At 30.0% G+C, this 57,671-nt stretch carries 61 protein-coding genes and 2 tRNA genes (2 of these 63 running past the window's edge); 27 read left to right on the top strand and 36 right to left on the bottom strand.

What is annotated here, in order from left to right; translation table 11 throughout:
• The 8 genes from egtB to WHD07_RS02770 all read right to left on the bottom strand — a co-directional run.
• Positions 1–93, bottom strand: partial view of an ergothioneine biosynthesis protein EgtB gene (gene egtB / locus WHD07_RS02805; protein WP_343329963.1) — the 5' end (the start) only. 1,056 nt of this gene lie to the left of the window's left edge; the window shows 93 of its 1,149 coding nt (coding positions 1–93); its start codon is at positions 91–93; the stop codon falls past the left edge of the window.
• Between the two features lie 24 nt (positions 94–117).
• A complete protein-coding gene (locus tag WHD07_RS02800) occupies positions 118–846 on the bottom strand; it encodes an SIP domain-containing protein (protein ID WP_343329962.1) in 729 nt (242 codons plus the stop codon).
• A gap of 5 nt (positions 847–851) precedes the next feature.
• Positions 852–1,481, bottom strand: coding sequence for a ferric reductase (locus WHD07_RS02795; RefSeq protein ID WP_343329961.1), 630 nt, complete (start codon positions 1,479–1,481; stop codon positions 852–854).
• A 24-nt stretch (positions 1,482–1,505) separates the two neighbouring features.
• Positions 1,506–1,703 (bottom strand): hypothetical protein, encoded by a 198-nt coding sequence (locus WHD07_RS02790; RefSeq protein ID WP_343329960.1) that lies wholly within the window; start codon positions 1,701–1,703, stop codon positions 1,506–1,508.
• A gap of 90 nt (positions 1,704–1,793) precedes the next feature.
• The gene (locus tag WHD07_RS02785; protein ID WP_343329959.1) at positions 1,794–2,420 is read right to left on the bottom strand and encodes an O-methyltransferase; all 627 of its coding nucleotides are present in this window, start codon (positions 2,418–2,420) and stop codon (positions 1,794–1,796) included.
• Positions 2,421–2,486: 66 nt separating this feature from the next.
• Positions 2,487–3,941: a nuclear transport factor 2 family protein gene (locus WHD07_RS02780; RefSeq protein ID WP_343329958.1), complete on the bottom strand. Its 1,455-nt coding sequence runs from the start codon at positions 3,939–3,941 to the stop codon at positions 2,487–2,489.
• Between the two features lie 122 nt (positions 3,942–4,063).
• Positions 4,064–4,594, bottom strand: coding sequence for a hypothetical protein (locus tag WHD07_RS02775; RefSeq protein ID WP_343329957.1), 531 nt, complete (start codon positions 4,592–4,594; stop codon positions 4,064–4,066).
• Positions 4,595–4,697: 103 nt separating this feature from the next.
• Complete coding sequence (locus WHD07_RS02770) at positions 4,698–5,558, bottom strand: helix-turn-helix transcriptional regulator (RefSeq protein ID WP_343329956.1); 861 nt, start codon at positions 5,556–5,558, stop codon at positions 4,698–4,700.
• A 491-nt stretch (positions 5,559–6,049) separates the two neighbouring features.
• On the opposite strand from WHD07_RS02770, the gene WHD07_RS02765 reads away from it, so the two are divergent.
• Positions 6,050–6,478, top strand: a complete 429-nt coding sequence (locus tag WHD07_RS02765) for an FKBP-type peptidyl-prolyl cis-trans isomerase (protein WP_105049379.1) — start codon at positions 6,050–6,052, stop codon at positions 6,476–6,478.
• Between the two features lie 306 nt (positions 6,479–6,784).
• Here the strand turns inward: WHD07_RS02765 and WHD07_RS02760 are convergent, their stop codons facing one another.
• The 15 genes from WHD07_RS02760 to WHD07_RS02690 all read right to left on the bottom strand — a co-directional run bounded on the left by WHD07_RS02760 (position 6,785) and on the right by WHD07_RS02690 (position 18,472).
• Positions 6,785–8,098 (bottom strand): DUF3570 domain-containing protein, encoded by a 1,314-nt coding sequence (locus WHD07_RS02760; protein WP_422897648.1) that lies wholly within the window; start codon positions 8,096–8,098, stop codon positions 6,785–6,787.
• Between the two features lie 75 nt (positions 8,099–8,173).
• Positions 8,174–8,386 (bottom strand): DUF4266 domain-containing protein, encoded by a 213-nt coding sequence (locus tag WHD07_RS02755; protein ID WP_343329955.1) that lies wholly within the window; start codon positions 8,384–8,386, stop codon positions 8,174–8,176.
• Positions 8,383–9,363: an FAD:protein FMN transferase gene (locus WHD07_RS02750; RefSeq protein ID WP_343329954.1), complete on the bottom strand. Its 981-nt coding sequence runs from the start codon at positions 9,361–9,363 to the stop codon at positions 8,383–8,385. The genes WHD07_RS02755 and WHD07_RS02750 overlap by 4 nt, the downstream gene beginning before the upstream one ends.
• Position 9,364: 1 nt before the next feature.
• Positions 9,365–9,805 (bottom strand): thioredoxin family protein, encoded by a 441-nt coding sequence (locus WHD07_RS02745; RefSeq protein WP_343329953.1) that lies wholly within the window; start codon positions 9,803–9,805, stop codon positions 9,365–9,367.
• A gap of 175 nt (positions 9,806–9,980) precedes the next feature.
• Positions 9,981–10,667, bottom strand: a complete 687-nt coding sequence (locus tag WHD07_RS02740) for a haloacid dehalogenase type II (RefSeq protein WP_343329952.1) — start codon at positions 10,665–10,667, stop codon at positions 9,981–9,983.
• Between the two features lie 7 nt (positions 10,668–10,674).
• Entirely contained in the window at positions 10,675–11,334 is a 660-nt protein-coding gene (locus tag WHD07_RS02735; RefSeq protein ID WP_343329951.1) for a peroxiredoxin-like family protein, read from the bottom strand.
• A 28-nt stretch (positions 11,335–11,362) separates the two neighbouring features.
• Entirely contained in the window at positions 11,363–12,019 is a 657-nt protein-coding gene (locus WHD07_RS02730; protein WP_343329950.1) for a DsbA family oxidoreductase, read from the bottom strand.
• Between the two features lie 3 nt (positions 12,020–12,022).
• Positions 12,023–12,337: an EthD family reductase gene (locus tag WHD07_RS02725; protein ID WP_343329949.1), complete on the bottom strand. Its 315-nt coding sequence runs from the start codon at positions 12,335–12,337 to the stop codon at positions 12,023–12,025.
• 83 nt (positions 12,338–12,420) lie between these two features.
• Positions 12,421–12,972, bottom strand: a complete 552-nt coding sequence (locus WHD07_RS02720) for a carboxymuconolactone decarboxylase family protein (RefSeq protein ID WP_105048808.1) — start codon at positions 12,970–12,972, stop codon at positions 12,421–12,423.
• 74 nt (positions 12,973–13,046) lie between these two features.
• Complete coding sequence (locus WHD07_RS02715) at positions 13,047–13,610, bottom strand: TetR/AcrR family transcriptional regulator (protein ID WP_343329948.1); 564 nt, start codon at positions 13,608–13,610, stop codon at positions 13,047–13,049.
• Between the two features lie 141 nt (positions 13,611–13,751).
• The gene (gene ttcA / locus WHD07_RS02710) at positions 13,752–14,585 is read right to left on the bottom strand and encodes a tRNA 2-thiocytidine(32) synthetase TtcA (protein ID WP_343329947.1); all 834 of its coding nucleotides are present in this window, start codon (positions 14,583–14,585) and stop codon (positions 13,752–13,754) included.
• Positions 14,586–14,663: 78 nt separating this feature from the next.
• Positions 14,664–15,353, bottom strand: a complete 690-nt coding sequence (locus tag WHD07_RS02705; RefSeq protein WP_343329946.1) for a M949_RS01915 family surface polysaccharide biosynthesis protein — start codon at positions 15,351–15,353, stop codon at positions 14,664–14,666.
• 124 nt (positions 15,354–15,477) lie between these two features.
• Positions 15,478–16,056, bottom strand: a complete 579-nt coding sequence (locus WHD07_RS02700) for a DUF4411 family protein (RefSeq protein WP_343329945.1) — start codon at positions 16,054–16,056, stop codon at positions 15,478–15,480.
• On the bottom strand, positions 16,056–17,153 hold the full coding sequence (locus tag WHD07_RS02695; protein WP_343329944.1) for an ImmA/IrrE family metallo-endopeptidase: 1,098 nt from the start codon (positions 17,151–17,153) through the stop codon (positions 16,056–16,058). Before WHD07_RS02695 ends, WHD07_RS02700 begins: the two co-directional genes overlap by 1 nt.
• Before the next feature lie 425 nt (positions 17,154–17,578).
• Entirely contained in the window at positions 17,579–18,472 is an 894-nt protein-coding gene (locus tag WHD07_RS02690) for an IS1595 family transposase (protein WP_343328482.1), read from the bottom strand.
• A 429-nt stretch (positions 18,473–18,901) separates the two neighbouring features.
• Here WHD07_RS02690 and hisG point away from each other — a divergent pair, with 429 nt between their 5' ends.
• From hisG to WHD07_RS02640, 10 genes are all read left to right on the top strand, one after another.
• Positions 18,902–19,759: an ATP phosphoribosyltransferase gene (hisG, locus tag WHD07_RS02685; RefSeq protein ID WP_105048795.1), complete on the top strand. Its 858-nt coding sequence runs from the start codon at positions 18,902–18,904 to the stop codon at positions 19,757–19,759.
• 292 nt (positions 19,760–20,051) lie between these two features.
• Positions 20,052–21,335: a histidinol dehydrogenase gene (gene hisD, locus WHD07_RS02680; protein ID WP_343329943.1), complete on the top strand. Its 1,284-nt coding sequence runs from the start codon at positions 20,052–20,054 to the stop codon at positions 21,333–21,335.
• 103 nt (positions 21,336–21,438) lie between these two features.
• Positions 21,439–22,500, top strand: coding sequence for a histidinol-phosphate transaminase (hisC, locus tag WHD07_RS02675; RefSeq protein ID WP_343329942.1), 1,062 nt, complete (start codon positions 21,439–21,441; stop codon positions 22,498–22,500).
• Positions 22,501–22,595: 95 nt separating this feature from the next.
• Entirely contained in the window at positions 22,596–23,735 is a 1,140-nt protein-coding gene (gene hisB / locus WHD07_RS02670; protein ID WP_343329941.1) for a bifunctional histidinol-phosphatase/imidazoleglycerol-phosphate dehydratase HisB, read from the top strand.
• 76 nt (positions 23,736–23,811) lie between these two features.
• Positions 23,812–24,393 carry an imidazole glycerol phosphate synthase subunit HisH gene (hisH, locus tag WHD07_RS02665; RefSeq protein ID WP_343329940.1) on the top strand — a complete coding sequence of 194 codons (582 nt, stop codon included), beginning with the start codon at positions 23,812–23,814 and terminating at the stop codon, positions 24,391–24,393.
• Positions 24,394–24,557: 164 nt separating this feature from the next.
• On the top strand, positions 24,558–24,938 hold the full coding sequence (locus WHD07_RS02660; RefSeq protein WP_105048791.1) for a RidA family protein: 381 nt from the start codon (positions 24,558–24,560) through the stop codon (positions 24,936–24,938).
• Between the two features lie 3 nt (positions 24,939–24,941).
• The gene (gene hisA / locus WHD07_RS02655) at positions 24,942–25,679 is read left to right on the top strand and encodes a 1-(5-phosphoribosyl)-5-[(5-phosphoribosylamino)methylideneamino]imidazole-4-carboxamide isomerase (protein WP_343329939.1); all 738 of its coding nucleotides are present in this window, start codon (positions 24,942–24,944) and stop codon (positions 25,677–25,679) included.
• Positions 25,680–25,758: 79 nt separating this feature from the next.
• Entirely contained in the window at positions 25,759–26,514 is a 756-nt protein-coding gene (hisF, locus tag WHD07_RS02650) for an imidazole glycerol phosphate synthase subunit HisF (RefSeq protein ID WP_343329938.1), read from the top strand.
• 171 nt (positions 26,515–26,685) lie between these two features.
• Positions 26,686–27,285: a bifunctional phosphoribosyl-AMP cyclohydrolase/phosphoribosyl-ATP diphosphatase HisIE gene (gene hisIE, locus WHD07_RS02645; protein WP_105048788.1), complete on the top strand. Its 600-nt coding sequence runs from the start codon at positions 26,686–26,688 to the stop codon at positions 27,283–27,285.
• A 36-nt stretch (positions 27,286–27,321) separates the two neighbouring features.
• On the top strand, positions 27,322–28,212 hold the full coding sequence (locus WHD07_RS02640; RefSeq protein ID WP_343329937.1) for a polysaccharide lyase family 7 protein: 891 nt from the start codon (positions 27,322–27,324) through the stop codon (positions 28,210–28,212).
• A gap of 14 nt (positions 28,213–28,226) precedes the next feature.
• On the opposite strand, the gene WHD07_RS02635 is transcribed toward WHD07_RS02640, so the two are convergent.
• Positions 28,227–29,723 carry a hypothetical protein gene (locus WHD07_RS02635; protein WP_343329936.1) on the bottom strand — a complete coding sequence of 499 codons (1,497 nt, stop codon included), beginning with the start codon at positions 29,721–29,723 and terminating at the stop codon, positions 28,227–28,229.
• A 150-nt stretch (positions 29,724–29,873) separates the two neighbouring features.
• On the opposite strand from WHD07_RS02635, the gene yiaA reads away from it, so the two are divergent.
• The 7 genes from yiaA to WHD07_RS02600 all read left to right on the top strand — a co-directional run bounded on the left by yiaA (position 29,874) and on the right by WHD07_RS02600 (position 37,148).
• Positions 29,874–30,359: an inner membrane protein YiaA gene (gene yiaA, locus WHD07_RS02630; RefSeq protein WP_343329935.1), complete on the top strand. Its 486-nt coding sequence runs from the start codon at positions 29,874–29,876 to the stop codon at positions 30,357–30,359.
• A gap of 163 nt (positions 30,360–30,522) precedes the next feature.
• Positions 30,523–31,443 carry an EamA family transporter gene (locus tag WHD07_RS02625; RefSeq protein ID WP_343329934.1) on the top strand — a complete coding sequence of 307 codons (921 nt, stop codon included), beginning with the start codon at positions 30,523–30,525 and terminating at the stop codon, positions 31,441–31,443.
• 10 nt (positions 31,444–31,453) lie between these two features.
• On the top strand, positions 31,454–32,758 hold the full coding sequence (locus WHD07_RS02620; RefSeq protein ID WP_343329933.1) for an MFS transporter: 1,305 nt from the start codon (positions 31,454–31,456) through the stop codon (positions 32,756–32,758).
• A gap of 79 nt (positions 32,759–32,837) precedes the next feature.
• Entirely contained in the window at positions 32,838–33,686 is an 849-nt protein-coding gene (locus WHD07_RS02615; RefSeq protein ID WP_343329932.1) for a DMT family transporter, read from the top strand.
• 70 nt (positions 33,687–33,756) lie between these two features.
• Positions 33,757–35,784: a vWA domain-containing protein gene (locus tag WHD07_RS02610; protein ID WP_343329931.1), complete on the top strand. Its 2,028-nt coding sequence runs from the start codon at positions 33,757–33,759 to the stop codon at positions 35,782–35,784.
• A 14-nt stretch (positions 35,785–35,798) separates the two neighbouring features.
• Positions 35,799–36,185: an acyl-CoA thioesterase gene (locus tag WHD07_RS02605; RefSeq protein WP_105048781.1), complete on the top strand. Its 387-nt coding sequence runs from the start codon at positions 35,799–35,801 to the stop codon at positions 36,183–36,185.
• A gap of 132 nt (positions 36,186–36,317) precedes the next feature.
• Positions 36,318–37,148, top strand: coding sequence for a prohibitin family protein (locus WHD07_RS02600; protein WP_343329930.1), 831 nt, complete (start codon positions 36,318–36,320; stop codon positions 37,146–37,148).
• A 445-nt stretch (positions 37,149–37,593) separates the two neighbouring features.
• Here WHD07_RS02600 and WHD07_RS02595 read toward each other — a convergent pair whose 3' ends face one another.
• The 3 genes from WHD07_RS02595 to WHD07_RS02585 form a co-directional block, all read right to left on the bottom strand.
• The gene (locus WHD07_RS02595; RefSeq protein ID WP_343329929.1) at positions 37,594–38,397 is read right to left on the bottom strand and encodes a carboxypeptidase-like regulatory domain-containing protein; all 804 of its coding nucleotides are present in this window, start codon (positions 38,395–38,397) and stop codon (positions 37,594–37,596) included.
• 167 nt (positions 38,398–38,564) lie between these two features.
• A tRNA-Leu gene (locus WHD07_RS02590) sits at positions 38,565–38,648 on the bottom strand.
• A gap of 47 nt (positions 38,649–38,695) precedes the next feature.
• Positions 38,696–38,768 (bottom strand) — tRNA-Lys (locus tag WHD07_RS02585).
• A 97-nt stretch (positions 38,769–38,865) separates the two neighbouring features.
• On the opposite strand from WHD07_RS02585, the gene WHD07_RS02580 reads away from it, so the two are divergent.
• Complete coding sequence (locus WHD07_RS02580) at positions 38,866–39,381, top strand: shikimate kinase (RefSeq protein ID WP_343329928.1); 516 nt, start codon at positions 38,866–38,868, stop codon at positions 39,379–39,381.
• Here WHD07_RS02580 and WHD07_RS02575 read toward each other — a convergent pair.
• Both WHD07_RS02575 and WHD07_RS02570 read right to left on the bottom strand, forming a co-directional pair.
• Entirely contained in the window at positions 39,373–39,882 is a 510-nt protein-coding gene (locus WHD07_RS02575) for a phosphoribosyltransferase family protein (protein ID WP_105048777.1), read from the bottom strand. The genes WHD07_RS02580 and WHD07_RS02575 overlap by 9 nt on opposite strands.
• On the bottom strand, positions 39,879–40,259 hold the full coding sequence (locus WHD07_RS02570) for an RNA-binding S4 domain-containing protein (protein WP_105048776.1): 381 nt from the start codon (positions 40,257–40,259) through the stop codon (positions 39,879–39,881). The genes WHD07_RS02575 and WHD07_RS02570 overlap by 4 nt, the downstream gene beginning before the upstream one ends.
• 79 nt (positions 40,260–40,338) lie before the next feature.
• On the opposite strand from WHD07_RS02570, the gene WHD07_RS02565 reads away from it, so the two are divergent.
• The gene (locus WHD07_RS02565; protein WP_343329927.1) at positions 40,339–41,211 is read left to right on the top strand and encodes an FKBP-type peptidyl-prolyl cis-trans isomerase; all 873 of its coding nucleotides are present in this window, start codon (positions 40,339–40,341) and stop codon (positions 41,209–41,211) included.
• 400 nt (positions 41,212–41,611) lie between these two features.
• On the opposite strand, the gene WHD07_RS02560 is transcribed toward WHD07_RS02565, so the two are convergent.
• From WHD07_RS02560 to smpB, 5 genes are all read right to left on the bottom strand, one after another.
• Positions 41,612–42,205 carry an outer membrane beta-barrel protein gene (locus WHD07_RS02560; protein WP_422897655.1) on the bottom strand — a complete coding sequence of 198 codons (594 nt, stop codon included), beginning with the start codon at positions 42,203–42,205 and terminating at the stop codon, positions 41,612–41,614.
• A 50-nt stretch (positions 42,206–42,255) separates the two neighbouring features.
• A complete protein-coding gene (locus WHD07_RS02555) occupies positions 42,256–43,209 on the bottom strand; it encodes a transketolase family protein (protein ID WP_343329925.1) in 954 nt (317 codons plus the stop codon).
• A gap of 505 nt (positions 43,210–43,714) precedes the next feature.
• Entirely contained in the window at positions 43,715–44,293 is a 579-nt protein-coding gene (locus WHD07_RS02550; protein WP_343329924.1) for a Maf family nucleotide pyrophosphatase, read from the bottom strand.
• Between the two features lie 43 nt (positions 44,294–44,336).
• Positions 44,337–45,266 (bottom strand): geranylgeranylglycerol-phosphate geranylgeranyltransferase, encoded by a 930-nt coding sequence (locus WHD07_RS02545; protein WP_343329923.1) that lies wholly within the window; start codon positions 45,264–45,266, stop codon positions 44,337–44,339.
• 38 nt (positions 45,267–45,304) lie between these two features.
• The gene (gene smpB, locus WHD07_RS02540) at positions 45,305–45,772 is read right to left on the bottom strand and encodes an SsrA-binding protein SmpB (protein WP_105048769.1); all 468 of its coding nucleotides are present in this window, start codon (positions 45,770–45,772) and stop codon (positions 45,305–45,307) included.
• A gap of 101 nt (positions 45,773–45,873) precedes the next feature.
• Between smpB and WHD07_RS02535 the strand changes: the two genes are divergently transcribed.
• On the top strand, positions 45,874–46,602 hold the full coding sequence (locus WHD07_RS02535; RefSeq protein ID WP_343329922.1) for a DUF6503 family protein: 729 nt from the start codon (positions 45,874–45,876) through the stop codon (positions 46,600–46,602).
• A gap of 405 nt (positions 46,603–47,007) precedes the next feature.
• Here the strand turns inward: WHD07_RS02535 and WHD07_RS02530 are convergent, their stop codons facing one another.
• On the bottom strand, positions 47,008–47,505 hold the full coding sequence (locus tag WHD07_RS02530; protein ID WP_343329921.1) for a phosphoglycerate mutase family protein: 498 nt from the start codon (positions 47,503–47,505) through the stop codon (positions 47,008–47,010).
• Positions 47,506–47,661: 156 nt separating this feature from the next.
• Positions 47,662–50,271 carry an ATP-dependent chaperone ClpB gene (gene clpB, locus WHD07_RS02525; RefSeq protein ID WP_343329920.1) on the bottom strand — a complete coding sequence of 870 codons (2,610 nt, stop codon included), beginning with the start codon at positions 50,269–50,271 and terminating at the stop codon, positions 47,662–47,664.
• Positions 50,272–50,434: 163 nt separating this feature from the next.
• Between clpB and ytxJ the strand changes: the two genes are divergently transcribed.
• The 6 genes from ytxJ to WHD07_RS02495 form a co-directional block, all read left to right on the top strand.
• Positions 50,435–50,836 (top strand): bacillithiol system redox-active protein YtxJ, encoded by a 402-nt coding sequence (ytxJ, locus tag WHD07_RS02520; protein ID WP_343329919.1) that lies wholly within the window; start codon positions 50,435–50,437, stop codon positions 50,834–50,836.
• Positions 50,837–50,896: 60 nt separating this feature from the next.
• Positions 50,897–52,447: a DEAD/DEAH box helicase gene (locus tag WHD07_RS02515; protein ID WP_105048765.1), complete on the top strand. Its 1,551-nt coding sequence runs from the start codon at positions 50,897–50,899 to the stop codon at positions 52,445–52,447.
• A 526-nt stretch (positions 52,448–52,973) separates the two neighbouring features.
• Positions 52,974–54,422, top strand: a complete 1,449-nt coding sequence (locus WHD07_RS02510) for an arginine decarboxylase (RefSeq protein ID WP_343329918.1) — start codon at positions 52,974–52,976, stop codon at positions 54,420–54,422.
• A gap of 18 nt (positions 54,423–54,440) precedes the next feature.
• Positions 54,441–55,388 carry an agmatinase gene (speB, locus tag WHD07_RS02505; RefSeq protein WP_343329917.1) on the top strand — a complete coding sequence of 316 codons (948 nt, stop codon included), beginning with the start codon at positions 54,441–54,443 and terminating at the stop codon, positions 55,386–55,388.
• A gap of 9 nt (positions 55,389–55,397) precedes the next feature.
• On the top strand, positions 55,398–56,930 hold the full coding sequence (locus WHD07_RS02500) for a carbon-nitrogen hydrolase family protein (RefSeq protein ID WP_343329916.1): 1,533 nt from the start codon (positions 55,398–55,400) through the stop codon (positions 56,928–56,930).
• Positions 56,931–57,122: 192 nt separating this feature from the next.
• On the top strand, positions 57,123–57,671 hold the 5' portion of the coding sequence (locus WHD07_RS02495; protein WP_068452414.1) for a deoxyhypusine synthase family protein. The gene runs 420 nt beyond the window's last position; the window shows 549 of its 969 coding nt (coding positions 1–549); its start codon is at positions 57,123–57,125; its stop codon lies off the right edge, out of view.

Raw genomic sequence — 57,671 nt, 5'->3', positions numbered from 1 at the left:
TACCACCTGAATGGTAAAATCTTCTACCTGTAAATGTTTGCAAAAATCTAACGATTGCTGTCTTACTTGTTTATATGTTTGGCTAAGAGTCATTGTTTTTAGAATGCTTTACTTGTTTTATTCCAATCCTTTTTTATCTGGATTCCAAAATGGTTTTGTTTTAATTTGTTTGGTATTCCAATTCAATTCCTTTCTAAAATATTGGTTTAAAGCAATACAAACTCTACTATCTCCAGCAATATATACCATTTTAATACCTTTCATTTTTGGAGTGATATTTTTAACCAAACTTAAAATTTCAGAAATAGAATTTTGCTCTAAGTTATAAAAATTAAAAGAGTTTGAGCTGTCTATATCTTCAAAAAAATCTGATTTGTTTGCACTATAAATAATGCTTTCTACTTGTTTTTTATTAGACAAGTTTCTGTTTAAGATATATAAATGAGACAAAGCAGATATGTCTCCAATCATTAAGTAACTATCTGCTGTTTCATCAAGTAAAAAGTTTCCTTTTTTCCATTTAAAATAAACAAGATCACCTTCTTTACAATTAACTACCCATTTTGCACCAATTCCTTTGCTATCGGTTGCAATGGCTAATTCTAAAAGACCTTCGTTTTTATTGATGTTCCAAACACTATAGCTTCTTACTTTGTCTTTAAAGTCTATATCATCATTACCAATACCGATACCTAATCGTAAAAAATAACCAGGTTGAAATACAGCTTTTTTAATGCTCTCACTTTTTAATTGAATTTTATATACAGAGTCAGAAATTTGCGTCTTTTTAGAAATGATAGCATTTTGTAACACTACTTTTTTTAATATGTTTTCTAGTAAGCTCATTTTAATTAAGAATTTACAGGTTTTCTTTTATTTCTACGTTCAATAAAATAACTTTTTATAATTGGTATTCTTATTACAAATCCAATACCTACTATTATTGCATATATCAACCAAGTTTTATCTAGAATAGCAACATGAAGTATGCTTAAAAAGATAGCAGCATATGCCCAACTTTGAAGCTTTTTCCATTTAGCTTTTAAGCGTTTCATAGATTTTCTATTCGATGTAAAAAATAAAGGGATTAAAATTAAAATAGCGATAAAACCTGCTATATAATTTACTTGGGTAAAGGTTTCTATAAAGCCTTCGGCGGATATAAAAATAATGAAGTGTAAAAAACTCCAAACTGCGGTTGCAATACCCATAGCTTGTCTTACATAAAGATTGTTGACTCCAAAAAGGATAAAAAAAGGAGTACAGGTTAGTACTGCAGTCATCCATCTAATAGCAAACTCGCCAGATACATGATACAGCATTTCTAAAGTAGTTTTACCTTCAGTAGCGGTTTTTTCTATGATGGATATAGAAAAACCATCAGTAAAACTAATATGTATCATATTAAAAATGACAAGTAAAGGGAGAGAAGCTAATATGGTAACTAAAATCCAACCATAATTTTTTCTTATAGATTTCATTAATTATTCTAATTTAGATTAAAATTATATTTTTGACTTTAAAAGGTCTAATTCTTTTTCTAAGGCTTCGGCTTTTTCTTTAAATTTTTCCATCGCTTTTTTTAGTTGTCCTATTTTTTTAAAGGCTTCGTCATCTTGAACTGCCTGATACGTTACAATTCCTTGTTTTTCTTTAATTTTTGATTTGCTGCCACAAGTTGGGCATGTAGATACTTGGCTCATATTGAATTATTTTGCGCTCAAAGGTTGTGTAAATTAAGAGAAATATAAAGGTAAATCTTGCATTAAAAATGGTAAATATGAGACTTGTTATTAGGCAAGAGTAATATATGCTACTTTACCATTGTATTTTGAGGCAATTTTGTATTTAGAGTTTTTACTTACCTCTTTTAGAAATTCTTTCACTTCTCTCATATCTGCATTGTCTACATATATAATTGTTTTCTTATTAAAATTTGGTTCCAACATTTTAAATATAGGAAAATACAAATTTTTCCAGCCATCTAGTAATAATAAATCGATGGATTCATTATGATTCTTTAAGGTCTCTAAAGCATTTCCAACTCTTACTTCTATAAGATTATCTACTGCTGCTTTTTTAAAGTTTTTAATTGCTTTTTCTGCTTTAGATGCTATTAATTCTGTGGTAATAATATGCCCGTTTGTTGCAATTACGCCTTCTGCTAAAAATAGAGTAGAGATTCCGAATGAAGTTCCGAATTCAATGATGTTTTTAATTTTGTTGGCTTTTATCAGTTGTACTAAATCTGTACCCTGCTTTTTAGAAATAGAAAGATAAACATCTTTAAAATCTATTGCTTGTATAGGTCTAAATACACTTTTAGACAAGCCCTTCATTATTTTTAGACGGTCGCTTTTAGAATCGTTAAATAGTTCTGTTAAAGTGGTTGCTATATGGTTTTTTTGTGTGATTATCATTTTTTTATTTAAAAACAATAAGGAATATCAATCTTATTTTGATATTCCTTATTGTTTAATATTTAATTAAAACTTTCCGTTTGTGTTTTTCCATTCTTTCTTTGGTGGAATTGAAGTAATTACATCCCAATGTTCTACTATTTGCCCATTTTCAATTCTAAACAAATCATAGAAAGCAGTAAGTTCTCCTTTACCAAATTTTCCTTCGCTCATCGTTAAAACAAAATTTCCTTGTCCTAATACTTTGTGAAGTTTGGTGTACTCCATAACCAAACCATGTTTAGCAAAGTATTGCATTGCTGCACCAAAACCATCTAAACCATCTGCTACACTAGGATTGTGTTGTGTATAGTTTTTAGGATTTATATAAGTTGCTACTTTATCCATTTCATGTTTTAATAAAACGTTTTCAATAAATTCTGTAGCAATTGTTTTATTTTCTGCTGTTTTGCTTAAATCACTAATTTCTGTAGTACCATCAAACTGAGTATGTCCACTTGGATTTGGTTTTTGAACTTCTAATAAATTATCCCAATGTTCTACGATTAAACCATTTTCAAATCGGAATACATCAAAACCTGCTTTTGGTCCAAAAAAATCATATTCGGTGTGGGTAAATACATAGTCGCCATCTTGAAAAGCACGAATTACATTCGCTTTAAAACCCTTTGGAGGTGCATGTTGCATTACTGCTCCAAAACCTGCTAAACCATCTCCAATGCCTAAGTTGTGTTGAATGTATTTATTTGGATTGATGTAAGAAATTGGAGTTTGATCTCCTGTGTTAAAACTATTTAATAAAGCCACTACTTTATCTTTATTAGAAATTTCTGTTTGCTTTAAAGAAGTAAGTATCTGAGATCGAGTCATAACAACAGATGTTTGTGTCATCATACTCATAAACTCCTTAGATTTTGGGCTATTCATAAATGGTTGTAAGGCTGTATCTGAGTTCTCTTTGTTGTCCCAATATATAACAACCACTTGTTTACCATTTTCATTGGTACCTGTAATACGTTTTACAAAACCTTTGCGTGTAGCAGTTTCTTTACCAACGTTTGTATTTGTTGTGTTAAACTTCTTTATATCTGTACCTTCTTTGGTATCGAATGTCATTACTTCTACAAATGTGCTATTCTTAGCTTTAAAATCGGCATGAATAGTAAAACGATTCATTTTCATTGAAGCGCCTTCAATCATTCCTGCATAATCAGCAACGGAAGCATCACTCATAAATTTTTTCATTGATGCTTTAGCATCTGCAAGTGTTTTCCAGTATACTAGAATAGTATATGTACCGTTTTCATTTACCCCACTTTCACGTCTAATAAATCCTGGTTGTTTACTGGTAAAGTTGTCTTCTACTTTAGCGTCTAGTTTATTAAATGTTTGATTATTTACAGGTGTTTTTAGTGAAAAAGTAGTTACTTCTAACACTAAAGGTTCTATAGAATTTTCTTTGTTTTTACAATTTGTAGTTAAAACGGCTACTATTGCAATTAATATTAGTTTTAGTTTCATGGTGTTATATTGTTTGAATTAGTAGTAAAGATTATACATTTTTCTTATTTTAAATTTGTAATTCCTACTGATAATGATTACTAATATTACCAGTAGGAGGGATGAATTTAAAATGATTTTTTTTAATTTAAAGTGATTGTAAAACTTTGACCAGGCTTAAAATCATAACCTTCACCAATTTCAACAACCAAAACTGTATCAGAATCAATTCTTAGGTTTACAGATGCATTGCTTGATGTAAATCCGTTTATGTCTTGTGCGTTTTCAAAAGTAAAGTAGTATCTGTCATAAGTATCGGCTTCCATTACTCTAAATAAATCCCCGTAAGTAGCATCGTCTGCCTTTGCAACTAGCTCAAAAGTAATACTGTTTTTATCGATATCAATATCATATAAATTTAATAGATAAGAAGGGAATTCTACCGATTCGCTAATACTAGATGTTGCAGCTAAGGCACCTGCAGGTTGGTGAAATAAATCTTCGATTGCTAATTCAGCTCCTTGTGTAAACGCTGTGGACTGAAATGTGTTGGTTACTGTTACATTAGAACCTAATGTTATAGGGTCAGATATATCATCATTATTACTACAAGAATAAATTGTGATTGATAATAAGATTACAGCTAGAAATTTTAATTTAGAATAGTTCATCATTTTGTTTTTATATTGATTATTAATACTGCAAAATTGAAGTATTTCTAAAGTTATTTAATTGGCAAAATGATGATAAAAATGGTAAATTTGGGAATTACGCTAATTATTTATTTCTAAAGTTTTTAGGAGAAATACCCATTTTGTTTTTGAAAAACTTGGTAAAATTGGTTACTTCATCAAACCCAAGATCAAAGGCAATTTCTTTTAGACTTTTTTCTGTACTAACAATGGCTCGTTTGGCTTCTAGTATAACATATTCGTCTATAAATGATTTGGCCGTATTTAAGGTGAAATCTTTTATTATTTGGTTTAATAATTTTGTAGAAATAAGTAATTTATTGGCATAGTCTTTTACGTTTCTGGTTTTAGTATAATCAGATTCTACTAAATTCTTAAAATTGATAAAAGTATCGTATTGTTTTAAATTATTATTTTTTAGCTCGCTAGTGTTAGATTTTCGCTCTAGTTTTAATAAGTAAATGTTTAATAGTGATGCAACAATATTTTTTTTTGCAAAGCTATTTTCTACGGTAAGTTCTTCAACAAGTTGATTTAGAAAAACTTCATTACCTTCTTTATGATTGGAAATGGGTGATGTAGTATGATAATTATATAAGTGAGAAATTAAATTTATAGAAGATTTTGAAAAATAATTTAGTACAAAACCTTCAGTAAATATAATTAAGAAGCCTTCGTATTTTGGATTTTTTTGAAACGCATGTACTTGTCCTTTGGCAATTTTTAAAACACAACCTGCAGATAAATTGTAGTCTTTTAAATCAACTTGATGTTTTCCTGTACCTTTAGTAACAATTAATAATGCAAAAAAAGAAATTCTGTGTGGTAATTCTGGGTTATGCTTTAAATCCGTAAATATTCTTGTAAAGAGATGAGATAGGTTAATAAATTCAAAATCTTTTGAGTTTGCATTACTTTTAAATGATATGTTAGGAATGTTCTTCAATTTGTTTTTTTTACGTTTATCAACTTAATAATAATGGTTTATGTAGACTTATCTTTGATGAAAATTAAGGTTTCTATTTTTTTATCAAGATAAATATACAAAATTAAATAAGTTAGGTTTTTAACTTAAGCATATAAATATTTTTTAAGCAAAATAATTCCTTAAAATAGGATCTATTTCTTTTAAACAATAATGCTTAATACAAACACTGATTTTACAAATTTGTCATAGATATCATCTTAAAACTGTTTAAAACTGACAAAGTTGCGGATATATTTTGGTCGCTTTAAATTATATAAAATAAGGTGATTCAGTTGGTTTTTGTTCTTATAAGCCAATCACAGCGTGTTTTTTTCTTTTAAATAGAGTTGTTTAGGTGTTTTATTATTTTTTGGCTTGGTTTTAGCGGACAATCTTTCTGTAAGTTTAAACTAAAAGAGTTTTTGTGTAAGAATTATGCAAAAGCTATTTTTCAAATTAAAGAATATAGTATGAGTCAAGTAAAAGAGAACAATACCGTAAAAGTACATTATACAGGTAAATTAACTGATGGGCAAATTTTTGATACGTCTGAAGGAAAAGAGCCAATTGAGTTTACTTTAGGAGAAGGAAAGTTAATACCTGGATTTGAAAAGGGTTTAATCGACATGAAAGTAAGTGAAAAGAAAACCATTACTATTGCTAAAGAAGAAGCATATGGTGAGGTAAACGAGCAATTAATACAAGAAGTTAATAAATCTGACCTTCCACAAGATATGGAGCCTCAAGTAGGTATGGGATTGGTTTCTAAATCGCCAGACGGACAAGAAATGAATTTAATGGTTGTAGAAGTAAAAGACGATAGTATTGTAATTGATGGTAATCATCCTTTAGCTGGTAAAGATCTTGTTTTTGATCTTGAAGTTGTAGAGATTAACTAAACTACAAATATTTATAAATTATAAAAACACCCTTTGCGAAACAATGTTTTGCAAAGGGTGTTTTTTTATTACTGTAAATCCGTTTTTTATCCCAATTAAAAAATCTGTGATTATTTGCGTAATCTGCGAGAAATATTAAGTGGTATTAGAAAATTATCCCGCCGATATCTACAGAAGAGGAAAATAATTATTTTTTCTCATAAAAAATTGCTGTGCCAATATATTGTTATGTTTATGGTGTTTTGCCGACACTCAAAAATTTATTTAGTTGAATTTCTATAGCACTTTTTTAAACTGATAAAATTATCAATCCATTACAAATTTAAAGCCAGCTGTAATAATGCTAGAACTAAAAGAAGTATCTCTATCATATTGATAAAATTTTAGGTCGATACTTTTTAAACCAAAGTTTCTAATATGCATTTTAGCAAAAATATCGGTGTAAGAAACTCCAAAACCAAATTGATTGGCGGTGTATTTAGATAAATCGTAATCAGAAGTATAATAAACGTCTGTAGAAAGCGCAGTCTCTTTAGGTTTAAAATAATCTGCAGCTGTTTGGTTGTAATACCTATACGATGGATACAATGTAAATTTATCTGTAATTTTTATAGGAACTTCTAAACTTGCGGTGTGAGACGAAATTCCCCAATCATCAGAATAATAACGATAAAAAGATCTAAGAGTTACAAATTCATTTAAATACCAATTTAAACGACCACCTGCTGCTACTTTAAATCTAGAATCTGGTAAACGTTCAATATCATCAGCAAGCTGAAAACTATCTATAAACGAATCGGCTACATCACTAAAGTAAACTCTTTGAAAAGGGGTTGATAATAACCCGTTTTGTTTTACAAAATCTAAAGCTAAAGAACCTTGTACTTTTTTATGCAGTATTTGAGAAAATCCAAAACCTAAAGAATACGAGTTTCTCCCTGTACCATCTAAAGGAACAAAAGTAGGAGTGTAGTTGGTGTTTCCTGTAATCGTATAATTATTGATGTCAAAATGATCTTCATCACCTTTACCGCCATTTGCTTTTCTTAATTCTATCGGATACAATAATTTCCAAGAATCTATGTATACGTTACCATGTACACTTACTTCTGTGTTTTTCTGATTAAAAAGTTTGGTATAACTTCCGCCAACACCAACAGAAAAATAATCATACTCAGAAGAAATGGCAAGTTTGGTAGACCAAATATCATTTCTATCGTCTGAACTATGGGTGTAACTCCCTGTAATGTTTGCCCAAAGATCTCCACTAGAAGCACCGGAAGATGCCTGAAACGGATCTGCTTTACCGTCATCAAAAGGATTAATATTACTAGAAGATGCAGATGTATAGGCAGAAATACCTGCATCTATAGTTAGCACATCGTCATCGTTTAAAGGCATAGCAACCACAAAAGTTCCGGTAACATCTGTTAACGATTCTGAACCTTCACCACCACTTACAGCAGCGTTATCTCCGTCTTGAGAGTAATAACTTGTTAAGAAATCTACTTCTGTAGTTTCTAGTACACGTTTTTTGTAGACTTTAGCTTCGTCTTGTTTTGTTTGTGCATTTATTTTTATAAAAGCAAACACACATATAAAAAGAATTATTTTTTTCAATTGATTGAGACTAATTTGTTCTTAAAATCCGCTTTTAAGCGGGATAATTTTTAATTTTACTTAAAAAGGATGTGATTAATTGCAACCGCAACCACCACCAGTTTTACCTCCATTTGCACCAACGGCAGCTTCTCTATAAGAATGTGCTGTAGTAACATTACGGTCACATTTCTTATCAGAAAGCACCATATCTGGGTCGTTTATATTTACTTTTTCATATTCTTTTACCACTACACAACTACTAAAACTAATTGTTATCAATGCAGCGTATATACATTTTTTAATCATAATTTATCAATTTCTATATTTTTTGATGTTGTAATATTTCCCTGATCATCAATGATGATGCATTCTATTTTTGGTAATTGATTGATGCGATCTAAGCCCACTTTTTTTCCCATTACAAAAACAGAAGTAGCAAGTGCGTCTGCCAATTCTGCTTTAGGCGCAAAAACGGTTACGCTAATAATACCGCTAGAAGGATACCCTGTTCTTGGGTCTATAATATGTGTGTATCGTTTGCCGTTAAAGTTGACGTATTTTTCGTAATTACCAGAAGTAACTACGGCCTTATCTGTTAACGGAAATAAAGCAAAAACTTTATTTTTATTCATAGGGTTTGTAATGGCTACTGTCCATTCTTTACCGTTAGGTTGTATTCCCCAAGTGTTCATATCGCCAGAGGCGTTGATAATGCCAGAAACAACTCCCTTAGAAATTAGAAGTGCTTTTGCTTTATCTGCAGCATAGCCTTTTCCGATTGCTCCAAAACCAATTTTCATTCCTTTAAGCTTTAAAAAAACAGTATGATTTTCTTTATCTAAAACAATGTTTTGAAAACCCACTTTAGCTACGGAAGCGTTAATTGTTTCTTGCGAAGGCATTTTCTTCATGCTGCCATCAAATTTCCAAATTTTATCCATAGAGGCATAGCTAATATCAAAAGCACCATCGGTAAGTTTAGATATTTGAATTGCTCTTTCAATTAAACTAAAAAGTTCTGTGTCTACTTTTACAGGTTTGATTCCTGCGTTTTTATTGATGGAAAAAGTTTGTGAATTGGCATCCCAAGAAGAAATAAGTTTTTCTATTCTTGTAATTTCTGCAATGGCTGTATCTAGATATTTGTCTGCTTCTGCGGTGTTGTTTGCAACCACCGTAATATCAAACCGACTGCCCATTAATTTAAGGACTCGTTTGTAAGATTCTTGTGCCGTACAAACAATGGATAATAGGAGTAGGGAAGTAGTAAGTAGTGTTTTCACTTTATTTTGTAAAAGTATTCAATTCTGCGATGTAATTTTCTGGGGTAATTTTTTTATAACCTGTTTCGCCAAGTACTTTACCGTTAGCATTAAGGACAACTACAAAAGGAAAAACTCCATTTTTGTTGTACGTTTCTGCTAATTTAGCATTTGCAGCAGTTTGTGAGTCTGACAACGCATTTTTCTTTCTCTTCGGAAAATCTGCTTGTAACATTACGTAATGATCTTTCGCATATTTTTTAAAAACAGCTGTACTCCAAATTTGGTGATCTAATTTAATACAAGGCGCACACCAATCTGATCCTTGAAAAACTAGTATAATCGGTTTCTTTTCTTTTGAAGCAATTTCTTTGGCAAGTTTAAAATCTGTTTGCCATTCTTGCGCATGTATAGTACTTATACTTGTTACTAAAAGTATAATAATTGCTATTACTTTTTTCATAATGCTGTTTCTTTATTTCTTTTAATTGTTTGATAATAATGATACCAGAACAGAACAACGAATCTATTATTTTTTTGTTGTAATAAAATTGATTTTCCTCATGTTATTTTCAAGTGTCTTTATATAAAACATGAGTTTCTAGAAGTTAAAAGTAAGCCTCTAACATCATATAAATTTACGCATATTTCACTAGAATTTCAGCAACTTTTTTTAAATTATTTTCTACAATTTCTGTCTTTGGAGCTAACGGAAAAAGTTGTTGCCCAGGTCTGTTTATAAAAGCAGCGCGCCAACCTGCCCAAAGAGCGCCAGCAACATCCCAACCATGTGCAGCAATCAGCATACATTCATCTAACTGAACGCCCATTTTATGAGCTCCCCAAACATATGTATTTGTAAATGGTTTAAACGTACCACTATCTTCTACACTAAGTAAATCATCAAAATAATCCGTTAAGCCAGCGTTTTTAAATTGATTTTTTAATCCTTCGTTAGAAGAATTTGTAAACGCAACTAATTTATATCCGGCCTTTTTTAATTGGGTTAAAGCTTCTTTTACTTCTGGATGCGCAGGTAAATTTTGCATCGCTGCTACAATAATTTTACGTGCTTCCTCTTCTGAGATTACAATATCATTGTTTGCGGCAACCATTTGTAACGTTGCCGCACCAATATGTGTAAAGGGTTTGTATTGTCCGCTTGCGGAAACCACTAAAGAATACTGCAACATTGTTGTAAACCATAAAGAAAGTAAATCTTCTCTACCACCTAAAACGATGCCAATTTGTTTTTTTACAGGAGAAAGATCTAAAAGCGTTTCGTTAACATCAAAGAATACTACTTTTGGTTTTAATGTATTCATAACGGTCTTATTTTAATTTTTCTAATGCAGTGATAATTTCTGTTGGTTCTGCTCTTTGTCTATAATCAGCATCTAAAAAAGCATACTGAATAATTCCGTTTGTGTCGATAACATAGGTTGCAGCCAAAGGCAATTGATCGGTATCATTTCCATTTTTTTCACTTAAACCGAATCCAGCTTCGTAAATATCAGCCACTTCATCTGTTAATTGAAATACAACACCATATTCTTTTCCAATAACATTATTAAGATCACTTAAAACAGTGAATTCTAAATTGTTTTTTTCCGCAGTGTCTAACGAGTTGTCTGGTAACTCTGGAGTTAGAGCAATCAGTGTAGCACCTGCTTTTGTAAATTCGGGTAACTTTTCTTGTAAATAGTGTAGCGTAATGTTGCAATAAGGGCACCATCCGCCTCTGTACCAAGTTAAAATTACGGGACCATTTTCTAGCTCGTTGTATAAAGAAACCTCTTTGTTTAACGCATTTTTTAGGGTAAAGTTTGGTGCTTTATCACCTACATTTAAGGCGTTTTCAAGTACTCCAGAATTGGCTACACTTGTAATACCATCTGCGTAAATCTTGTTTTTCTCTTTGGTAAACTTAGTAGCGCCTTCTTTACGTTTTACGTTTAGTAATGCGTCTAATACTCCTTTATTTGCTTCCATGGTTTTTAATTTTTAAAGAACTACTGTATTAAACAGATTGTTGTTCTTTGATTAATTCGGATAGTACTTGTTTAAAGGTAGCTACTGGTTGCGCACCAGTTACGGCGCTTTTTCTGTTAAAAACAATTGTTGGTACAGAATTAACTCCTAAATTTTTCCAATAATTTTGTTTGAATCTTACTTCGTTTCTGGCATCTTCATTATCTAATTTGGCCATTCCTTCATCAGCATTTAAACCGACAGACAATAATGCTTCTTTTAAAATTTCTCTTTTAGAAACATCTTTACGGTTGCTAAAAAAAGCAGTTGTTAAGCGCATTTTTAATTCGGTTTGTTTCCCAAAATCTTTGGCATATTCTAAAAGAACATGAGCATCAAAGGTATTTACCATACGCATTTCATCAAAATAATCAAACTTAAAACCAAGTTCCTCTCCAACTTCCGTCATATTTCGTTTTGATTCTTTTTGCTGCTCTTTGGTAGACCCATACTTTTCTGTGATATGTTCATTTACATTCTGACCTTCTGCAGGCATATTCGGATTCAATTCAAAAGGTTGCCATTCAATTTCTACTTGGTCTTGAATACCTAGTTCTGTTATGGCTTTTTCTAAACGTTTATAGCCAATGGTACACCAAGGACAAACAACGTCTGATACGATATCTATTTTTAATTTTTCTTTCATTTTTTAGAATGTTATGAGTTCGCTAATTTGAAGTTCTCCTTGTACATTACTGTAATTTTTTACATCGTCTGCAAACACTTTTGCATGCGGACCAAATGAAGCCTGAAAAGCAGCAACATCATCAAATAATAAATGTGCAATTGCTACATAAGGAGCCGGTTCTCCAGGAACTCTACTCGCAATGCCTAAATCTAACTCTAAACCTTTTAAGGCAGTACCAACTGCTTTAGAAATCATTGGTAAGTGACTGTTTTTATAATAAGCTACATCAAACTTTACGTCTTTACTGTTTGGGTACATTACGGATACTTTTATCATAATGAGATTTTTTTTAATATGAATAACTACAAATCTCCGTTTTATTCAGAAGATTTGTAGTTATAAAAATGTTATTTTATGAATTATTTTTTCTCCCAAGCAAATGGTTGAAAAGCTGCATCTACTGGCGTATTTGCAATATGATTTGTGTAATTACTAATTACTTTTTGAGATAATCCTAAGATGATATCTAAAACACTTCTTTCTGTATAACCAGCTGCGTAAAATGTGTTTAAATCTTCTTGAGATACATGACCTCTGTTACGTGTAATGATTAATGTAAAGGTACGTAAAGCTTCTAATTTTGCACTTTCTAAAGGAGTTTCGTTACGTAATGCTTCTATAATAGCATCATCTACTTTCATCATTTTTGCAATTCCTGTGTGTGCAGGTACACAATAATGACAAGCGTGCTCTACGTTTATTGTTTGCCAAACTACCGTTAATTCGTCTGCATTAAAAGCTGTTTTTGTAAATAAATCGTGTAATGTTTGGTAAGCTTCAAAAGCTTGAGGAGATGTAGATAAAACACCATGTAAACCAGGAATCATTCCGTATGCTTTTTGAGAACCTTCTAATAATGCTTTGCTTTCTTCTGGTGCTGTTTCTATGTTGTTAATTTTTAATGTAGTCATAATTTCTATTTTTAATTTATTATTTATGTTAATTTTAACTAAACAATCGTTTAGTTATCGAGTAAAAAAAATGTTTATATGTTTTTAAAAGTCATTTCTATATAATCTTCAATTTCTTGTTTTGTATTTACTCTAGCTGCAGCAGCCAAACCATGTTTTGCCAAGAGTAAAAAATTGGCTTGTTTTTGTATGGTGTCGGCGTTTCTTGTTCCGTCCATTTTTAATTTTTCAATAAACAATGTTTTTAAGTTATTCATAAAAGCATTCATTTCTTGTTTGATCAATAAATCTTCGCTTTCAGAAAATTCATTATAGGTATTGGTTACAAAGCAGCCTTTTTGGTTATCTTCTTTAAAGTTTGCGTTTACAGAGTCATAGAAAAACTGTTTAATGTCTTCAACTCCGTTGGATGCATTTTTAAATTTCTCTAAAATTACACTTACTTTGCTTTTGTAGCATTTTAAACTTTCAAGAAAAAGACCGTGCTTATTGCCAAAACTAGCGTAAATAGAAAATTTGTTAATCCCCATTTCTTTTTCTAGCATTTGCATAGAAGTGGTTTCATAACCTTTTCTCCAAAAAAGCTTCATTGCTTTTTCTACTACTTCGCTTTCGTTATATTCTTTTTTTCTTGCCATTATTTTTAACTACACCACAAAACTAAACAATCGGTTAGTAATAGAAAAACTTTTTTATTATTTTAACTTAAAATTATAATTTGAGCTAAACTGTAAAAAATGATTACTTGTTGAAAATTAGCGTGTTGCTATTTTTTTAAGTTATTCTAACAAAGAAGTTTCGGGTATTTTAGGTTCTAAATTGTCAAAATCATACAATTTTTGATCTAAAAGATGAGAAGGAAATACGTTTTGTAAAGCATTCATCATAATGGCATTTCTATTTGGGAATTCGGTTTCCCAATCGGTAATCATTTGTTTTACTTTTTTACGTTGCAAGTTTTCTTGCGATCCACATAAGTTACAAGGTATAATAGGGAAATCCATAAAGTCGGCATACGCTTCAATATCACTTTCTTTACAAAAAGCCAAAGGTCTTAGTACAATTAAATCTCCTGCATCGTTTTTAAACTTTGGTGGCATGGTTTCCATTTTACCAGAGAAGAAGAAGTTTAAGAAAAAGGTTTCTATAATATCATTTCTATGGTGTCCTAAAGCTAATTTATTACAACCTAAATCTTTGGCTGCTTCATACAAGGTTCCCCTACGCAAACGAGAGCATAAACTACAGGTTGTTTTACCTTCTGGAGTTTTGTCCATTACAATTTTGTAGGTATTCTTTTCTATAATTTTATAATCGACACCTAAATTATGTAAATAGGTGGGGAGTACTTCTACCGGAAAACCAGGTTGTTTTTGATCTAAATTTACCGCAACAATTTCAAAAGAAATAGGCGCTACCTTTTGGAAATACAATAACATGTTTAACATTGCATAACTGTCTTTTCCGCCAGAAAGACAAACCATAATTTTATCTCCTTCGGCAATCATTGTAAATTGCTGAATAGCTTCTGCAACGCCACGCTGTAATTTCTTTGTTACTTGTTTTTGGTTTTCCATGGGCGCAAAAATAGTACTAAAATCATTGTTATTCAATGAGTTTTTTGCGTTTCAATATTTTTTTTAGGATTGAGGGCAGAAGGAGCAAAAGATACACCGTGTTTATGATTGTTTTTAATTATCATCAATTTCTAATTCTTTGTTTTTCATAGCCTTTTCCCAGTTGTATGGAAAAATTCCGTGACCATTTACATGTATGTTTTTAATGATTGTTTCTACATTGGTTTGAATTTCGATTGGCAATTCGTAAAATTCTTTATCTACTTGCGTGTGTCTCTCTCCATCAAGTACTCCATTCTGATGTCTTATGGCTACTTTATTGTTCTTGTAATATATTATTATTTTTATTTTTCCATCTCCTGTATCGTTCATTCCGAAAGTTCCATAAATGATTATGGGGTCTGCAATACCATCTTTGTCATAGTCATTTATACTAAAATATTTCGTCCAATGAGAAATTGAATATTCGTCTGAATTAGGAACAATAAAATCGTTTAATTTCCATTGAATTTTGTAATTATTATTTTTAAATAAATAACAAAAAACTTTTATAGAATCATAACATTTTTCGCGTTGTTGGCACTCAATTTTATTTTGAGTCATTACCATAAAGTGTTTTCCAATTTTGTCAGAATACTCGTATATTCTGTAAATTGAATGATCTATTTTTAATTGTTTTTTAATACGCTCTGTAAAAATAGCATCAATTTCCTGTTGAGATAATTGTTTACTTGTTACATTCGGTTTTTGTCCAAACGAGAAGTTGTAAATTAAAAGAAATAATATGATTAAGGTTCTGTTCATTTTTTTAAAGGTTACCAACGTTTTTGCATTTACCAAGTGAGCTAAAAACAGCAATAAAGTTTATACGGCTTCAGTTAGCGTTTTTTAATAAAAAACTAAATTTAATGAAGAATAGCCTTGTTTTTTAGCTCAGTTCTTTGTTAGCACTGGTATTTTTAATTTGAACGTTGATTTTTTTATTGAATAACTCTATTAATTTAGGTAATCCAATACATTCAACATTTAATTCTTTACAAATCGAAGGGATTTTTTTGAATAATTTATTGTCATTATTAGAACTTGTTTCCTCAGTTACAACTGTGATTTGATTATCTAAAGTTTTTGAGATTTCTATTGATTTAAGAATTATTTTTGCATCAGCTGATTTGAGAAAATCATTTGTTAAAGATTCAATATCTGTTTCTGATAATAATCTTTTTTGGAATTGATTACAAAACTGATTATCTAATAAGTTATAAAATTTCCTAGTTGGAAGTAAACTTGCTGTTTTTGTAATAAATTGTTTGTCAATTATAAAGTCCAATTCTTTTGGAACGATTTTTTTTGAAACATAAGAACATTCTATTGATACTTCTGATAATAAGATAAATTCTCCGTCTCTAATTTTTTGTTTGAAAAAATCATAAATTACAGAATTATTATCAAAAGGTTTGTAGTATCTAACTAATGAAACCCAAGTGCTTGTATCAATTATAAACCTCATTAGATATATTTATCAATTTTTTCAGGTTTAATATTTAGTTTTTTACAAAAGTCATATTCATTAATAACTCCACCATATAATGCGGTTTGTAATGTGTTTACAAATAGTGGTGAGTTAATAGGTTTAGGAACCGAACCACCTTTTTTTATTCCTGAAATTTTATCTAATTCCTTTTTTTTGTTTTCTTCCTCTTTTTTCTTTCTATAAAGTTCTTCAAGTTCATTTTTGACATTGTTATAACCTTTATAAGAAATCTTTTTAGAAAACAACAATCTTGTATATAATGCTAATGTGCTTAAGTTCGTTTCTTTTGAAATTCTTTGAATTAAATCAAAATGATAATCATTTGATGAATCTGCTTTATTTAGACCTTCAATAGTGTTTGCATAATTTCCAACTAAAAAGAAATAAGAAAATTCATTACACCAATTTTCTATTTTACTTAAATCTTTTTGAGATATTGATTTAACATCAACTTCTTCAATTTCTTCTTCATTAAGTAAATAATGACCTAACTCGTGAATTAAAGTAAAGATTTCTCTTCTAAATGATTTTTGTTGTCGTTTTAAAACAATCACATTTGGGTTGAGATAAAAGCCATTAATATTTGCAGTATCTTTTTTATTCCAAGTTTCTACAAACTCAAATACCATTATATTATTTTCTGCAAATTTTGATATAAGTTCTTTTAAAAAATCTCTTAAAATTGGCGAAAACTCGTTCGGATATAATAAATTCCTAATTTCATGAGCTACTTTTCTAGGACTATCTTTTATTGAGAAAATTGGAATTTTTCTCTCAAATTGTACGTCAGATAGTTTAGATATTGCAGTTAATGAATTTTTTAAATCCTCAAACTGATTCACTATTTTCTTAGCTCCAATATTTAAGTCAGAATTGAATTTATCTTTTCTAAAAAAAATACTAGCATCTTTGTTTTCTGAAATTGGTCGAGGATTAATATAGTACTCAAGACCTTTATTGAAAACTTTATCAATTTTCTTTAAATGACTAATTTTAATTTCACTAGAGTATAAGTCATCCTTAGTTATTGGATTTTTCAGGCCTTCGCTGATTTTTTCCAATAACTCTTTCAAAGTTATTCTGTATAACTTTAGAAGATAATCTATTCGTGATGTGTTGTGTTCAATTGTCAAGAATCTTTCTAGTGTTTTTTCCTAAATGCAAATGTACATTTTTTTACTGAATTTTCATTCGTGTGTTACTTGTGTCTAACTAGTAATATCCTTACACCCCAAAGAAAACAACCAAAACTAGTTGTTCTTTTCAGTGCTTATTAATACATAAAGATTTAGAAAACGTCTAGCAATTTTATTTTTTCATCAATCTGTTTCAAATTTAGAGTATTTAAATCATATAAATGAGATATTTACAATCAACTTAACAACTATTGTCAACTTTTAAGGTTGATAACTTAAGCAATGTGCTATTTAAATGATTTTTTCATCAAGTTTACTGTTGTAGTAAAGCTATGCTGTAATAGAAATATAGAGGTCAGTAGTTAGCTACATATAATTTGTTTGTGGCTAACTTTTTCTTTTTTGACCATTTTAGTTATAAGATTATTGAATATTGTTGCTTTGCTTTGTGAACGGTTAATTCTAAAACAAAATTCATTAAAATATCTATTTATATTAGAATTACTTACCCAAGAATACGTTGTTCTTATCCATGATTTTACTTGATGAATCATAGTGTGAAGAGCTTTAAAATTCATACCATTATTACTTTCAATCTGTGTAATATCATAAACTTTTGCAATTGGTCTGTAACCTCTCCATTTATCGGTTATCACTTTAGCATCTCTGCTAATATGATTCACAAAAATATATTGAAGCGAACTTGCTGAAAAATCTTCGATTCTCATAGCATACATTCTTTTTACTTTTCCATCATCAGTTAACTCAACAGCAGTAATGGCCTTCTTTTTCTTTACGTTATAACTTCTGCCAACTTTCTCTTTTTCGCGTCCGCCAAGTACAAATTCATCAACATGAACAGTACCTGTCATGGGATTATTCCCACTGCTTTCCATAGCTTCTCTAATTTTAAGCATAAATAAACGAGCTGTCTTTTCAGTAACACTAAAACGAACTGAAACATAGCTTGCTGAAAGACTTTTAGTGCTTGTACTCATTTCAAAAACAATAAAAAATGCCTTTCTAATACCAAATTTTACTTTGTGAAAAAGTGTGTTTGATGTTGCTGATTCTTGATGAGAACAAATATTACAAGTACGTGAGAAATCTTTTCTTATCTGAGCTTTTTTATGGCTACATTTTACACATTGAAAACCATCTTTCCATTTAATATCTGCTAGATATTTCTTACAATCTAGGTCAGTCTTAAAACGGTCAGCAAACTCTAGAAGGTTTTGTCCCTTAAAAATATTCATTTAATTACTATATTTATTGACTTCTAAGATATGAATTTAAATACTGACCTCTATAGAAATAAAAAGAACAGATACAAATGCTTGTTTTATGAATTGAAAAACTAAAAAATTAAACAGATACTAAGAATTTGATAAATATTTCACATAATTATCTTTTTTATTAAAATCATTTGGTTTATTAAAAATTTAATTTAGATATTTGCATAGATATAAAAAAGACATGGCTTTTATTCAAAATCATCATCATCATTTTTACAATTGCAATCAAGCGATTTAAAAGTGTATTGAATAAAATCAAGATATTTATAAACCCGTTTGAGCAAATCAAACGGGTTTTCTATTTCTATATTTAGAAGTAATTCCGGTTTGATATCGGAATCTAATAAAATAATAAGAACCGTATTTGCTCAGGCATCAAACAAAAACAAAATGAGTAATTTAAGAATTGCAGTACAAAAATCAGGAAGATTAAACGAAGATTCAATGAGAATCTTAAAAGACATTGGTATTTCTATAGACAATGGTAAAGATCAATTAAAAGCATCTGCAAGAAATTTTCCTGTAGAAGTATTTTACTTAAGAAATGGCGATATCCCTCAGTATTTAAAAGATGGAGTAGTAGATGCAGCCATTATAGGAGAAAATGTTTTAATAGAAAAAGGAGCAGATATAGAGTTTGTAGAGCGTTTAGGTTTTTCTAAATGTAAGGTTTCTATAGCAGTGCCAAAAGAATCGAACGCAAATTCGTTACAAGATTTAGACGGACAAAGAATTGCAACTTCGTATCCAGAAACCGTTAAAAAGTTTTTGAAAGAAAAAAACATCAAAGCAGATATTCACATTATCAACGGTTCTGTAGAAATTGCACCAAATATTGGTTTAGCAGATGGTATTTGTGATATTGTTTCTAGCGGAAGTACTTTATTTAAAAATGGTTTAAAAGAAATAGAGGTTTTACTAACCTCAGAAGCAGTATTAGCTGTTTCTTCTAAAATATCAGCAGAAAGAAGAGCAATTTTAGAGAAAATTCAGTTTAGAATTCAGTCGGTTTTAAAAGGCCAAAACTCTAAATACGTATTGTTAAATGCACCTAATGATAAATTAGAAAATATATTAAAAGTGTTACCAGGTATGAGAAGTCCTACTGTTTTGCCATTGGCAGAAAAAGGTTGGAGCTCTGTACACACCGTAATTAGCAAAAACGAATTTTGGGAAATTATAGATGAATTAAAAGCCAACGGAGCAGAAGGTATTTTAGTGTGCCCAATAGAAAAAATGGTATTGTAAAACGTACGTCATTGCGAGGCACAAAGCAATCTGTGTTTTAAGTAAGAGATTGCTTCGTACCTCGCAATGACAGATAAAAATTAAAATTTGAATAATATTTTGGGCGTTTTAACGGGCTTTTCGCACTCGCTTTTTTTCTGAAAAAGAAAAAAGAGCTCAAACAAATGCTACAATCCCTAACGCAAATTGCAAGTTTGCAAACATACCGCAAGGTTTAAAGAACCTTGTAAGTATAAATTAAAAAGTAAAACACCTACAAGGTTTTAGAAATCTTACAGGAGAAATTTAAAAGATGAAAACAATTATAAACCCATCAAGAAAAGATTGGAATAAAATATTAGAGAGACCCACAAAAACGGTTGATGATATTGAAAGTATTGTGAACGATGTTTTTGCAGATGTTCAAAAAAATGGAGATGCTGCCATACATAAATACACCCAAAAATTTGATGGTATTTCTTTAGAAAATAATATTGTTTCTGTTGCTGAAATTAAAGAAGCAATTACTTTAGTATCTGATGAGTTAAAGCAAGCTATTAACGTAGCTAAAGAAAACATTACCAATTTTCATACAGCACAAAAAACAGCAAAAGTTTTTGTAGAAACCGCAAACGGAGTTTCTTGTTGGCAAGAAAAAAGACCCATTCAAAAAGTTGGTCTGTATATTCCAGGAGGAACCGCACCTTTGTTTTCTACAGTATTAATGTTGGCAATGCCAGCCCAAATTGCAGGCTGTAAAGAAATTGTATTGTGTTCTCCACCAAATAAAGAAGGTAAAATTCATCCAGCCATTTTGTATACAGCCAATTTATGTGGTGTTACAAAAATTATAAAAGTTGGTGGTATACAAGCAATTGCAGGGTATACTTTTGGTACAGAAACCATTCCGCAAGTGTATAAAATATTTGGTCCAGGAAATCAGTTTGTAACAGTGGCAAAACAATTGTCTACAAAACATGGTGTTGCTATAGATATGCCTGCTGGCCCAAGTGAATTATTAGTGGTTGCAGATGATTCTGCAAACGCAAGTTATGTAGCATCAGATTTATTAAGTCAGGCAGAACATGGCGCAGACAGTCAGGTTATTTTGGTTTCTACATCAAAAAAGATAATTGCAGACGTAGAAAAAGAAATCGAAATTCAGTTGGCTAAATTGTCTAGAGTAGAAATTGCTGAGAAAGCCATTCAAAATTCGAAGTCTATTTTTGTAGAAAGTGATGAAATAGCGTTAGAATTAATCAATGAATATGGACCAGAACACTTTATTGTTTGTACAAATAATAATGATTTTTACATAGACAATATAGAAAACGCAGGTTCTGTTTTTATAGGTAATTATACACCAGAAAGCGCAGGAGATTATGCTTCGGGTACCAACCATACCTTACCAACAAACGGATTTTCTAAATCGTATTCTGGAGTAAATTTAGATAGTTTTACCAAAAGTATTACGTTTCAGAAAATTACAAAAGAAGGGATTAAAACAATAGGAAAATCTATTGAGTTAATGGCAGCAGCAGAAGGATTAGATGCACATAAAAATGCAGTTTCAATTCGTTTAAAAGATTTAATATAGGTTATGAAATGTCATTCCGAATGAGGAATGAGGAGGAATCTTTATATTAGATTTCTCAATCGCCGAAAAGGCTCATTTCGAAATGACATTAGGAATATCAATTATGAAAACTAAATTTAACATCAATAGCCTAGTTAGAGAAAATATAAAATCTCTACAACCTTATTCATCTGCAAGAGATGAATATAAAGACGCCAATACTACAGAAATGATTTTCTTAGATGCTAATGAAAATCCTTTTGAAAACGGTGTAAATAGGTATCCAGATCCGCAACAGAATAATGTAAAAGATTTGTTGTCTGAGATAAAAGGAGTTGCTAAAGAAAATATTTTATTAGGTAACGGAAGTGATGAGGTTTTAGACTTAATCTACAGAGCTTTTTGTGAGCCTAATGTAGATAATGTAATTACATTACCACCAACCTACGGAATGTATAGTGTTTTGGCAAATATAAATGCTATTGAAAACAGAGCGGTATTGTTAGGCGATGATTTTCAGCCAAAAGTAAATAAAATCTTAAATGTAGCAGATGCACATAGTAAAATTTTGTTTTTATGTTCACCGAACAATCCAACAGGAAACAGTTTTACAGTAGAAACGGTTAGAGAATTACTTTTAAAATTTAAAGGTTTAGTGGTTATAGATGAAGCGTATATCGATTTTTCTGAGCAAAAAAGTTGGTTAGAAAGATTGGCAGAGTTTCCTAATTTAATCATTACACAGACTTTATCTAAAGCCTTTGGTTTAGCGGGTATTCGTTTGGGAGTTTGTTATGCATCCAAAGAAATTATTAAAATTTTAAACAACATAAAACCACCTTATAACGTAAACGAATTAAGTCAGCAAAGAGCAATTGCAAGATTGCAAAAAATGGATGAAGTTCAGAACGAAATTTCTCAATTAATCAGCGAAAGAAAACGACTTAAAAAAGAGTTAGAAAGCTGCGATAGTTATATAGAAAAAGTATATCCATCAGATGGTAATTTTTTGTTGTTAAAGGTAGACGATGCTACAAAGCGTTACAACCAATTAATAGAATATGGTGTGGTTATTAGAAATAGAACAAACCAACCTTTATGTAAAAATACGTTGCGTATAAGTGTAGGTATTTGCGAAGAAAATCAACGATTATTAAGAGCCTTAAAAGCTATTAAAGAACAATAAGAATCGCTAGCAAGGTTTTATACCTTGTAACGGATTTGACAATTAATAAAACAAACCTACAAGGTTTTTAAAACCTTGCAGGAAAACAAGATAAGATGAGTAAAAAAGTATTATTTATAGATAGAGACGGAACCTTGGTGTTAGAACCACCTGTAGATTATCAATTAGATAGTTTAGAAAAGTTAGAGTTTTATCCAAAAGTATTTCAATACATGGCAAAAATTGCTAGCGAATTGGATTACGAATTGGTAATGGTAACCAATCAAGATGGTTTGGGAACCGATAGTTTTCCGGAAGATACTTTTTGGCCAGCACAAAATAAAATAATGAGTGCTTTCGAAAAAGAAGGGGTTGTTTTTTCTGAAGTTTGTATCGATAAAACGTTTCCACATGAAAATGCCGAAACTCGTAAACCAAGAACGGGTTTGTTAACCAAATATTTTTCTGAAGAATATGATTTGGCAAATTCTTTTGTTTTAGGCGATAGAATTACAGACATGGAATTGGCTAAAAATTTAGGTTCTAAAGGGATTTTCTTATCAGAAAACCCAGATTTAGGAGCTGATGAAATTGAAACTTCTAAACAAGAAATTTTAGATTGTATTGCTTTAACAAGTACAGATTGGAAAGAAATCTATGAGTTTTTAAAGTTAGAAGATAGAGTTTCTGAAATTACTAGAAATACCAACGAAACTAAAATTTACATCAAACTAAATTTAGATGGTTCTGGTAAAAATGATATTTCTACTGGAGTAAAGTTTTTCGATCACATGTTAGATCAAATTGGTCGTCATGGAGCGATGGATTTAACTGTAAAAGTTGATGGAGATTTAGAGGTAGATGAACACCATACTATAGAAGACACCATGATTGCTTTGGGCGAGTTATTCCACAAAGCATTAGGAAATAAATTAGGCATAGAACGTTATGGTTTTTGCTTGCCAATGGACGATTGTTTAGCACAAGCAGCCGTAGATTTTGGTGGAAGACCTTGGTTGGTTTGGGAGGCTGATTTTAAACGTGAAATGATTGGAGATATGCCAACAGAAATGTTTTTACACTTGTTTAAATCGTTTACAGATGGCGCAAAATGTAACTTAAATATTAAGGCAGAAGGCGCAAACGAGCATCATAAAATAGAAGGTATTTTTAAAGCTTTTGCAAAAGCAATGAAAATGGCAGTTAAGAGAGATGCAAATAAAATGTTTTTACCATCTACAAAAGGAGTGCTTTAAAAAAGTGTTGAATTGTGAATTTTTAGTTCTGAGTGATTTTAACTTAAAACTAAACGCTAAAAATTAAAAACTAATTATGAAATTAGTAATTATCGATTACGGAGCAGGAAACATTAAAAGCATTCAGTTTGCTTTTAAGCGTTTAGGTGTAGATGCTATTTTATCAAATAATATTGATGAAATTAGAGCTGCTGATAAAATAATTTTCCCGGGAGTTGGAGAAGCAAGTTCAGCAATGCGAATGTTGCAAGAAAGCGGATTAGACAAAGTGATTCCGACGCTAACGCAACCTGTTTTGGGGATTTGTTTAGGAATGCAATTAATGTGTAATTCTTCTTCGGAAGGAAATACAAAAGGTTTGGGGATTTTTGATGTTGATGTAAAGAAATTTTCGAAGGCTGTTAAGGTTCCGCAAATGGGTTGGAATGTGATCTATAATTTAAAATCAGATTTATTTACAGGCATCAAAGAAAAAGAATTTATGTATTTGGTACACAGTTTCTACGCAGAATCTTGTGCTGAAGCAATTGCAACGACAGATTATGAAATTGAATATGCATCTGCATTGCAAAAAGATAATTTTTACGGAGTGCAGTTTCATCCAGAAAAGAGTGGAGTAGAAGGCGCAAAGATTTTACAAAACTTTCTCAATTTATAAATACAATGTCAGTTCGAGTGATTTTTGAGGAACGAAAAAATTGTATCGAGAACATTTTAAAAACATCTCGATACAATTTCGATAAAAAATCGAAATCACTCGATGTGACAACATCTAACAAAAAGACCCTAAAATAAATTTAGGGTAAATAATAAAAAATAATTATGGCAAGAAAATTAATAAGTTCAGGTTCTTCATTCGAAAAAGAAATGGGATATTCTAGAGCTGTAGTGCAAGGTGATTGGGTTTTTGTTTCTGGAACTACAGGTTTCAATTATGAGGATATGACGATTGCAGATGATGTTGTAAACCAAACAGAGCAATGTTTAAAAAATATTGAAGGTGTTTTAGAGCAAGCAGGTTCTAGTATGAGTAATATTGTACGCATCACTTATATTTTACCTGATGCTACAGAGTTTGAACAGTGTTGGCCTGTTTTAAAGAAGTATTTAGGAGAAGTTAGACCCGCAGCGACTATGTTTGCAGCAGGATTGTCTGATCCAAGAATGAAAATTGAAATTCAAGTTACTGCCTTAAATAAATAATCAATGAGAATAATACCAGCCATAGATATTATTGACGGAAAATGTGTTCGTTTAACAAAAGGCGATTACAATACCAAGAAGATTTATAACGAAAATCCGTTAGAAGTTGCCAAAGAATTTGAAGCTGCAGGTATCGAATATTTGCATGTGGTAGATTTAGATGGCGCAAAAGCGAGTCAGATTATCAACTATAAAGTATTGGAACAAATTGCTTCTAAAACCAATTTAAAGATTGATTTTGGTGGAGGATTAAAGTCTGATAAAGATTTAGAAATTGCTTTTAATTCTGGTGCAAATCAAATTACTGGAGGAAGTATTGCTGTTAAAAATAGCGATATTTTTGAAAGTTGGATTGAAAAATATGGTTCAGAAAAAATTATTTTAGGAGCAGATTTTTATCCTGATACAACAGGTGGAAAAATTGCAACAAATGGTTGGCAAGAAGAAAGTAGCTTAGAATTGATTCCGTTTATTGCTGGATATCAGCAAAAAGGAATTCAGTATATTATCTGTACAGACATTTCTAAAGACGGCATGTTACAAGGACCAAGTTTTGATATCTATCAACAGATTTTATCCGAAGTAAACAACGTAAAATTAATTGCTTCTGGAGGAATTTCTGCTTTTGATGAGCTTCCTAGATTAGCAGAAAATGGTTGTGAAGGTGTTATTATAGGAAAAGCGATTTATGAGAATAAAATTAGCTTAAAACAATTAGAACAATTTATATTAACAAAATAAATGTCATTGCGAGGAACGAAGCAATCTCTTAATTAATTGACAGATTGCTTCGTGCCTCGCAATGACGAATTAGAATAAAATGTTAACAAAAAGAATAATACCTTGTTTAGATATTAAAAACGGAAGAACTGTAAAAGGGGTTAATTTCGTAAATTTAATAGACGCAGGAGACCCGGTAGTTTTAGCAAAACAATATGCAGATTTAGGGGCAGACGAATTGGTTTTTTTAGATATTTCGGCAACGTTAGAAGGTAGAAAAACCATGATAGAAATGGTACATCAAATTGCAGAACAAGTAAATATTCCGTTTACAGTTGGTGGAGGAATATCATCTGTAGAAAATGTAAATGAGTTGTTAAAATGGGGTGCAGATAAGGTTTCTATCAATTCATCTGCAGTAAAAAGACCCGATTTAGTTAATGAATTGGCAGAGAAATTCGGGAGTCAATGTGTGGTTGTTGCTATTGATGCAAAACAAATTGACGGAGAATGGTTTGTGCATTTGGCAGGAGGAACAATACCTACAGATATCAAACTTTTTGATTGGGCAAAAGAAGTAGAAGAGCGTGGAGCCGGAGAAATTTTGTTTACTTCTATGAATCATGATGGTACAAAAGCAGGATTTGCAAATGAAGCTTTGGCACATTTATCAGAAATATTAAATATTCCTATTATTGCTTCTGGTGGTGCAGGTAATGTGCAACATTTTGTAGATACTTTTACAGAAGGAAAAGCAGATGCCGCTTTAGCAGCAAGTGTTTTTCATTTTGGTGAAATACCTATTTTAGAGTTAAAAAAAGAATTAAAAAAGAATAATATTCCAGTGAGATTGTAAATGTCATTACGAGAAAGTATGACGAAGTAATCTTATTATTAAAAAATAACGTAATGTCACTTCGAATGATTTTTGAGGAACGAAAAAAATGTATCGAGAAGTAATTATTAGTTCTCGATACAATTTCGATGAAAAATCGAAATCACTCGAACTGACAAAAAATAAAAAATTATGAATATCGATTTTAATAAAAACAACGACGGATTAGTACCCGCAATCATTCAAGATGCAACCACAAAAAATGTGTTAATGTTGGGGTATATGAATGAAGAAGCATTTGCTAAAACCCAAGAAACAAAATTAGTAACTTTCTTTTCTAGAACTAAAAAACGTTTATGGACAAAAGGTGAGGAAAGTGGAAATGTATTGAATTTAGTAGATATAAAACTAGATTGCGATAATGATACACTATTGGTTTCTGTAAACCCAAACGGACCAACGTGTCATAAAGGTTCGGATACTTGTTGGAATGAAGTAAACAAATCTAACTATGGTTTCTTTTCTACTTTAGAAGATGTAATTACAGAAAGAGTTGCTAATAAAGACACTAAAAAATCTTATGTAGCAAGTTTGTTTGCTAAAGGAATTAATAAAGTTGCTCAAAAAGTAGGTGAAGAAGCTGTAGAAACGGTTATTGAAGCAATGGATAATAATGATGAATTATTTATCTATGAATCTGCAGATTTGTTATTCCACTATTTAATGTTATTACAAGCAAAAGGGTTTACCTTAAAAGACATTGAAGCAGAATTACAAAAAAGACATAAATAAGTTTAGTATCTTTAGAACATTGTAAACTTAAATATTATGAGTAAAACCAAAATTATATTTTCTACTTTTTTGTTTATAGCGGCTTTTTTTGTTACAAATTGTACAAAAGGAGATGATGCTGTAGTTGATAAAATAACAGAACCGGAAGAAGAAGATGAAGTTGTAGTTGTACAGGAAGATGGGAACTTTGTTTGGAAAAACTGGTACTTATCTGTGCCAATTGATAAAGGCGATGGATCTAAAAAAGCAACGTCTATTTATGCTAATCAAATTATAAATGGAAGCCTTTCATCAACAGAAAAAAAATATTTTTATAAAAATGCTGATGACAGCTATACTTTTTATACAAGATTTACGGGGTTTACTACTTCTGGAGGAGCCGATTTAAGTGATGGTAAATATTGTAGAACAGAGTTAAGAGAATATTGGAAAGGTGTACAAGATACTGATGATAATTGGTATATGAATGCTGGTACACATGAAATGGAATCTACTTTAAAAGTTAATTATTGTGAAGGAAATGGGCAAACGTATGTAGCGCAAATTCATGGTAAAAAAAGTACAACTTTATCGGGGTCTCCTGCAACTGTAAAAGTTCAGTGGAAAAAAGGAGATATTGTGATAGAGTATTATGTAAAGCCAGAAAATGGAGTTTGGACGAGTAAATATGACGAAAAAATAACCATAGGTAAAGTAGATAATGAGAAATTTACGATTAAACTTCGTATTGCAGATGGTAAATTAGAATATGCTTTAGTTTGTGAAGCTAAAAACATAGCGCAAGAATATACCTTTTTATATGATTACGTAAGTAATGGTTATAATTTTGATAACTACTTTAAAACTGGTAATTATTTTAAATGGAATGATGATTATACAAAGGCTTCTGAAGTTGTTTTATATGGTGTAAAAACAGCTCATTATTAAAAAATAAACTCAACTTAATTGTTAATCAAATCTAAAGTGACCAAATAAATATCTTGTTTGGTCATTTTTGCTTTTAACCAAGCAAAGAAACTCATCATAAAAATATCTTCTTTTTTGGTTTCAATCCAACTAAAAGAGGCTTCTACTTTATCTTTAAATTCTTTGGATGTGGCAATATTGGGGTTTTTATAATAGATTTCTACTAATTTTAAATAGGTAATTACTCTTTCTTGATTGATTTCTGATAAGTTAGAAAAATAGTTTCTTTTAAAACTTTTTAGTCGAGATTCTACCAAATCTATATTTCCTAAATCTATTTGTAGCAAAATTTCAATTAGGTTCTTTTTAATCGTCCAAACAATACCCGCTTTATCTATATACCATTTATCTGTATGGTAAAAAGACGTAAATAATTTCTGTGCTTTTTCTAATGATTTGTGTTGATAGTAAAAAACAATTAGCGTAAGTGCTATGTCTAATTGCGCAACCATATTAAGGTTTTTCTTATTTAAATAAGGTTCTAATAAGGTAATTGCTTTTTCTTGATTTTTACTGTAATTAAGGTTTAAGGCAAGTAATAAATGATGTTTCGTGGCAAAATCAGAATAATATTTTTGCTTATTCTCTTTCATATTCAATAACATCAAATCTAAATATTGTAAAGATTCAGTAAACTTTTTGTTTCTAAAAAGTACGTTTGCAATAAGATACAAAACCTCTATATGGTAAAAAAGTTGTTTGTTTTTAGAAGTATGATTTTTAATTACTTGATAGGTGTTAATGATAAATTGTTCAATATTATAATAATCGAATTTTTGAGCAGAAGAAATGCTGGTAATTTGAACTATTTGATAGAGGGATTTAAAAGATAAAGAATCTGATATGGTAATTTGATGTTCTTGTAAAATGTTTTCTATAAGTTGTTTTATGTCTAAATTAGATTTGTTCTGTTGATAATCTACAAGCGATTTTCTTATCTGAGCATAAGCAATATTTAAATGATCTTCTAATAATAATTGTTGTTGATTTTCTTTAAAATCAGCAATTAACCCCTCGAGATTTAAACTTTTATTTAAATGAGAAAACTGAATTTTAGTATGATAAATTTCATTTAAAATAGAAAATAGTTGGTGTTCGTTGGCTATCAGTATCGTTTTATCTAAAATTTGATACCCAACTTTAATTTGTCCTTTTTGTAGAAAATTTCTAGCAGAAAGAATATATTTTATCAATTTTATATCGATAGAATTTTCTTCTTTCATACTCATGTTTGCCGTAAAATCTATTAATGATTGAAACAAACGCTTTCTTAAAGCGTGTAATGCAGGCTTATTTTGTTTGCCGTAGAGTATGTGAGCCAGTTCTGCAGACGATAAATTAACCGACACTATCAATTTTACTAAGAGACTGTCTTTAGCATCTTTTCTTTTGTTTTTTTTATCTAGGTATAAGATAAAATCTTGTTGTTGTTCCTCTGTAAAAGTGCTTATTACTTCTTTTAAGTTTATCATTATATCGTCAGTAAAATAGTTGTAAATATAAATATTTAAATTGATATGTGTGTTTGTTGTTAAATTTAGTCGTCAGTTATTGTTTTAAATAGAGTTTATAGAACTGTAAAACTGTTGCAAATTTGTATCATAATTATTAAACTAAATATTATGAATTATCAAACAACATCTTCTATTAATGAAGAAACTAAAAAAGAAAGTAAAAAGAACAAAATTAAAAATGAACCCAACCAAAAACCAACCTCTGCTTATGTAGGTGCTTCTTGGGGAGTTTTAATTATCGGACTCTTGTCTTATTGTATTGGTTTATGGAATGCTTCTATGGAGTTGAATGAAAAAGGGTATTATTTTGCCATTATTCTAATGGGAGTTTATGCAGTTATATCACTACAAAAAGTAATTAGAGATAAAGCAGAGCATATAAAAGTAAGTGATATTTATTATAGCATAAGTTGGGTAATTGTAATTGCATCGCTTTTATTATTAATTATCGGACTTAGAAATGCCGATTTACTTTTAAGTGAAAAAGGGTTTTACGGAATTTCATTTTTACTCAGTTTATTTGGTGCAATTACGGTACAAAAAAATACCCGAGATATTGATTTTATCAACAATAAAGCTACAGAAGAAAAATAGTTAGTTTGATAATGGTTTTTTAACCAAAACCTCACAAGTTTAGGCTTGTGGGGTTTCTTTTTTTAGAATAGAAATAACAAGTTAAAATAAATGCAAAATAGGTTAATCTGTAATTTTATTTATAGCTTTTCTATTTCTACCTTTGATTAGAAATTACCATCACTTGAAAAATTCAAAATTACTAATAATAGTAGCATTTTTCTCCATTTATGTCATTTGGGGATCTACATATGTCTTTAATAAAATTGCAGTAACAGAATTGTCTCCGTTTTTTTTAGCAGGTATTCGTTTTTCTACAGCAGGAGTTTTAATGATTGCTTTGGCTGCTGTTTTAAAACATAATTTATCTATTTCTAAAATACAGCTTAGAAATGCAAGCATTGCTTCTTTTTTCTTTTTGGTATACGGCAATGGTGTTTTTGTTTGGGCTTTAAAGTATGTAGATAGTGGTTTTGGTGCCTTATTAGCATCTACACAACCTTTGTTTGTTTTATTTTTATTAAGGTTGATAGATCAAAAACCGTTTCAAAAAAAATCGATGATTGGAGTGGTTTTAGGTATTTTAGGAATGTATTTATTGGTCAGTCAAAAAGAATTAACAACCTCAGAAGGAAGCTTGTTAGGGGTTTTTATGATACTAACTTGTGTTTTAAGTTGGAGTTATGGTAGTGTTTTTGTTTCAAAAGCAGAATTACCAAAAAGTCATTTAGTAAGTACAGGTTATCAAATGCTGGTGGCAGGTGCTATTTTGTTTATAGCAAGTTTAAGTTTTAATGAAGAATGGGTTTCGCCATTATCTTGGAGCTTTAAAGTGCAAATTGCCATGTTTGTATTGATACTCTTTGGTGGAGTTATTGCTTTTACAGCCTTTAATTTTTTACTAAAAAATGTTGCAACAGAAAAAGTGTCTACTTCTGCATATGTAAACCCTGTAATTGCCTTGTTTATGGGGTGGTTTTTTTTAGACGAAGTTTTAACTCTTCAATCAATAATAGCATCTATGGTGTTGCTAACAGGTGTTTATTTTATTACTTCTCGTAAAAGGATTGTAAAAGTAATCGAAGAAGAAAGAATAAAACCTTAAAATAATGATGATGAAAAATATAAATTCATTTTCTTTTATCAACCCTAAAAAATGGCCTTTTTTTTACGGTTATGTAGTTTTAATTATAGGTAGTATTGGTATTTTATTTAGTATTCCAGGACAGACTGTTGGGGTTTCTGTGTTTACGGATCCTGTAAAAGATGCTTTGGGCTTAACAAGAAACCAATTTAGCAACGCTTATTTAATAGGTACTTTAGTCAGTGCTTTTTTTGTAACAAAGGCAGGAAGGTTGTTTGATAAGTTTGGGGCAAGATTTGTAGCTTTTTTTGCTGCTTTTTTTTTAGGAGTCGCACTAGTTCTTTTTTCTTATTCAGAAGGCATTAGTAATCACTTAAAATTATTTTTAAACTTAAAATCTTGGTTAATTCCTTTTTTGTTGCTAAGTTTTTTGTTCTTTTTAGTCCGTTTTTGCGGACAAGGAGTATTAACCATGTCTTCTAGAAATATGGTAATGATGTGGTTTGATAAAAACCGAGGTAAAGTAAATTCTATTAGTAGTATTGCTGTTTCATTAGGTTTTTCTAGTTCGCCAATTTTGTTTAATTATTTAATTGATAAAAATGGATGGGAGGTAAGTTGGCAAATATTAGCGGTTTGTTTATTTATTTTTAGTATTTTAATCCTTCAGTTTTATAGAAATAAACCAGAAGATTTTGGTTTAATTCCTGATGGATTTATTTCTAAAAAGAAAAGTAAGAAGAAAATTAAAAGTTCTGAAATAAATTTCACCTTAAAAGAAGCTAAAAAAACAAGAGCCTTTTGGATGTTTGGTTTAGCGCTAGCTTTTAATAGTTTTTTTAGTACTGGGTTTACCTTTCATGTAGTTTCAATTTTTAAAACACAAGGTTATGAAAAAACAGATGCTATAGCTGTTTTTTTACCCATTTCTTTAATTGCTATTTCGGTTTCTACGTTAGCGAATATTCTAAGCGATTACATTCAGCATAAAATTTATCTTTTTGTAATGATTTTTAGTGGTTTTTTTGCTGCTGTTGGACTTTTAATTTTAGACACTACAATAGGTATTTATCTTTTAATTATTGGCTTAGGAGTTTATAGTGGACTTTTTGCAGTTGTAAATGCAGTTACTTGGCCATGGTATTTTGGAAGAAGTTATTTAGGGTCTATAACCGGTAAAGTAATGAGTTTTATAGTGGTTGCAAGTGCCTTAGCACCCAGTTTATTTAGTTATTGTTTTTCTGTTTTTGGTAGTTATAGTTTTGTAAGTTATATTTTATTACCCTTTTTAAGTTTTTTATTTATTGGCTCATTGGCAATAAAAAAAGTTGGATAATTTTTAGAATAGAATAATGCTTTGTTTTAAGTATTTGCGTAATGTTTTTGGTATCGTTATAAATAAATAGCTCTTAATTTTGAATGTAAAAAAAGCAATTAAATACATGTTGATAAGCACGCTTGCTTTTGCTTGCATGAATTCTACTGTAAAATATTTAAAAAATGTTCCAACTTTCGAAATTGTATTTTTTAGGTCTTTAGGGTCGTTATTTTTTACTTTTGGTTTTTTATTGAAAAATAAAATACCCATGATTGGTAAAAATAATAAATTACTAATCTTAAGAGCATTGGCAGGCACTTTTTCTATGGCGCTTTTTTTTATGTCTGTAAAATATTTACCTATAGGTACTGCGGTGTCTATACGATATATTGCACCTATTTTTTCTGCTATTTTTGCAGTGTTTTTATTGAAAGAAAAAATTAAAGCTTTACAATGGTTCTTTTTTCTAATTTCTCTTGTTGGTGTTTTTGTTTTAAAAGGATTTGATCATCAGATAAATACAACGGGGTTAATTCTCGTTTTATTAGCGTCTGTATTAAGTGGTCTTGTGTATGTTATTATCAATAAAATAGGAAAAAGTGAGCATCACATTGTAATTGTAAATTACTTTATGTTGTTTGCTACTGTTTTAGGAGGTATCCTTTCTATAAATAATTGGGTAACTCCTAAAGGAAAAGAATGGCTATTTTTGTTGTTATTGGGTATTTTCGGTTATGTGGGGCAGGTATTTATGACCAAAGCATTCCAATCAGCATCTACAAGCATTGTAGCGCCTGTTAAGTATTTCGAAGTTATTTACACAGCAACTTTTGGGGTCTTTTTATTTGGAGAAGTCTATACCTTGTATAGTTTCTTAGGAATTGCTTTAATAATTGGTGGTTTAATTTTAAATATTTGGTATAAATCTAAAATGAACAATTCATAGAAAGACTCTAAAAAATTAGTATTTGTATTTCAATACTTATTTATATCTTTCACCATAAAATAAAAAATCATTGCAAACTATAACTGTTATTTACTGTATTCTAGCCTTGTTATGGAGTCTTTTTGTGGCTTATTTTCAGTATTTTTTTAAGCAAAAAAAGAAAGCAAAAATAGATGTGTTGCTGTTTGTTTTAAAAACAGTAAGTCTTTTTTTGTTGCTATTGTTGTTGATAAACCCGGCAATTAAGAATGTAGAAAATGAAAACACAAAACCTGTTTTGGCTGTTTTGGTTGATAATTCTAAATCTATTTCTTTTTTTAAGGAAGATAAAAGCATACAAAAATTTTTAGAGGCACTGCAAAAGGATAAAAGTATAGTGGAGAAGTTTAATGTAGAGGCTTTTTCTTTTGGGAACAAAATAACCCTTTTAGATAGTCTTTCTTTTTTAGATGGTAATACCAATGTCTATAAAGCAATAAATACAGTAAATCAATTGTATGAGGGTAAAATTGCGCCAATTGTAGTGTTATCAGACGGAAACCAAACAGTAGGTAATGATTATGAATTTATCAATGCTAAGCAAAAAATATATCCAGTGGTTTTTGGGGATACTGTTTTGTACAAAGATTTAAAAATAAGTCAGTTAAATGTTAATAAATACAGTTACATCAAAAATAAGTTTCCGGTAGAGGTATTGTTAAATTATGAAGGTAAGGAAAACGTTACTTCTCAGTTTTCGATAGTTAAAAAAGGGAAAACCATTTTTACAAAAAAAGTTCAATTTTCTGCAACAAATAATTCTAAAACCATCACTACAAATTTAACCTCCACTAAAGAAGGACTGCAGTATTACACAGCTTCTATTCATAAAATTGAAGGAGAGAAAAACACAAAAAATAATACAAAAAGTTTCTCTGTAGAGGTGATAAACGAACAAACAAAAGTGTTGGTTTTAACTTCTGTTCTACATCCAGATTTAGGGGCTTTAAAAAAATCGATAGAAAGCAATAAACAACGATCTGTGTCTGTTTTTTTAGTTGATGAATTTAAAAATCAAATAAATGATTATCAGTTAATTATATTGTATCAACCAAATAATAGGTTTAATAAAATTATAAATGATATTAAAACGAGTAATAGTAACTATTTTTTAATTTCGGGAGCAAATTCAGATTGGAATTTCATCAATAAAAACCAATTAGGGATCTCTAAAAATGCCCTTCGTCAAACAGAAAATTATGGTGCATTATTTAGTAATTCTTTTTTAACTTTTTTGCAAAAGGATATTGGTTTCAATCAATTTCCGCCACTTAAAGATCAATTCGGAGAGGTTTCAATCTCTAGAGAACATCAAACCTTATTATTTCAAAATATTAACGGATTACAAACCAAACAACCTTTGTTGGCAACTTTAGAAATCAATAATCAAAAGTCTGCTATTTTGTTAGGGGAAGGCTTATGGAGGTGGAGAGCCGCTAGTTTTTTAAACTCCAATTCTTTTCAAGATTTTGATACGTTTATAGGGAACTTAGTGCAATATTTAGCCTCTACCAAAAAGAGAAACCGATTAGAAGTAGCTGTAGAAAACTTGTATTCGGATGCTTCTGTAATAGATATATCGGCCTTTTATTTGGATAAAAACTATCAGTTTGATGCAAGAGCTTCTTTAGAGATTTCAGTTACAAATACGGGGACTAAAAAAGTAATAAAAGTACCTTTTTCGTTAATGAACAATTCTTATCAAACAGAAATAGAGAATTTAGGTCCTGGAGATTATAGTTATACGGTATCGGTAATTGGGCAGCAAATAAAGAAACATGGTAAGTTTAAGGTAACAGAAAATCAAATAGAAGAACAATTTACCAATGCAAATTCAACTAAGCTCTTAAAATTAGCCGATAAAACAGGAGGGAAGCTGTATTTTAAAGATGAAGTAGACAAATTAAAAAAAGAAATTTTAGCAGATAAATCGTTTTATACTACTCAAAAATCAATTATAAAAGAGCAAAGTTTAATTGATTGGAAATGGGTTTTATTTATTGTAATTACCTTGTTTACAGTAGAGTGGTTTGTTAGAAAATATTACGGAAAAATTTAAAAACAAAATTTTATATGAGATTTCACACAAGAAAATGGGTAAAACCAGAAGATTTAAACCCAAATGGAACTTTATTTGGTGGTAGATTATTGCAGTTTATTGATGAAGAAGTTGCAATTTATGCTATTATACAATTAGAAAATACAAGAACAGTTACAAAATATATGTCTGAAATAGATTTTGTAAGTTCTGCAAGACAAGGAGATATTATTGAAATAGGTATTGATGTTATAAAATTTGGAAATACCTCAATTACATTAACTTGTAGTGTTAGAAATAAGTTAACACGAAAAACAATTATTGAAGTAGAGAAAATAGTGATGGTTTCTTTGGATGAAAACGGGCATCCTAAAAAACATGGAAAAACAGAAATTGAATATGTAAAAGATCGATTAGAATAGTTGTTTTTTTATTTTAATTTTAGTAAAATTTGTAAGACTATTTCCAAAAACCTCTAAGGAAGATTGTATTGATATACATTGTTTTTGATGAAGTTATATTGTAAATTTGAAAGAATTTAAAAATAAAAATAAATGGCGAGTAATCAAGTTGATATTAAGTTTCCTAAGGGAGGCGTTTTTTTTATCATATTAGCAGTAATAGCAATAATTGTCTTTTCTAAATCTACAATAACCATTGGTCCTGGAGAAGGAGGTGTTATTTTTGAGGCTTTAGGAGACGGTATAAATACAGAAAAAACATATAGTGAAGGGTTTCATATTGTAGCTCCTTGGAATAGAATGATTGTAAGAAAAGTACGTCAGCAATCTATTTCTGATGAAATGAATGTACTTTCTGTAAACGGATTAGAGGTTAAAGTAAACGGAACTATTTGGTACGAACCAGAATTTTCTAATTTAGGTAAATTAATTAAAACTAAAGGAGAAGATTATGAGCGTGAGTTGTTAGATCCTGCAATTAATGCAGCAGCAAGGAGTGTTGTAGGTAGATACACACCAGAGCAATTATATTCTAGTAAAAGAGATGTAATTGAGCAAGAAATTTTAGATGAAATTAAAATTGTTTTAAAAGATCAATATTTATTAGTAACAAGAGTTTTGGTAGAAGATGTAAAATTACCAACAACTATTAGAACTGCCATTGAAACAAAGCTAAAACAAGAACAAGAGTCTTTAGAATACGAGTTTAGAATTGCAAAAGCAGAGAAAGAAGCTAAAAGACAAAAAATTGATGCAGAAGGAAAAGCAGTGGCAAATAAAATTTTAAGTGCTTCTTTAACTGATAAAATTTTACAAGAAAAAGGAATTCAGGCTACTGTAGAATTGTCAAAATCTACAAATAGTAAAGTAATTGTTATTGGTTCTGGAAAATCTGGAATGCCAATTATTTTAGGGAATCAATAATTATTGATTTCTGTTTTAAATAATATTTTAAAGGAGTTGAATGTAATTTCTTTACAAACCGAATACGAATTAAAAATCCAGCTTTTGCTGGATTTTTTTTATGCTTCTAGTTTAACTCTTAAAATTTTGTTAAACTCAATTTTAAGATGTAACTAATTTGTTTCTTTTTGGTCTTATAGATGTAGTTGATGATGAGAGGTAAGTATAAAAATAAAGTTTTATACAAGTGTATTTTATTGAAACAAAGATAAAATACCTTTACTACAAAGGGTAAAGTATCATTTTAAAGAAGTACAAGATATTTACAGTTATAGTTAAGTTAGTTTTTAATAGTTGATTAAGGTCAAAAGTATTCGTGCTTTTGACCTTTTTCAATAGGTATAAAAAAAGCCTTGAGTGAATTTACCTCAAGGCTTTTAAATATTTATGATTCTAGTTAAACGAATTAATTCTTTACAGGAATTTTATCACGCTCAATCTTTCCTTTTTTAAGTGCTTTGTAGTTTTCGTAGCAATCCAGTACGGCTTCAATCATTTGTAAATCAGAAGCCTTTTTAATAAAGTATTCAGAGTAGTTACAGTCGGTTAATAACTCAGTAAGCTCTTGTCTATCCATTTGTAGATATTCCATCATAACCTCTCTGTCAAACTTACCAGATAGCATTTTACGTAAATTGTCTTCGTCTTTTAGTTTTTGTAATTTTTTTAATTGTTTTGGTTTTTTACCAAACAGATTGTATAAGAAATCAACTGGCTGAAATAAGGCAGCAATCGGTGATGAGAAGTCATTACCTTTAGGTTTCCCAACTTCATAAGTTTGTGGTAGTCCATTAATTTTAATTCTTGTAAATCGATCTTTAGGCACTTGTTTTACATCTATTTCTAAAACACCAATTAATTGGGTAGATTTTATAACAACTTCTCTAATTTCTTCTGGTTTTTCATACAAAGCAATTAGTAACTCGTTACCTTTTAGTAAATCGTTTGTAATTTTTAATTTGATAGATGCAAAACCTAAATAAGAAACCAAAATAGTGTCATTAGCTTTTGTTGGTATTTCAAAAAAACCTCTATCATTGGTAATTGTACCTTGTACGCTATTTAAATTTAATATATGTGCAGCGCTTAAAACTTTTTTAGTTTTTGCGTGAATAATTTGCCCTTTTAAGGTTTTAACACGTAGGGTGTCGTTTTGAGAGAATGCACTTAGCGATGCGAATAAGCACAAAATATATAATAGTCTTTGCATATTGCAATAATAGTAATAAAAGCGCTTAAAAAGGTTAATTTTATTGTAAAAACATACTGTTTTTTTACTGGTGATAAAATTATAGCGGTAAACTTATCTGCTTGTTATAAAATAAGATAGTGTTTAGTGTAATTAAAAAAGGCAAAGGCTTAGAAGAAGTGTAAAAGTGCGCACGAGAAGATTCGAACTTCCACGTTCTTGCGAACACAGCCCCCTCAAGGCTGCGCGTCTACCAATTTCGCCACGTGCGCTTTTAATAAATTAAAAAAGGTTAAGCATGTGCTTAACCTTTTTTTTGTGACCGGGCTGGGGCTCGAACCCAGGACCCTCTCCTTAAAAGGGAGATGCTCTACCAACTGAGCTACCAGGTCAGTTTTGTAAACCGGTTGCAAATATACAATCAAACATTGGAACTATTAGCATTAAATTGAAAAAAAATTACAGATATTTGCATAAAAATAAAAATCAATGAAAATAGTATTATTAGGGTATATGGCTTCGGGAAAATCAAGTATTGGTAAACGACTTTCTAAAAAGTTGTCTATGAAGTTTTTAGACTTGGATGATTATATTATTGAGAAAGAAAAAATGTCGATTTCTAAAATATTTGAAACCAAAGGAGAGGTGTACTTTAGGTTGATAGAAAATACCTATTTGAAAGAAATTTTAGCTAAAGATGAAAATTTTATCCTTGCTTTAGGTGGCGGAACGCCTTGTTACGCTAATAATATGGAAGAAGTTAATAAAGCAGATACTTTATCAATCTATTTAGAAGGTAGCACTGCAACCATGATTGAACGCCTTATTAGAAAGAAAAGTAAACGACCTCTAATTGCTTCTTTAGGTGATGATAAAATACCAGAATTTGTTGCAAAACATCTTTTTGAAAGACGTCCTTATTACGAGCAAGCAAAAACAACCCTAAAAATAGATCACAAAACTAAAAAAGAAGTAGCAGAAGAATTAGAGCAATTACTAAACTAAATATGCTACAGCTTCAGTTTCTTTTGTAGAAAACTCAACTTGTATGTGTTCTTTTATAGAAGTAGATAAAGAAATGCCCTTAAAGTCTGCCTTTACAGGGTATTTTTTATGATTTCTATTTACTAAAACAGCTGTTTTAAATCTTTTTAACGGAACATCTAAAAAATGCTTAATTCCGTATATTAAAGTAGTTCCAGAACTTAAAACATCATCAACTAAAATTAAAGACTTGTTTTTGTAGTCTGTCACATCTAAAGAAGTAGAAACAGGTTTTAAAGGATGTTTTTTATCAATATTTACTTTACAAATAGTTACTTTTAAAGGAGATATTTCTTGTAAAACTTCTACTAATTTTTCAGCAAAAATATATCCATTACCAACAATACCTGCTAGTATTACTTCTTTTTCTGAACTATTTGTTTCGTATATCTGATATGCAATTCTTCTAATTTTTTGAGAAATTTGCAGTTTATTTAATATAATGCTACCTGATGTTGTCATATTTCTTCTGTTGTATCGTCTTGGTAATTATCAATATCTCTTCTGTCTTTTTTTGTAGGTCTACCAGTTCCTTTTTTTCTATAATAATCTTTTGCAAATTTTAAAAGATCTGTTTTTTCAAACTCTTCTTTTGGGGTAATATCTTTTCTATAAAGATCTACTAATTTTGCACCAACTCTACTTACGGGTAAATCTAAAACTTTTATTTGATAATTGATTTGATTTTTTCTAACTAAAATCAACTCATCACCAAAAATTTCTTTAGATGGTTTTACGCTACTGTTGGCTATCTTAATTTGTCCTTTTTTACAAGCTGTTGTTGCCAAACTTCTTGTTTTAAAAACTCTAATACACCACAAATATTTATCAATTCTCATAAAAATAGTTAAAATATAATGTTTGTCTTTTTACAAAGGTATAAAATTGGTAAATTGCGTGCTCAAATTTAAAGATTAAATGAATAAAATAAAAAATATTTTTGCTTTTGCAATTATTTCAATTCTGCTATATTCTTGTGGAAGTAGTAGTTCTACAGAGGTAGATAACTTTGATCATGAAGCTCAGGCTTTAATAGATAATGATACTTTAGTTCAATTTCTAAAAAAGCATTATTTTGATACTTCTATAGATTCAGTTAAAACGTTGGTTGATGGCGCAACTGCGCTTTATGATGATGCTAAGTTAAAATCGATGAGTATTACCGAAAATGAAATTGATTATACATTATATTATTATGTCAATGAAATAGGTACACCAACAATAGATAAAGGATATCCTACAGTAATGGATTCTGTTTTTGTTAAATATTATGGACAAAGAATTGTAGAAACAGACAGCATAAGTAGTTCTTTTGATAGTAACGATGGGGTTTGGTTTACACTTAACGGTGTTATTAGAGGTTGGTCTCATGGTTTTACCAATTTTAAAAGTGGTAATAACGTAACAGATAATGGCCCTATTACTTATGCAGAAGGAGGTAAGGGGGTTTTATTTATTCCTTCTGGTTTAGCCTATGCAAATATTGGTAGCGGAAGTATTGCTGCAAATGAATGTTTACTTTTTTACATTGATTTGTATGATTTTGTAAAAGGAACAGATCATGATAATGATGGTGTTGCTTCTATAAATGAAGATGCTGATGGCAATGGAGAACCTAGAGATGATGATACAGATTTAGACGGAGTTCCTAATTATTTTGATACAGATGATGATGGAGATGGTGTTTTAACAATCAATGAAGATGCAAATAAAGATGGTAATCCTGCAAATGATTTTAGCGATACAAATAATCCAACTTTACCAGATTATCTAAATCCGGATATAAAATAAAGTATTAATAAAAGATTGCAATTAGATTCCTATACCAACTTAAAATAAATATAGGTTGACAAAAAAAAGACTTTTAAGAAATTAAGGGTCTTTTTTTTATGCACTAGAATAACGATTTAAGAGTGAAGTCTGTTAAAATGTAATGGGATCTCTTTAAGTAAGGTTAATTGAAATAGGTATACTTAAAATACTTTTGATGTGCTTTAATTGCTCTCAATTAGTTCATTGAAAATGAAAAGTGAGTCTGTTTAAAAAAAGATAAAGAGAACAAGTTTTAGAAAGTGTTAAAACTGTTTAGACTATAATCACTTATTGTTATCTCAATACTAGGCATAAAAAAAGCTCTTGAAATTTTCAAGAGCTTTTATTTATTTATTTATTTATTTATTAAATGGTTTGTTTATAATCTTAAAGAAAGACCAAAAATAATTTGATTTGTTCTGTTATCTACAGTGATGCTATTTGCAAATTTTGCCTCTGTGTTAGATAAACCTCTTTCCCAACGTACATCAATTCCTAAACGACCAAGTTCTACACCAACCCCCATTTGAAGGCCAACGGAAAATTTATCAAATTCATCTGTAGTTAAATTCTCAAATTTAAAATTATCATCTAAAATATACTGAAAAGAAGGTCCTATAAATGCATTAGCAACTCCTAAAAATTTCTTACCTAATAAAACAGGAACATCAATTTTCTTAAAGTCGTAATCTGTTTTTACACTATTAAAAGCGTATTCACTTTTTATTTCTGTATACACTATTTCGGGTCTTACATATAAACCTAAAACAGGGATGTCTCCACGAAACCAAATTCCTGCATGATAACCAGATTTAGCTTTCGCTCCATCAATTACATCAGTTCCTAAACTTTCAACAGAGTCGTCTCCACCATTATTGTAGTTTACACCAGCTTTAATACCAAAATCTACTTGAGCATTTGACAATTGGTTAAAACCAAGAGCCAAAAACATCATCAAAATTACTTTTTTCATCATTTTTTTATTTAAAGTTAATACAAGTACGCTTTAAACTTAAAACGCATTTATTTTCTAGAAATTACTTTTTTAACAGCTTTAACAACTGCAGCAGCATCTAAACCATATTTAGCCATTAACTGTTCTGGTGTTCCTGATTCTCCAAAAGTATCATCTGTAGCAACAAATTCTTGTGGAGTAGGAGTGTTTAACGCTAATGTTCTTGCAACACTTTCGCCTAAACCACCTAATTTATTATGTTCTTCAGCAGTAACAATACACCCTGTTTTAGCAACAGATTTTAAAATGATTTCTTCATCTAAAGGTTTTATGGTGTGTATGTTAATTACTTCTGCAGAGATTCCTGCTGCTTCTAATTGTTCTGCGGCTTGTAAAGATTCCCAAACTAAATGACCTGTAGCAACAATTGTTACATCAGTTCCTTCTGTTAATTGTATTCCTTTACCAATTTCAAATTTTTCATCAGTTGGCATAAATACAGGTACCTTTGGGCGACCAAAACGTAAGTATACAGGTCCGTCAAAATCTGCAATTGCAATCGTTGCTGCTTTTGTTTGGTTGTAATCACACGTATTAATAACGGTCATTCCTGGTAACATTTTCATTAAACCAATATCTTCTAATATTTGGTGTGTTGCTCCATCTTCTCCTAAAGTAACTCCGGCGTGAGATGCACAAATTTTTACGTTTTTACCAGAATATGCAACAGATTGACGAATTTGGTCGTACACTCTACCTGTAGAAAAGTTAGCAAATGTTCCTGTAAAAGGAATTTTACCTCCAATTGTTAAACCAGCAGCAATACCAATCATGTTTGCTTCTGCAATACCAATTTGGAAAAATCTCTCAGGATTTTCTTCAATAAATTGATCCATTTTTAAAGAACCAATTAAATCTGCACATAAGGCAACTACGTTTGGGTTTGTTCTACCTAATTCTGTTAAACCATCTCCAAAACCTGAACGAGTATCCTTTTTTTCTGTGTACGTGTATTTTTTCATTATATAATAGTGTTGTATTGTGTTGTAAAATTTGCGTAAAAATAAACTTTTATTTTACTTTAGAGAAGAGAAAAGTTTATTAAGAAGTAAGACTTCATTAAATTAAACGATGAAGACTTATAAAAGAATGATTAATCGGTTAAAAATGGATCTTAAAAAGCTCTAAAAAAGGTAAAAGCTTCTAAAATTAAGATAAAAAAAGCTCTTTTATAAAAAAGAGCTTACTAGTATTTAATTGATAGACTTTATTTATCTGTAACGTCTTTTTAAATTCCAAACGATAGAACTTGTTTGGCTATAATTTTTTGCTGGAGTTCCAACTTTGTTTTCTGCGTTTGTTTTTTGATTACTTCTGATCATTATTGTTTTTATTTTGCGGGTGCAAAATTAGTTGGTATCTAAGCCTTAAAAAACAATAGCTTTAATGAGTTTGTATAGTATGTTACCTTTTTTGGTTTTTATTTCGTAATTATTTGATTAATAGGTTGCAAATAGTTTTTTTGTTTTATAAATTCATCAATTCTTTATAAAGTTTATGAACTGGTAAACCTACTACATTAAAATAACTGCCTTCTAAATTATCAATAGCTATAAAACCAATCCATTCTTGAATTCCGTATGCACCTGCTTTATCAAAAGGTTTATAATTCTTAATGTAATAATTAATTTCATCATCAGAAAGCTCTTTAAAAGAAACGGTAGTTAGATCATTTATAATCTTCTTAAAAAATTTGCTTTTTATACTTATCGATGTAATTACTTCGTGTTTTTTGCCAGATAAAGCTCTTAACATATTAAAAGCATCAGTTTTGTCTTTTGGTTTTCCTAATGCTTTTTCTTCTAACCAAACAATGGTATCAGAAGTAATTAATAAATCGTTTTCTGATAAATTACTAAATGCTTGTGCTTTTAAGTTGGCTAAAAAATCGGTAATTTCTGTTCCTTTTAATTCAGGAGGATAAATTTCTTCTACCTCTTTAAGCTGAATCTTAAAATCGATGTCTAAATCTTTAAAGAATTGTTGTCTTCTTGGAGATTTTGAGGCTAGTATTACGTTGTATTGTTTTAATTTTTCTCTTAACATTTGTTTCTTTCGTTATTACTGCAAAGGCAGCAATCTGTTTTTATTATTTTATTTTAAACAATACCATCGATAATATACCAAAAAGCATTACTATTTTCATCAAACTACTTAGTATAGAAAAGTCTTTCTTCGTTTCCGAAATCCATAATTTATACATAAAATAAAGGAATGGAAGTAGAATAAACACAATTCCGTAACCTAAAAGTAAATAGTCTTCTTTTAAAGACTGAAGCACAATCAATAGAAATACTAATAGAATAGCACTAAAGAAAAAAGCGACTTTAGAAGCTCTTTTTCTTCCAATTAAAATGGGTAAAGTTTTTGCTTTTATTTTTAAATCACCATTTACATCTTCTATATCCTTTATAATTTCTCTAATAAAATTGGTTAGAATAGAAAATATAATATAGATAATAGCTGTCGCTAATAAATGAAAACTGGTACTAAGGTTACTAATTACTTCTAAAAGATTACTGCTATGAGCATTGGGTTCATTAAATAATACGGTTATAAAAATAACCAACCCTAAAAGAATAGAAACTACTAAATTACCAAATAGTAGTGTTTTTTTTAAATATTTAGAATATAAAAATAACACTAAAATGGTTCCTAAAAAGATAAAAATGTATTCTGTGTTTTCTGTAGTTATAGATACATATATGCTTAAAAATAATCCTAAAATACTAGTTAAAGCATAAAGAAACCACGCATTTTTTCTAGAAATAGAATCTCCTATAAAAACCTTCGTTGGTTTGTTTATTTTATCGGTATCAATATCAAAAATATCATTAATAATATAACCACCAGCCGTAATTAATAGAACGCTAAAAGTTAGTAATGTAAATTGATAATGGGTTAAAGTAATACCTGAATAAGTCGTGTGAATTAACGTGTAGTTTTTAAAACTAATGTTGCTAAAAAAAATAGAATCTATTAACGCGTACTTGGTTAAAACCATTGTTAATAAAACCATAAAGAGGTTTTTATAACGAATTAGCCTTAAAAAATCCATTATCCGTTAAAGCTCTTTTTAATTCGTGCTAAATCTCGTTTGTTGTCTCTATCTTTTAAAACTTCTCGTTTGTCATGTGTTTGTTTCCCTTTTGCTAAGGCAATTTCTAACTTTGCAAAACCTCTATCATTAATAAACAAGCGTAAAGGCACAATGGTATTTCCTTTGGCTTCAACGTCTTTTCTTAAAGAGCGTAATTCGCGTTTATTCATTAACAATCTACGCTCACTTTTAGGTTTGTGGTTAAAGTGATGCCCAAACATGTATTCTTGAATGTACATATTAACAATAAACAATTCTCCGCCTTCATTAAATTCACAAAAACTCTCTGTAATTCTGGCCTGACTTAAACGAATCGATTTAATTTCGGTTCCTGTTAACTGAATTCCAGCCACGTATTTGTCTAGAATTTCAAATTCGAAACGTGCTTTTTTGTTCTTTATGTTTATATTTTTCTGAACAGCCATTGACTGATTTTTATTTAAATAATTTTAACAAAGATACATTTTTACTTTGGTCAAAGAAATGTAATTTTGAAATCTATTACCCACTCAATAAAACAAAACCAATGAAGTATTTAGCAATTCTTTTTTTAGCTTTTTTAATTTCTTGTAAACCATCTGAAAACAAGTTAACTGCACAGCAAATTATAGATAAAACTATTGTGTATTCAGGTGCAGACAAGGTGGCTAATTCAGAAATTAAATTCAAATTTAGAGACAAAGAGTATGTTGCTTATCGAGAAAACGGTAATTATAAATTAATTAGAGAGTTCGATTCTGTTATAGATGGTTTAACAAATGACGGTTTTAAAAGGTTTATCAATCTAGAAGAGCAAAAACTGTCTAAAGTAGATTCTTCTAAATATGCTAATGCCGTAAATTCTGTACATTATTTTTCTGTGTTGCCTTTTGGGTTAAATGACAAAGCTGTAAATAAAAAACTATTGCCATCAGCCACTATAAAAGGAAAAGAATATTACAAAATAGAAGTTACATTTTCTGAAAATGGAGGAGGAGAAGATTTTGAAGATGTTTTTATTTATTGGATTGGTAAAGAAGATTTTTTAGTAGATTATTTAGGGTATTCATATCATACAAACGAAGGTGGTAAAAGGTTTAGAGTTCTAAAAGAGCAATGTGTAAAAAACGGAATTCGTTTTGTAGATTTTCATAATTACAAGCCTTTAAATAAAGAAGTTTCTCTGGTTGATATTGACAAAGCTTATGAAAATAATGAACTTAAAAAAGTTTCTGAAATTGTTTTAAAAGATATTGAGGTAAAAGTTTTAGAGTAAAATTAAACTTAAAAAAATATTTTTTTGAAGCTATTTCCTACTTGGAGTTTATCTTGATCGAAGTCGAAAGACACTTGCTTTTTTTACTTCTGTTCTCGATACAAATTTTTCATTCTTCAAAATTCACTCGAACTGACAGTAAAAAAGAGCTCAAACAAATGCTACAATCAGGGCTAGAAATTTGCTAATTTGTTTTAGAATTAGAAAATTATTTTAAAGTTGTTATCAATCTAAATCTTAAAAACAGACTGCTATTTATACGTATTTAGAACATAAATATTACGCAACGTTTTTTATTTTGTCATTGCTAAGTTTACTTTTTTGTAAACTGTGGCAATCTCTAAATAAGAATCAACAGATTGCTTTGTTCCTTACAATTGCGCTAATTAATTAAGAAATAAATAACTAATCTACTTTTATGATATTACAGTTTTTTTTATCACCAGTAATTGTTACAGTGTATAAACTAGCGTTGTCATTATCATCGATGTCTTTGTATTTTTTTTCTCCTAAAATTTTATTCACAAAAGCAGGAGTTGTATTGCTATGACCAACTACTAGAACTGTTTTTCCTTTTGTTTCTTGCTGAAAAATAGAATCGTACATTTTTCTAGGGTTGTACTTTATAATTTCTAAATTTTTACTTTCTGCTGTTGGTGTTGCTGTTTGTAAGGTTCTGTTGTAATTTGTAGAATAAATAGCATCCAAATGAATGTTTTTAAAATGATCTGCCCATTTTTTTGCTCTTTCCTGTCCTATTTTATTCAAATTAGGATTTCTATTTGTGCCATCTGTTCTGTCTTTTTCTGCATGGCGAATTAAATAATACGTTGTAGTTTCATTAGAAGTACAAGAAGTTAGAAAAGCAAAAGTAAAAACAAAAAGGAGTAAAAATTTCTTCATAAAAGTTATTTTAAAGAACGAATATACTTAAAAAAGAAAAAGTGATGTTTTTAAACATCACTTTTTCCTTACGAACTTCACTATTAATAATGTCTGTGTTAGAGGCTTTAGTAACAAATAAAAGATTGCTTTATTCCTCGAAATGACATTATTTTTTTAATTACTTTCAATTAAATCAGACTGGTTTCTAAACACCAACTGATCATCAAAAGCATCAATTAAAATAATACTATCTGTGGTAATTTTACCAGACAATATTTCTTTAGAAAGCTGGTTTAAAACTTCTTTCTGAATAACTCTTTTAACGGGTCTTGCTCCAAATTCTGGCTGATATCCTTTTTCAGCTAAATATTTAATAGCTTCGTCTGTTGCATCTAAAGTAATTTCTTGCTTACCAATCATTTTCTTTAAGTGTTCTATTTGTAATTTTACAATTTCAAATATATTACCCTTGGTTAATGGCGTAAACATAATTACGTCATCAATTCTGTTTAAAAATTCTGGTCTTACAGATTGTTTTAACAATGCTAAAACTTCTATTTTAGCCAATTCGGTTACTGAATCTAAATCTGCTTTTGGATCGCTAAATTTCTCCTGAATTATATGACTACCAATATTAGAAGTCATAATAATTATGGCATTTTTAAAATCGGCAACACGTCCTTTATTATCTGTTAACCTTCCTTCATCTAATACTTGTAACAACACGTTAAAAGTATCTGGATGCGCTTTTTCTATTTCATCTAAAAGTACCACAGAATAAGGTCTTCTTCTAACAGCTTCTGTTAATTGACCACCTTCATCATAACCAACATATCCCGGAGGCGCACCAACCAATCTACTTACAGAATGACTTTCTTGGTATTCACTCATGTCTATACGTGTCATAGCGTTTTCATCATCAAAAAGGTATTCTGCCAAGGCTTTTGCTAGCTCTGTTTTACCAACTCCGGTGGTTCCCAAAAACAAGAAACTACCAATAGGTTTATTAGGGTTTTGCAAACCAGCTCTAGAACGTCTTACGGCATCAGAAACAGCAACAATAGCTTCTTCTTGTCCAACCACTCTTTTGTGCAATTGCGCTTCTAATCTTAACAGTTTTTCACGTTCAGACTGAATCATTTTTGTAACCGGAACTCCAGTCCATTTGGCAACAACTTCCGCAATATCATCATAGGTTACTTCCTCTTTAATTAAAGATTTTTCAGATTGATTTTCTGCCAATACTTTTTGAAAAGCTTCTAAATCTTCTTGCGCTTTTTTAATTTTACCATATCTAATTTCGGCTACTTTACCATAATCGCCATCACGTTCTGCTTTTTCTGCTTCAATTTTTAAATCTTCTATTAAGGCTTTTGCATTCTGAATATTATCTACCACCTCTTTTTCAGATTTCCACTTCGCATTCATTTCATTACGTTCTTCTTTTAGATTTGCTAAATCCGAGCGTAAAGATTTTAACTTGGTTTCGTCTTTTTCACGTTTAATGGCTTCAATTTCAATTTCTAACTGCATCACTTTTCTGTCTAAAACATCAAGCTCTTCTGGTTTAGAATTTATTTCCATACGCAGTTTTGCCATCGCTTCATCCATTAAATCAATGGCCTTATCTGGTAAAAAACGATTGGTAATATAACGCTGAGATAATTCTACAGCACCAATAATAGCCTCATCTTTAATACGAACCTTGTGGTGTGTTTCATACTTTTCTTTAATACCTCTTAAAATAGAAATGGCACTTTCTGTATCGGGCTCATCTACAATAACTTTTTGAAAACGTCTTTCTAAAGCTTTGTCTTTTTCAAAGTATTTCTGGTATTCATCCAACGTAGTTGCACCAATTGCACGCAACTCTCCACGCGCTAAAGCTGGTTTTAGAATATTAGCTGCATCCATAGCACCTTGTCCGCCACCTGCACCAACTAACGTGTGAATTTCATCAATAAAAAGTACAATATCACCATCAGAAGTAGTTACCTCTTTAATAACCGCTTTTAAACGCTCTTCAAATTCTCCTTTATATTTTGCACCTGCAATTAAAGCTCCCATATCTAAAGAAAAAATAAGTTTTCCTTTTAGATTTTCTGGCACATCTCCATCTACAATTCTGTGTGCTAAACCTTCTGCAATTGCAGTTTTACCGGTTCCTGGTTCTCCAACTAAAATTGGATTGTTTTTTGTTCTACGAGATAAAATTTGTAATAACCTACGGATTTCTTCATCTCTACCAATTACAGGGTCTAACTTACCATCTTCTGCTAATTTGTTTAAGTTTTTAGCATATTTATTTAAAGAATTATAGGTTTCTTCCTGACTTTGAGAAGTTACTCTTTCTCCTTTTCTTAATTCGTCTATTGCGGCTTGTAAGTGTTTTTCTGTAACACCTTGGTCTTTTAAAACTTGCGCAATATTACTTTTAGATTTAAAAATAGCTAGAATTAAATGCTCTATAGAAACATAATCATCTTTCATTTTTTTAGCAATTACAGCTGCTTCTGTTAATGTTTTACTTGCTTCTCTAGATAGCATTAATTCTGCACCAGAAACTTTAGGCAAACTCTCTAATTGTTTGTCTAAAATTTGTTCTACAATAGTAATATTGATGTTCAATTTTTTCAAAAGAAACGGCAAAACATTTTCATCTACTTGCGTTAAAGCTTTAAAAATGTGCTCGTTTTCTATTTGATTATGACCAAAACCTTGCGCAATCTGTTGCGCCATTTGTATGGTCTCTTGCGATTTTGTTGTATAATTGTTAAAATTCATTTTCTAAGTTTTTGTTTTTTTTTGATAGCTATAAAGCAATTTTAATACCATCTATTTTTTAAGTTTAAAGTAAGTCAAATTGTCTGTAAAGCGTTGTTTTTACTGACTTTTTGTCTAATGAAAGTTTACTATATTTACACCGACAAATAACAAAAAACATCAAATGGGTATATTTAATAAGATTTTTGGAGGTAATGATGAAGGTAAGGAAAAAGAAGCAAAAGTGTCATACTTAAAATGGCTTCCTTTAACTTCTATGGAGCAATTAGAAGAAATAAAAGAAATTTCTAAAACCGAAAGCGTATTAATTTTTAAACATTCTACACGTTGCGGAATTAGTAGTATGGTAATTAAACGCTTCGAAGCTCTTTTTACCGAAGAACATCAAAATTTAAAAGTCTATTATTTAGACCTATTAAATTACAGAGATATTTCTGATGAAGTAGGGTATACGTTTCAGGTGATGCACCAATCTCCGCAATTAATTATCGTTAAAAATGGGGTTTCTATAGAGAATGCCTCTCATTATGACATCACAATTACAAATTTAACAAGATTTATATAGCATAAACTTGCATTAAACCTTATTTAAGTCTTATTTTTGTCTTTTTAAATTTTTAATCGTTTGGCAGAAATAAACACTTCAGTAAAAAAAGTAGGTAAGGAATTATACGGATATCAAAAAGATGCTCTTCAAGAGATTTTTAGAAGGTTTGAAGACGCACCAAAAGATTATCATCTATTGTATCAATTACCAACAGGAGGTGGAAAAACAGTAATTTTTTCTGAAATTGTAAGGCGTTATTTAGAAACTTTTAAAAAGAAAGTTTTGGTTTTAACGCACAGAATTGAGTTGAGCAAGCAAACCTCTAAGATGTTAAATGAATTTGGTGTTTCTAATAAGATCATTAATTCTACCGCAGTATTAGACGACCAAGATGATTTTAATTGTTTTGTGGCAATGGTTGAAACCTTAAAAAATAGGTTGAATGATGATAAACTAGATATTTCTGATATTGGTTTAGTAATTGTCGATGAGGCGCATTACAATTCTTTTACAAAAATTTTTAAATTTTTTGATGAATCTTTTATTCTTGGTGTAACCGCAACTCCTTTAAGTTCTAACATTAAGTTGCCGATGTACGAGAATTATCAAGAATTATTTGTTGGTGAAACAATTCAGCATTTAATAGATAATGAGTATTTAGCAAGTGCAAACTTATATTCTTACAACGTAGGTTTAACCTCGTTAGAGGTAGGAGCAAATGGAGATTATACCGTAAAATCTTCAGAAGATTTATATACCAATTCAGACATGCTATCTAAATTGGTTTCTGCGTATGAAGAAACTGCAAAAGGAAAGAAAACCTTAATTTTTAATAATGGTATTAATACTTCTATACAAGTATTTCATGCCTTTAAAAAAGCAGGGTATCCAATTGCGCATTTAGACAATACAAATACAAAAGCAGAGCGAGAGCTTATTTTAAAATGGTTTCATAAAACTCCAGGTGCAATTATTACCTCGGTAAGTATTTTAACTACTGGTTTTGATGAGCCAACTATTGAAGCAATTATATTAAACAGAGCAACAAAATCATTAACCTTATACTACCAAATGATTGGGCGTGGTTCTAGGGTTTTAAAAGATAAACGTACTTTTGATGTTATCGATTTAGGTAACAACTTTCATAGATTTGGTCCTTGGGGAGCAGATTTAGACTGGGAAAAAATGTTTAGAGCCCCAGACTATTACTTAAATGCTATTCTTTCTGATGAAGATATAGAAAGTACTTTTAGGTATGAGTTAACTCCGGATGTTAAAAAAGAATTTGAAAAATCTACCGATACTTATTTCGACATGAAAAAAGTATATATAGATACTATTAGACAAGGTGAATCTTCTAAAAGAGTGTTAGAGAAATCGATTGTACATCATGCAAAAATGTGTATAGAAAATAGTGAAGATGTTTTTGATGCATTAATCTTAGCAAAATTACTAGGCGAAGAAATTGATGATAGAATTAATAGATATGCCAAATGTATTTCTAAAAGTACACACAATTTTGTAACTTGGTTAAAAGATGATTACAGAAAGAAATTAAATGCCTATTTAAGAGCAAATTTTGATGAAGATTACGAAGAAATTCATGGTCATCCACCAATTGAAGAATAAAAAATAAACTAAAAAGCGCTGATTTTTCAGCGCTTTTTTTATGCAATAGGGTTTCCTTTTTTTACCAATAAAAAGTTGTTTTTAAGATTTGTTAATTTCTTTTTTTTGCATTTTTTTTAGAATTAAGGTTGAAATTATTGATGTAAACGTCTGTAATACCAATGTTTAAAAGGAAAAAAATAAATTGAAAAATAATTTTATTTTTTTTTGACTTTTGTTTTTTATATTCAAAAATAATATACATTTGCTTAACTTATTTAAGTAAAATGTTTAGTTTTTCTTATTTCGGAAATATCTTTCTATCGGAGAATGAAAGTTATATCGCATTTTGGAAATGCAACGAAAAAATTAAGGTATCTCCATTTTCAATTCTTCAAGAGTTGCAGCTTTTCTCAAAGTTGCACGTGGTTTACTTGCAAATATTACAGTGATAACATCCCTTTTTTTAAGGTTATAATTTCTATTCTAAAACAGGCATTTGTTTTAGTTCAGACGGATTTATCATACAATTAATTTAAACAACAAAGTGAACACAAAATATATAGATTTAGTCGAGCAAACGTTCGATTTTCCTCAGGAAGAATTCAAAACAGAAAACAACAAATTGTTTTGGCACGGAATTAATTTAATGGAGTTAATAGAGCAATACGGTTCTCCATTAAAATTTACATACTTACCAAAAATTTCAGAAAACATCAACAAAGCAAAAGGTTGGTTTCAAGAAAGCATTGATAAACATAACTATAAAGGGAAATATTTTTATAGCTATTGTACAAAAAGCTCTCATTTTAAACACGTTTTACATGAAGCTTTAAAGAACGATATTCACATAGAAACGTCTTCTGCTTTTGATATAGATATTGTAAATAATCTAAAAAAAGAAGGTAAAATAAAAGAAGATACTTTTATTATCTGTAACGGGTTTAAACGCGATCAATACATTAAAAATATTGGAGGTTTAATTAATTCTGGACATAAAAATGTAATTCCGATTATAGACAATTTCGAAGAAATTAATCTTTTATTAGATGAAACAGATAAAAAAATAAATGTAGGTATTAGAATCGCATCCGAAGAAGAGCCTAAATTTGAGTTTTATACGTCTAGATTGGGGATTGGGTACAAAAATATTGTTGCTTTTTATGAGCGAGAAATAGCTGGTAACAAACAAGTTGATTTAAAAATGCTACATTTTTTTATCAACACAGGTATCAAAGACAACGCATATTATTGGAATGAGTTGATGAAATGTTTAAGAGTTTATATCAACCTTAAAAAAGTATGTCCAAGTTTAGATAGCCTAAATATTGGTGGTGGTTTTCCTATTAAAAACTCATTGGCTTTTGATTATGATTATCAATATATGATTGATGAAATTATCAATCAAATAAAACAAGCTTGTGATGAAGCGGGAGTAGATGTTCCTCATATTTTTACAGAATTTGGTAGCTTTACAGTAGGAGAATCTGGTGCAGCTATTTACGAGATTTTATATCAAAAGAAACAAAATGATAGAGAACGTTGGAACATGATAAACTCTTCATTTATAACTACTTTACCAGATGCTTGGGCAATTAATAAGCGTTTTATTATGTTGCCAATTAATAAATGGAACAAACAATATGAGCGTGTTTTATTAGGTGGTTTAACTTGTGATAGTGATGATTATTACAATTCTGAGCAACACATAAACGGAATATATTTGCCTGTTTTCGAGAAAGAAAATCCGCTGTATATTGGTTTCTTTAACACAGGCGCGTATCAAGAATCTGTTGGTGGTTTTGGTGGGTTACAGCACTGTTTAATTCCACATCCAAAACATCTTATTATAGATAGAGATGAAGATGGAAACATCACCACAAAAATATTTAAAGAACAACAAAAAAGTAGCGAAATGCTTTCTATTTTAGGATATGGAGAGGTTGTTACAAAAGTAAATGAGTTAGAAAAAATTGCAAATCAAGAAGTGTTATAACACATCAACAAAAATAAAATGAACACAAATAAAACGTATGCAGGAATTCCACAGGAGTTTGGAAACCTGTCAACATCTAAAGTAGTAATTATTCCTGTTCCTTATGATGGAACAAGCACATGGCAAAAAGGAGCAGACAAAGGGCCTCAAGCTTTTTTAGATGCCTCAGAAAACATGGAATTGTATGACATTGAAACAGATTCTGAAGTATATAAAGAAGGCGTTTATTTAGCAGATGCCATTACAGAAAATGCTTCTCCAGAGGCAATGGTAGAAGAAGTACATCAGATTACAAAAAAGTACATCAACAGAAATAAATTTGTAACTGTTTTTGGTGGTGAACATTCTGTGTCAATAGGAACTATAAGAGCTTTTAACGAGTGTTTTAGTAGTTTAACGGTTTTACATATTGATGCACATGCAGATTTAAGAAAAGAATATGATGGTTCTAAATGCAACCACGCTTGTGCTGTTTATGAAGCGAATCAAAATACAAATTTGGTGCAAGTTGGTATTAGAAGCATGGATATTTCTGAAAAAAGAGAAATGAATTTAGATAAAGTTTTCTTTGCACATGACATGGCTGTAAATGAAGACTGGATGGATGATGTGGTAGATCAATTGACAGAAAACGTTTTTATTACGTTTGATTTAGATGCCTTAGATCCATCAATTATGCCTTCTACAGGAACTCCAGAACCAGGCGGATTGTTTTATTATGAAACATTAGAATTTTTAAAATTAGTTTTTAAACAAAAGAATGTGGTTGGTTTTGATATGGTAGAATTGTGTCCTAATGAAAGCGAAAAATCATCAGACTTTTTAGCGGCAAAATTATTTTACAAAATGTTAAGCTACAAATTTGCTTCTAATGATGATAGTTATGATATTGGAGATGACGCTACTGATGTAAATCCATTTAGTAAATTGTCTAAGTTTAAAGGTGATGATAACGACGATTTTTAGTTCTATAAAATGATCAAAAACATCGAGAATATTGAGCTTCATTATTTAACGTTAACAGATTACAAACAGTTAAAAGAAGCGATGATTCAGGCATATTCAAGTATGCCAGGTTCTTATTGGAGAGAAAATCAAATTAAATCTTTGATTGATAAATTTCCAGAAGGACAAGTTATTATTAAAGTAAATGGTGAGTTAGCAGGTTGTGCATTGTCTATTAAATTAGATTATGATAGTTTCGACGATCAGCATACATATGAGGATATTACGGGTAATTACACCTTTGATACGCATGATGAAAATGGAGATGTTTTATACGGAATTGATGTTTTTATTAAAAAAGAATACAGAGGTTTACGTTTAGGTAGAAGGCTCTATGATTATAGAAAAGAGCTAGCCGAGAAACAAAATTTAAGAGGAATTGCGTTTGGAGGTAGAATTCCGAATTATCATAAATATGCAGCAACTTTATCGCCTAAAGAATATATAGAAAGTGTTAAACGTAAAGAAATTCATGATCCGGTTTTAAACTTTCAAATTTCGAATGATTTTCATCCTTCAAAAATTTTAAAAGGATATTTAGAAGGGGATGAAAATTCTGGTGAGTTTGCAGTTTTGCTTGAATGGGATAATATTTACTACGAGAAAAAATCTAAAAAAGCAGCTACAAAGAAAAAAGTAGTGCGTTTAGGATTGATTCAGTGGCAAATGCGTTTGTATAAAGATTTGGAAGAATTAATGCAACAAGCAGAGTATTTTGTAGACGCAGTTTCTGCTTACAGATCTGATTTTGCATTGTTTCCAGAGTTTTTTAACGCTCCGTTAATGGCAGATAATAATCATTTACCAGAATCGGAAGCAATTAGAGAATTGGCAAAATATACGCCAGAGATTGTTCAGAAATTTTCTGAGTTGGCAATTACGTATAACATTAATATTATTACTGGTAGTATGCCAGAAATTAAAGATGAATTGTTGTACAATGCGGGTTATATCTGTAAAAGAGATGGATCTACAGAACGTTATGAGAAATTGCATGTTACACCCGATGAGGCAAAAGTTTGGGGAATGCAAGGAGGAAATGAGTTAAAAACCTTTGATACGGATTGTGGTAAAATTGGTGTATTAATTTGTTATGATTCTGAGTTTCCAGAATTAAGTAGAATTTTAGCAGAAGAAGGAATGGATATTTTGTTTGTTCCGTTTTTAACGGATACGCAAAATGGATATTCTAGAGTACGTCATTGTGCACAAGCTAGAGCCATAGAAAACGAATGTTATGTTGCCATTGCTGGTAGTGTTGGTAATTTACCAAAGGTGAATAATATGGATATTCAGTACGCACAATCTATGGTGTTTACACCTTGCGACTTTTCTTTCCCTGCAAACGGAATTAAAGCAGAGGCAACCACAAATACCGAAATGATTTTAATTGCGGATGTAGATTTAGATTTACTAAAGGATTTAAACCAGTTTGGTAGCGTACGAAATTTAAAAGATAGAAGAACAGATATATTTGAAGTTAGAAAACTTCAAAAAAAATAAAAAAGTATTACGATAAGTTGTTGTTAAATAACCAATTATAATGATTAATATCTCGATACAAAATTTCTGAAAAAGAAATTTTACTCGATGTGACAGTCAGAATTTTAATACTAATAACTATGATGTCAGTTCGAGTGATTTTTCTATTTGAAAAATCGTATCGAGAACATTAAAAAAATATAAAAAAACAAAATGAGCAAACCTATTACAAATTTTATAGAAAAATACTTTTTACACTTTAATGCTGCTGCTTTAGTAGATGCAGCAAAAGGGTACGAAGCACAATTAAACAAAGGATCTAAAATGTTAGTTTCTTTAGCAGGAGCAATGAGTACTGCCGAATTAGGGAAAATTTTCGCGGAAATGATTCGTAAAGACAAAGTACAAATTGTTTCTTGTACAGGTGCAAACTTAGAGGAAGATGTTATGAATCTTGTAGCACATTCTCATTACAAACGTGTGCCTAATTATAGAGATTTAACGCCACAAGACGAGTGGGATTTACTTGAAAAAGGATTAAACAGAGTTACAGATACTTGTATACCAGAAGAAGAAGCTTTTAGAAGAATTCAAGAACATATTGTAAAAATATGGAAAGATGCAGAAGCAAAAGGAGAGCGTTATTTACCACATGAATACATGTACAAATTATTATTATCTGGTGTTTTAGAACAGTATTACGAGATAGATATTAAAGATTCTTGGATGTACGCAGCGGCAGAAAAAAACTTGCCAATTATT

The sequence above is a fragment of the Polaribacter staleyi genome (assembly GCF_038024045.1).
Taxonomy (GTDB): Bacteria; Bacteroidota; Bacteroidia; order Flavobacteriales; family Flavobacteriaceae; genus Polaribacter; species Polaribacter butkevichii.
Note: the sequence above shows the minus strand (reverse complement) of the source record. Positions and strands in the feature narration are given on the sequence as shown.

Bases quoted from the DNA above. Each gene is read 5' to 3' on its own strand.
- WHD07_RS02690 (WP_343328482.1), bottom strand. From the start codon at position 18,472: ATGAATATTTTTAAGGGACAAAACCTTCTAGAGTTTGCTGACCGTTTT.
- WHD07_RS02605 (WP_105048781.1), top strand. From the start codon at position 35,799: ATGAGATTTCACACAAGAAAATGGGTAAAACCAGAAGATTTAAACCCA.
- WHD07_RS02730 (WP_343329950.1), bottom strand. From the start codon at position 12,019: ATGAAAGAAAAATTAAAAATAGATATCGTATCAGACGTTGTTTGTCCT.
- yiaA (WP_343329935.1), top strand. From the start codon at position 29,874: ATGAATTATCAAACAACATCTTCTATTAATGAAGAAACTAAAAAAGAA.
- WHD07_RS02565 (WP_343329927.1), top strand. From the start codon at position 40,339: ATGAATAAAATAAAAAATATTTTTGCTTTTGCAATTATTTCAATTCTG.
- WHD07_RS02780 (WP_343329958.1), bottom strand. From the start codon at position 3,941: ATGAAACTAAAACTAATATTAATTGCAATAGTAGCCGTTTTAACTACA.
- WHD07_RS02745 (WP_343329953.1), bottom strand. From the start codon at position 9,805: ATGAAAAAAGTAATAGCAATTATTATACTTTTAGTAACAAGTATAAGT.
- WHD07_RS02550 (WP_343329924.1), bottom strand. From the start codon at position 44,293: ATGTTAAGAGAAAAATTAAAACAATACAACGTAATACTAGCCTCAAAA.
- hisIE (WP_105048788.1), top strand. From the start codon at position 26,686: ATGAATATCGATTTTAATAAAAACAACGACGGATTAGTACCCGCAATC.
- WHD07_RS02600 (WP_343329930.1), top strand. From the start codon at position 36,318: ATGGCGAGTAATCAAGTTGATATTAAGTTTCCTAAGGGAGGCGTTTTT.
- WHD07_RS02660 (WP_105048791.1), top strand. From the start codon at position 24,558: ATGGCAAGAAAATTAATAAGTTCAGGTTCTTCATTCGAAAAAGAAATG.
- WHD07_RS02720 (WP_105048808.1), bottom strand. From the start codon at position 12,972: ATGACTACATTAAAAATTAACAACATAGAAACAGCACCAGAAGAAAGC.
- hisF (WP_343329938.1), top strand. From the start codon at position 25,759: ATGTTAACAAAAAGAATAATACCTTGTTTAGATATTAAAAACGGAAGA.
- WHD07_RS02785 (WP_343329959.1), bottom strand. From the start codon at position 2,420: ATGATAATCACACAAAAAAACCATATAGCAACCACTTTAACAGAACTA.
- hisG (WP_105048795.1), top strand. From the start codon at position 18,902: ATGAGTAATTTAAGAATTGCAGTACAAAAATCAGGAAGATTAAACGAA.
- WHD07_RS02790 (WP_343329960.1), bottom strand. From the start codon at position 1,703: ATGAGCCAAGTATCTACATGCCCAACTTGTGGCAGCAAATCAAAAATT.
- WHD07_RS02530 (WP_343329921.1), bottom strand. From the start codon at position 47,505: ATGAAGAAATTTTTACTCCTTTTTGTTTTTACTTTTGCTTTTCTAACT.
- WHD07_RS02765 (WP_105049379.1), top strand. From the start codon at position 6,050: ATGAGTCAAGTAAAAGAGAACAATACCGTAAAAGTACATTATACAGGT.
- WHD07_RS02800 (WP_343329962.1), bottom strand. From the start codon at position 846: ATGAGCTTACTAGAAAACATATTAAAAAAAGTAGTGTTACAAAATGCT.
- clpB (WP_343329920.1), bottom strand. From the start codon at position 50,271: ATGAATTTTAACAATTATACAACAAAATCGCAAGAGACCATACAAATG.
- WHD07_RS02620 (WP_343329933.1), top strand. From the start codon at position 31,454: ATGAAAAATATAAATTCATTTTCTTTTATCAACCCTAAAAAATGGCCT.
- hisB (WP_343329941.1), top strand. From the start codon at position 22,596: ATGAGTAAAAAAGTATTATTTATAGATAGAGACGGAACCTTGGTGTTA.
- WHD07_RS02755 (WP_343329955.1), bottom strand. From the start codon at position 8,386: ATGATTAAAAAATGTATATACGCTGCATTGATAACAATTAGTTTTAGT.
- hisC (WP_343329942.1), top strand. From the start codon at position 21,439: ATGAAAACTAAATTTAACATCAATAGCCTAGTTAGAGAAAATATAAAA.
- WHD07_RS02775 (WP_343329957.1), bottom strand. From the start codon at position 4,594: ATGATGAACTATTCTAAATTAAAATTTCTAGCTGTAATCTTATTATCA.
- WHD07_RS02595 (WP_343329929.1), bottom strand. From the start codon at position 38,397: ATGCAAAGACTATTATATATTTTGTGCTTATTCGCATCGCTAAGTGCA.
- WHD07_RS02580 (WP_343329928.1), top strand. From the start codon at position 38,866: ATGAAAATAGTATTATTAGGGTATATGGCTTCGGGAAAATCAAGTATT.
- speB (WP_343329917.1), top strand. From the start codon at position 54,441: ATGAACACAAATAAAACGTATGCAGGAATTCCACAGGAGTTTGGAAAC.
- hisD (WP_343329943.1), top strand. From the start codon at position 20,052: ATGAAAACAATTATAAACCCATCAAGAAAAGATTGGAATAAAATATTA.
- WHD07_RS02715 (WP_343329948.1), bottom strand. From the start codon at position 13,610: ATGGCAAGAAAAAAAGAATATAACGAAAGCGAAGTAGTAGAAAAAGCA.
- WHD07_RS02635 (WP_343329936.1), bottom strand. From the start codon at position 29,723: ATGATAAACTTAAAAGAAGTAATAAGCACTTTTACAGAGGAACAACAA.
- WHD07_RS02735 (WP_343329951.1), bottom strand. From the start codon at position 11,334: ATGGAAGCAAATAAAGGAGTATTAGACGCATTACTAAACGTAAAACGT.
- WHD07_RS02500 (WP_343329916.1), top strand. From the start codon at position 55,398: ATGATCAAAAACATCGAGAATATTGAGCTTCATTATTTAACGTTAACA.
- WHD07_RS02570 (WP_105048776.1), bottom strand. From the start codon at position 40,259: ATGAGAATTGATAAATATTTGTGGTGTATTAGAGTTTTTAAAACAAGA.
- WHD07_RS02700 (WP_343329945.1), bottom strand. From the start codon at position 16,056: ATGAGGTTTATAATTGATACAAGCACTTGGGTTTCATTAGTTAGATAC.
- WHD07_RS02705 (WP_343329946.1), bottom strand. From the start codon at position 15,353: ATGAACAGAACCTTAATCATATTATTTCTTTTAATTTACAACTTCTCG.
- WHD07_RS02740 (WP_343329952.1), bottom strand. From the start codon at position 10,667: ATGAATACATTAAAACCAAAAGTAGTATTCTTTGATGTTAACGAAACG.
- WHD07_RS02725 (WP_343329949.1), bottom strand. From the start codon at position 12,337: ATGATAAAAGTATCCGTAATGTACCCAAACAGTAAAGACGTAAAGTTT.
- smpB (WP_105048769.1), bottom strand. From the start codon at position 45,772: ATGGCTGTTCAGAAAAATATAAACATAAAGAACAAAAAAGCACGTTTC.
- WHD07_RS02575 (WP_105048777.1), bottom strand. From the start codon at position 39,882: ATGACAACATCAGGTAGCATTATATTAAATAAACTGCAAATTTCTCAA.
- ytxJ (WP_343329919.1), top strand. From the start codon at position 50,435: ATGGGTATATTTAATAAGATTTTTGGAGGTAATGATGAAGGTAAGGAA.
- hisA (WP_343329939.1), top strand. From the start codon at position 24,942: ATGAGAATAATACCAGCCATAGATATTATTGACGGAAAATGTGTTCGT.
- WHD07_RS02555 (WP_343329925.1), bottom strand. From the start codon at position 43,209: ATGAAAAAATACACGTACACAGAAAAAAAGGATACTCGTTCAGGTTTT.
- WHD07_RS02560 (WP_422897655.1), bottom strand. From the start codon at position 42,205: ATGAAAAAAGTAATTTTGATGATGTTTTTGGCTCTTGGTTTTAACCAA.
- WHD07_RS02535 (WP_343329922.1), top strand. From the start codon at position 45,874: ATGAAGTATTTAGCAATTCTTTTTTTAGCTTTTTTAATTTCTTGTAAA.
- WHD07_RS02795 (WP_343329961.1), bottom strand. From the start codon at position 1,481: ATGAAATCTATAAGAAAAAATTATGGTTGGATTTTAGTTACCATATTA.
- WHD07_RS02545 (WP_343329923.1), bottom strand. From the start codon at position 45,266: ATGGTTTTATTAACAATGGTTTTAACCAAGTACGCGTTAATAGATTCT.
- hisH (WP_343329940.1), top strand. From the start codon at position 23,812: ATGAAATTAGTAATTATCGATTACGGAGCAGGAAACATTAAAAGCATT.
- WHD07_RS02640 (WP_343329937.1), top strand. From the start codon at position 27,322: ATGAGTAAAACCAAAATTATATTTTCTACTTTTTTGTTTATAGCGGCT.